General features: G+C 65.2%; 55 protein-coding genes and 1 tRNA gene (2 of these 56 running past the window's edge). 24 read left to right on the forward strand and 32 right to left on the reverse strand.

Annotation, left to right across the window (positions count from 1 at the left end; translation table 11 throughout):
- Positions 1–73, forward strand: partial view of a universal stress protein gene (locus IVB54_RS28755; RefSeq protein ID WP_018456191.1) — the end only. It extends 764 nt beyond the left edge of the window; only the last 73 of its 837 coding nucleotides appear in the window; its start codon lies off the left edge, out of view; its stop codon occupies positions 71–73.
- Between the two features lie 114 nt (positions 74–187).
- Here the strand turns inward: IVB54_RS28755 and IVB54_RS28760 are convergent, their stop codons facing one another.
- The 9 genes from IVB54_RS28760 to IVB54_RS28800 all read right to left on the reverse strand — a co-directional run bounded on the left by IVB54_RS28760 (position 188) and on the right by IVB54_RS28800 (position 9,424).
- Complete coding sequence (locus IVB54_RS28760) at positions 188–400, reverse strand: hypothetical protein (protein WP_018456190.1); 213 nt, start codon at positions 398–400, stop codon at positions 188–190.
- 280 nt (positions 401–680) lie between these two features.
- Entirely contained in the window at positions 681–1,418 is a 738-nt protein-coding gene (gene rpe, locus IVB54_RS28765; protein WP_018456189.1) for a ribulose-phosphate 3-epimerase, read from the reverse strand.
- Positions 1,415–2,350, reverse strand: coding sequence for a CbbX protein (gene cbbX / locus IVB54_RS28770; RefSeq protein WP_018456188.1), 936 nt, complete (start codon positions 2,348–2,350; stop codon positions 1,415–1,417). The genes rpe and cbbX overlap by 4 nt, the downstream gene beginning before the upstream one ends.
- A 98-nt stretch (positions 2,351–2,448) precedes the next feature.
- Entirely contained in the window at positions 2,449–2,856 is a 408-nt protein-coding gene (locus tag IVB54_RS28775; protein ID WP_018456187.1) for a ribulose bisphosphate carboxylase small subunit, read from the reverse strand.
- Positions 2,857–2,867: 11 nt separating this feature from the next.
- Complete coding sequence (locus IVB54_RS28780) at positions 2,868–4,328, reverse strand: form I ribulose bisphosphate carboxylase large subunit (RefSeq protein ID WP_085352576.1); 1,461 nt, start codon at positions 4,326–4,328, stop codon at positions 2,868–2,870.
- A 31-nt stretch (positions 4,329–4,359) separates the two neighbouring features.
- Positions 4,360–5,445, reverse strand: coding sequence for a class II fructose-bisphosphate aldolase (gene fba / locus IVB54_RS28785; RefSeq protein WP_018456185.1), 1,086 nt, complete (start codon positions 5,443–5,445; stop codon positions 4,360–4,362).
- Between the two features lie 14 nt (positions 5,446–5,459).
- Positions 5,460–7,481 (reverse strand): transketolase, encoded by a 2,022-nt coding sequence (gene tkt, locus IVB54_RS28790; RefSeq protein WP_018456184.1) that lies wholly within the window; start codon positions 7,479–7,481, stop codon positions 5,460–5,462.
- Positions 7,482–7,497: 16 nt separating this feature from the next.
- On the reverse strand, positions 7,498–8,373 hold the full coding sequence (locus IVB54_RS28795; RefSeq protein ID WP_018456183.1) for a phosphoribulokinase: 876 nt from the start codon (positions 8,371–8,373) through the stop codon (positions 7,498–7,500).
- A gap of 13 nt (positions 8,374–8,386) precedes the next feature.
- Positions 8,387–9,424, reverse strand: a complete 1,038-nt coding sequence (locus IVB54_RS28800; RefSeq protein WP_018456182.1) for a class 1 fructose-bisphosphatase — start codon at positions 9,422–9,424, stop codon at positions 8,387–8,389.
- A 121-nt stretch (positions 9,425–9,545) separates the two neighbouring features.
- On the opposite strand from IVB54_RS28800, the gene IVB54_RS28805 reads away from it, so the two are divergent.
- A complete protein-coding gene (locus IVB54_RS28805) occupies positions 9,546–10,517 on the forward strand; it encodes a LysR family transcriptional regulator (RefSeq protein ID WP_018456181.1) in 972 nt (323 codons plus the stop codon).
- A 257-nt stretch (positions 10,518–10,774) separates the two neighbouring features.
- Here the strand turns inward: IVB54_RS28805 and IVB54_RS28810 are convergent, their stop codons facing one another.
- The 6 genes from IVB54_RS28810 to IVB54_RS28835 all read right to left on the reverse strand — a co-directional run bounded on the left by IVB54_RS28810 (position 10,775) and on the right by IVB54_RS28835 (position 16,206).
- Positions 10,775–10,984: a hypothetical protein gene (locus tag IVB54_RS28810; RefSeq protein WP_018456179.1), complete on the reverse strand. Its 210-nt coding sequence runs from the start codon at positions 10,982–10,984 to the stop codon at positions 10,775–10,777.
- A 138-nt stretch (positions 10,985–11,122) separates the two neighbouring features.
- The gene (locus tag IVB54_RS28815) at positions 11,123–11,533 is read right to left on the reverse strand and encodes a hypothetical protein (RefSeq protein WP_026233102.1); all 411 of its coding nucleotides are present in this window, start codon (positions 11,531–11,533) and stop codon (positions 11,123–11,125) included.
- Positions 11,534–11,669: 136 nt separating this feature from the next.
- Complete coding sequence (locus IVB54_RS28820) at positions 11,670–12,863, reverse strand: MFS transporter (protein ID WP_018456177.1); 1,194 nt, start codon at positions 12,861–12,863, stop codon at positions 11,670–11,672.
- A 52-nt stretch (positions 12,864–12,915) separates the two neighbouring features.
- Positions 12,916–13,470, reverse strand: coding sequence for a TetR/AcrR family transcriptional regulator (locus tag IVB54_RS28825; protein WP_018456176.1), 555 nt, complete (start codon positions 13,468–13,470; stop codon positions 12,916–12,918).
- A gap of 1,108 nt (positions 13,471–14,578) precedes the next feature.
- Complete coding sequence (locus IVB54_RS28830) at positions 14,579–15,538, reverse strand: N-carbamoyl-D-amino-acid hydrolase (RefSeq protein ID WP_026233664.1); 960 nt, start codon at positions 15,536–15,538, stop codon at positions 14,579–14,581.
- A gap of 233 nt (positions 15,539–15,771) precedes the next feature.
- Positions 15,772–16,206, reverse strand: a complete 435-nt coding sequence (locus IVB54_RS28835; protein WP_018458810.1) for a hypothetical protein — start codon at positions 16,204–16,206, stop codon at positions 15,772–15,774.
- A 177-nt stretch (positions 16,207–16,383) separates the two neighbouring features.
- Between IVB54_RS28835 and IVB54_RS28840 the strand changes: the two genes are divergently transcribed.
- The 3 genes from IVB54_RS28840 (at position 16,384) to IVB54_RS28850 (ending at position 17,577) form a co-directional block, all read left to right on the forward strand.
- Complete coding sequence (locus IVB54_RS28840) at positions 16,384–16,644, forward strand: hypothetical protein (protein ID WP_018458811.1); 261 nt, start codon at positions 16,384–16,386, stop codon at positions 16,642–16,644.
- 161 nt (positions 16,645–16,805) lie between these two features.
- Positions 16,806–17,030, forward strand: coding sequence for a hypothetical protein (locus tag IVB54_RS28845; RefSeq protein ID WP_026233665.1), 225 nt, complete (start codon positions 16,806–16,808; stop codon positions 17,028–17,030).
- Positions 17,031–17,250: 220 nt separating this feature from the next.
- The gene (locus tag IVB54_RS28850) at positions 17,251–17,577 is read left to right on the forward strand and encodes a hypothetical protein (protein ID WP_085352582.1); all 327 of its coding nucleotides are present in this window, start codon (positions 17,251–17,253) and stop codon (positions 17,575–17,577) included.
- Between the two features lie 198 nt (positions 17,578–17,775).
- Here the strand turns inward: IVB54_RS28850 and IVB54_RS28855 are convergent.
- A tRNA-Pro gene (locus tag IVB54_RS28855) sits at positions 17,776–17,852 on the reverse strand.
- A 68-nt stretch (positions 17,853–17,920) separates the two neighbouring features.
- Between IVB54_RS28855 and IVB54_RS28860 the strand changes: the two genes are divergently transcribed.
- From IVB54_RS28860 to IVB54_RS28885, 6 genes are all read left to right on the forward strand, one after another.
- On the forward strand, positions 17,921–18,910 hold the full coding sequence (locus IVB54_RS28860; RefSeq protein ID WP_026233666.1) for an L-threonylcarbamoyladenylate synthase: 990 nt from the start codon (positions 17,921–17,923) through the stop codon (positions 18,908–18,910).
- 22 nt (positions 18,911–18,932) lie between these two features.
- Positions 18,933–20,360, forward strand: a complete 1,428-nt coding sequence (locus tag IVB54_RS28865; RefSeq protein WP_018458814.1) for an FAD-binding oxidoreductase — start codon at positions 18,933–18,935, stop codon at positions 20,358–20,360.
- The gene (locus tag IVB54_RS28870) at positions 20,357–20,800 is read left to right on the forward strand and encodes a GNAT family acetyltransferase (RefSeq protein ID WP_018458815.1); all 444 of its coding nucleotides are present in this window, start codon (positions 20,357–20,359) and stop codon (positions 20,798–20,800) included. Before IVB54_RS28865 ends, IVB54_RS28870 begins: the two co-directional genes overlap by 4 nt.
- 9 nt (positions 20,801–20,809) lie before the next feature.
- Positions 20,810–21,391: an NUDIX domain-containing protein gene (locus IVB54_RS28875; RefSeq protein WP_018458816.1), complete on the forward strand. Its 582-nt coding sequence runs from the start codon at positions 20,810–20,812 to the stop codon at positions 21,389–21,391.
- A gap of 279 nt (positions 21,392–21,670) precedes the next feature.
- Positions 21,671–22,600, forward strand: a complete 930-nt coding sequence (locus IVB54_RS28880) for a glycine reductase (protein WP_018458817.1) — start codon at positions 21,671–21,673, stop codon at positions 22,598–22,600.
- Between the two features lie 36 nt (positions 22,601–22,636).
- Positions 22,637–23,830, forward strand: a complete 1,194-nt coding sequence (locus IVB54_RS28885) for a CoA transferase (protein WP_247776543.1) — start codon at positions 22,637–22,639, stop codon at positions 23,828–23,830.
- A 12-nt stretch (positions 23,831–23,842) separates the two neighbouring features.
- On the opposite strand, the gene IVB54_RS28890 is transcribed toward IVB54_RS28885, so the two are convergent.
- Positions 23,843–24,598, reverse strand: a complete 756-nt coding sequence (locus IVB54_RS28890) for an SOS response-associated peptidase (RefSeq protein ID WP_026233667.1) — start codon at positions 24,596–24,598, stop codon at positions 23,843–23,845.
- A 63-nt stretch (positions 24,599–24,661) separates the two neighbouring features.
- Here IVB54_RS28890 and IVB54_RS28895 point away from each other — a divergent pair, with 63 nt between their 5' ends.
- From IVB54_RS28895 to IVB54_RS28910, 4 genes are all read left to right on the forward strand, one after another.
- Positions 24,662–25,162, forward strand: coding sequence for a hypothetical protein (locus IVB54_RS28895; protein WP_085352590.1), 501 nt, complete (start codon positions 24,662–24,664; stop codon positions 25,160–25,162).
- Between the two features lie 18 nt (positions 25,163–25,180).
- Positions 25,181–25,615 (forward strand): NUDIX hydrolase, encoded by a 435-nt coding sequence (locus IVB54_RS28900; protein ID WP_018458821.1) that lies wholly within the window; start codon positions 25,181–25,183, stop codon positions 25,613–25,615.
- 47 nt (positions 25,616–25,662) lie between these two features.
- Positions 25,663–26,040 carry a TIGR02301 family protein gene (locus IVB54_RS28905; protein ID WP_007607220.1) on the forward strand — a complete coding sequence of 126 codons (378 nt, stop codon included), beginning with the start codon at positions 25,663–25,665 and terminating at the stop codon, positions 26,038–26,040.
- Between the two features lie 142 nt (positions 26,041–26,182).
- Positions 26,183–26,449, forward strand: a complete 267-nt coding sequence (locus IVB54_RS28910) for a hypothetical protein (protein WP_007594892.1) — start codon at positions 26,183–26,185, stop codon at positions 26,447–26,449.
- Between the two features lie 92 nt (positions 26,450–26,541).
- Here the strand turns inward: IVB54_RS28910 and IVB54_RS28915 are convergent, their stop codons facing one another.
- The 5 genes from IVB54_RS28915 to IVB54_RS28935 form a co-directional block, all read right to left on the reverse strand.
- Positions 26,542–26,859: a cupredoxin domain-containing protein gene (locus IVB54_RS28915; protein WP_018458822.1), complete on the reverse strand. Its 318-nt coding sequence runs from the start codon at positions 26,857–26,859 to the stop codon at positions 26,542–26,544.
- 10 nt (positions 26,860–26,869) lie between these two features.
- Positions 26,870–27,403 (reverse strand): DUF4142 domain-containing protein, encoded by a 534-nt coding sequence (locus IVB54_RS28920; protein ID WP_018458823.1) that lies wholly within the window; start codon positions 27,401–27,403, stop codon positions 26,870–26,872.
- A gap of 90 nt (positions 27,404–27,493) precedes the next feature.
- Positions 27,494–28,198: an RNA polymerase sigma factor gene (locus IVB54_RS28925; RefSeq protein WP_026233669.1), complete on the reverse strand. Its 705-nt coding sequence runs from the start codon at positions 28,196–28,198 to the stop codon at positions 27,494–27,496.
- A 104-nt stretch (positions 28,199–28,302) separates the two neighbouring features.
- Positions 28,303–29,172 carry a sulfurtransferase gene (locus IVB54_RS28930; protein WP_018458825.1) on the reverse strand — a complete coding sequence of 290 codons (870 nt, stop codon included), beginning with the start codon at positions 29,170–29,172 and terminating at the stop codon, positions 28,303–28,305.
- A complete protein-coding gene (locus tag IVB54_RS28935) occupies positions 29,173–30,510 on the reverse strand; it encodes a dihydroorotase (RefSeq protein WP_018458826.1) in 1,338 nt (445 codons plus the stop codon).
- A 101-nt stretch (positions 30,511–30,611) separates the two neighbouring features.
- On the opposite strand from IVB54_RS28935, the gene IVB54_RS28940 reads away from it, so the two are divergent.
- The 6 genes from IVB54_RS28940 to IVB54_RS28965 all read left to right on the forward strand — a co-directional run bounded on the left by IVB54_RS28940 (position 30,612) and on the right by IVB54_RS28965 (position 37,310).
- Positions 30,612–31,493 (forward strand): folate-binding protein YgfZ, encoded by an 882-nt coding sequence (locus IVB54_RS28940; RefSeq protein WP_018458827.1) that lies wholly within the window; start codon positions 30,612–30,614, stop codon positions 31,491–31,493.
- Positions 31,490–32,116 carry a DNA-3-methyladenine glycosylase I gene (locus IVB54_RS28945; protein WP_085361347.1) on the forward strand — a complete coding sequence of 209 codons (627 nt, stop codon included), beginning with the start codon at positions 31,490–31,492 and terminating at the stop codon, positions 32,114–32,116. The genes IVB54_RS28940 and IVB54_RS28945 overlap by 4 nt, the downstream gene beginning before the upstream one ends.
- On the forward strand, positions 32,113–32,727 hold the full coding sequence (locus IVB54_RS28950; protein ID WP_085352596.1) for an HD family hydrolase: 615 nt from the start codon (positions 32,113–32,115) through the stop codon (positions 32,725–32,727). Before IVB54_RS28945 ends, IVB54_RS28950 begins: the two co-directional genes overlap by 4 nt.
- Positions 32,728–32,871: 144 nt before the next feature.
- The gene (locus IVB54_RS28955) at positions 32,872–33,378 is read left to right on the forward strand and encodes a protein-tyrosine phosphatase family protein (protein ID WP_007607206.1); all 507 of its coding nucleotides are present in this window, start codon (positions 32,872–32,874) and stop codon (positions 33,376–33,378) included.
- A 205-nt stretch (positions 33,379–33,583) separates the two neighbouring features.
- On the forward strand, positions 33,584–34,552 hold the full coding sequence (locus IVB54_RS28960; RefSeq protein ID WP_247776544.1) for an NAD regulator: 969 nt from the start codon (positions 33,584–33,586) through the stop codon (positions 34,550–34,552).
- Between the two features lie 49 nt (positions 34,553–34,601).
- A complete protein-coding gene (locus IVB54_RS28965; RefSeq protein ID WP_247363575.1) occupies positions 34,602–37,310 on the forward strand; it encodes a DUF2339 domain-containing protein in 2,709 nt (902 codons plus the stop codon).
- Between the two features lie 3 nt (positions 37,311–37,313).
- Here the strand turns inward: IVB54_RS28965 and IVB54_RS28970 are convergent, their stop codons facing one another.
- From IVB54_RS28970 to IVB54_RS29005, 8 genes are all read right to left on the reverse strand, one after another.
- On the reverse strand, positions 37,314–39,002 hold the full coding sequence (locus tag IVB54_RS28970; RefSeq protein ID WP_247776545.1) for a methyl-accepting chemotaxis protein: 1,689 nt from the start codon (positions 39,000–39,002) through the stop codon (positions 37,314–37,316).
- Positions 39,003–39,283: 281 nt separating this feature from the next.
- A complete protein-coding gene (locus IVB54_RS28975) occupies positions 39,284–41,254 on the reverse strand; it encodes a HAMP domain-containing methyl-accepting chemotaxis protein (protein WP_247776546.1) in 1,971 nt (656 codons plus the stop codon).
- Positions 41,255–41,460: 206 nt separating this feature from the next.
- Complete coding sequence (locus IVB54_RS28980; protein WP_247776547.1) at positions 41,461–43,530, reverse strand: methyl-accepting chemotaxis protein; 2,070 nt, start codon at positions 43,528–43,530, stop codon at positions 41,461–41,463.
- Between the two features lie 416 nt (positions 43,531–43,946).
- The gene (locus IVB54_RS28985; RefSeq protein WP_240543332.1) at positions 43,947–45,680 is read right to left on the reverse strand and encodes a HAMP domain-containing methyl-accepting chemotaxis protein; all 1,734 of its coding nucleotides are present in this window, start codon (positions 45,678–45,680) and stop codon (positions 43,947–43,949) included.
- A gap of 206 nt (positions 45,681–45,886) precedes the next feature.
- A complete protein-coding gene (locus tag IVB54_RS28990) occupies positions 45,887–46,138 on the reverse strand; it encodes a hypothetical protein (RefSeq protein ID WP_007594936.1) in 252 nt (83 codons plus the stop codon).
- A gap of 159 nt (positions 46,139–46,297) precedes the next feature.
- Positions 46,298–46,897 carry a hypothetical protein gene (locus IVB54_RS28995; RefSeq protein WP_026233672.1) on the reverse strand — a complete coding sequence of 200 codons (600 nt, stop codon included), beginning with the start codon at positions 46,895–46,897 and terminating at the stop codon, positions 46,298–46,300.
- Positions 46,898–47,009: 112 nt separating this feature from the next.
- On the reverse strand, positions 47,010–47,996 hold the full coding sequence (locus IVB54_RS29000) for an MDR family oxidoreductase (protein WP_085352604.1): 987 nt from the start codon (positions 47,994–47,996) through the stop codon (positions 47,010–47,012).
- A 40-nt stretch (positions 47,997–48,036) separates the two neighbouring features.
- Positions 48,037–49,290 carry an MFS transporter gene (locus IVB54_RS29005; protein WP_018458839.1) on the reverse strand — a complete coding sequence of 418 codons (1,254 nt, stop codon included), beginning with the start codon at positions 49,288–49,290 and terminating at the stop codon, positions 48,037–48,039.
- A 327-nt stretch (positions 49,291–49,617) separates the two neighbouring features.
- Here IVB54_RS29005 and nadA point away from each other — a divergent pair, with 327 nt between their 5' ends.
- The 3 genes from nadA to nadC are packed head-to-tail and all read left to right on the forward strand — an operon-like array spanning position 49,618 to position 53,225.
- Positions 49,618–50,724 (forward strand): quinolinate synthase NadA, encoded by a 1,107-nt coding sequence (gene nadA / locus IVB54_RS29010; RefSeq protein WP_204513858.1) that lies wholly within the window; start codon positions 49,618–49,620, stop codon positions 50,722–50,724.
- Between the two features lie 9 nt (positions 50,725–50,733).
- On the forward strand, positions 50,734–52,335 hold the full coding sequence (locus IVB54_RS29015) for an L-aspartate oxidase (protein ID WP_247363584.1): 1,602 nt from the start codon (positions 50,734–50,736) through the stop codon (positions 52,333–52,335).
- Between the two features lie 11 nt (positions 52,336–52,346).
- Positions 52,347–53,225: a carboxylating nicotinate-nucleotide diphosphorylase gene (gene nadC / locus IVB54_RS29020; protein ID WP_085352608.1), complete on the forward strand. Its 879-nt coding sequence runs from the start codon at positions 52,347–52,349 to the stop codon at positions 53,223–53,225.
- A gap of 4 nt (positions 53,226–53,229) precedes the next feature.
- On the opposite strand, the gene IVB54_RS29025 is transcribed toward nadC, so the two are convergent.
- Positions 53,230–54,684, reverse strand: a complete 1,455-nt coding sequence (locus IVB54_RS29025; RefSeq protein ID WP_018454891.1) for a cell wall hydrolase — start codon at positions 54,682–54,684, stop codon at positions 53,230–53,232.
- Between the two features lie 479 nt (positions 54,685–55,163).
- Positions 55,164–56,591, reverse strand: partial view of a pyruvate, phosphate dikinase gene (gene ppdK / locus IVB54_RS29030; RefSeq protein ID WP_018454892.1) — the 3' end only. 1,539 nt of this gene lie beyond the right edge of the window; 1,428 of the gene's 2,967 nt are visible here — the last part of the coding sequence; its start codon lies off the right edge, out of view; its stop codon occupies positions 55,164–55,166.

Below are 56,591 nucleotides of genomic sequence, written 5' to 3' on the forward strand. Positions count from 1 at the left end.
GGAGCGGTTCCTCGGCGGCGTCACCCGCGCCATGCTGGAAGCCATGACCGTCCCGACGCTGATGTCGCATTAATCGAGGGCTTATCCAGGTCGGGCCGGTCACAAGCCTTGTCGTTCGGGCTGACAACCGCGTCTTGAGCGGTGCCGGCGTCGGCAAGTTCAGGTCATATTCGAACAAGTTGGACCGTCACGCCGCGGCGGGTCTCTCCCACGCCGTGGCCTCGACGCCGTCCTCGTCTTGTTGCGCATTGCACGCGTCGAAATGCGCCTTGAGTTCGACTTCGGCGAGATGTTCGAAATGTTCGGCCTGGCCGAGCAGTTCCCAGCTCTGGAGCGGCCGGTAGGCGGCCTGCTGACGACAGAGGGACGCTAGCGCGCGGTAGCGACGTACGTTGTCCATGAGACCCTCCCTCGCATTCACAGAGCTTATTGCCCTTATTTGCGTCAGGGCGATGGCGGTTGTGCAAAAGATTTGCTGCGCCCGCCGCGCGCTTGACTCGCTTGTTTCTAGGCAAACGCGTATCGAGGCGAAAGTTCCAATCAGCGCGGACTCAACCGCTTCGGACCTTACCGCAGGCCAAGGCTAGGGTTGTGGGTCATCCTCGTATATCTGCAGTGCAAAGGGGCACGCCCTGGCACACCCCATTACGGTGCCGGCTCGCCCGCCTGTATCCGGCAGTCTACCGGATGAGCGCGGGCTCACCGGCACGCATTGTCTGCGCCGAACTATGTTGCAGCATCGGAACCCTGCCGGCTTCCGCAGCGGCGCGGATGGCCGCGATGTTGCCGGCATAGTCCGCGCTGCTCTTGCCGCGAAACACGGCGGAGCCCGCTACAAGCGTATCGGCGCCCGCAGCGGCCACGGCGGCGGCATTGTCGCGCGTGATGCCACCGTCAACCTCGAGTCGGATCGGCCGGTCGCCTATCATGCTTCGAATACGCCCGATCTTCTCGAGTTGGGATTCGAGGAAGGACTGGCCGCCAAAGCCCGGATTGACCGTCATCACCAGGACGAGGTCGAGGCGATCGAGCACATATTCGATCGTGCTTTCGGGAGTCGCGGGACACAGGCTGACGCCGGCTTTCTTGCCGAGCGCGCGGATGGCCTGGAGCGAGCGATCGAGGTGCGGACCGGCTTCGGCATGCACCGTGATGACATCCGCGCCGGCCTTCGCGAACGCTTCGAGATAGGGATCGGCGGGCGCGATCATGAGATGCACGTCGAACATTTTCTTCGTCAGCGGCCGGATCGCCCTGATGACGTCCGCGCCATAACTGATGTTCGGGACGAAATGCCCGTCCATGACGTCGCAGTGAATCCAGTCGGCACCCGCCGCATCGATCGCCACGATCTCCTCGCCGAGGCGGGCGAAATTCGCAGCCAGGATTGACGGCGCGATGAGGATTTCTCTCGTCATGGCTTCGCACTCCCCTGCGCGTCCGCACCGCCGCTGAAGACGCGGCTCGCCAGGACGTCCATGGGATCGATCGTTTCGAGGTCGGCGATATCGAGCATGCGGTCGAGATCGGACACCAGCCGATCGGCCTGCCGCAGGCGGATGCGGTCGACGGCGTTGCGGATCGAGCGCGCATTGGAGAAGAACGGCTGGGTCCGACGTAGCGCGATGTATTTCTCGAACGCCTCGCGCGCCGCCGCCGAGAGGCGATAACCCCGTTCCTTCAGCATCAGCTCGGCGATGACGAGCAGCTCGGCTTCCGCATAGTCCGGAAAGTCGATGTGATGCGCGATCCGCGAACGGAAGCCGGGATTAGAGGCAAAGAAGCTCGTCATCCGCTCGCCATAGCCGGCAAGGATCACGACGAGGTCCTCGCGCTGGTTTTCCATCACCTGGAGCAGGATCTCGATCGCCTCCTGGCCGTAGTCGCGCTCGTTGTCGGGACGGTGCAGATAATAGGCCTCGTCGATGAACAGCACGCCGCCCATCGCCTTCTTCAGGATCTCCTTGGTCTTCGGCGCGGTGTGGCCGATATACTGGCCGACCAAATCGTCGCGCGTCACCGAGATCACCTGCCCGCGCCGCACGAAACCGAGGCCGTGCAGGATCTTTGCCATGCGCAGCGCGACCGTCGTCTTGCCGGTGCCGGGATTGCCGGTAAACGACATATGCAGCGTCGGTGGCGACGAAGCCAATCCCGCACGCTGCCGGATACGTTCGATCAGCAAGAGCGACGCGATCTGGCGCACGCGGCTCTTCACCGGCTTCAATCCGATCAGCTCCTGCTCGAGCTGCTGCAGCGTGCCCGTGATTCCAGCCTCTTCGGCCTCCTTGCGGAGATCGAAACTGGTCTCGCCGGGCTCAGTGGTCATGGCGTGGGGAACATCCAGCATCGGCACCTCGAAGAAAAGGGCTTCGCCGCGGGGGAGCGGCGAAGCAGTGGTCCGCCAAGGAAACGGAGCAGGGAGTGCTCCGCGCGGAGGAGAATGACTTAGGTTGGTGCGTGCGCGAGCTGCCGGCGCACGGTGGTGTAGCGGATCGCGCGTCCGCTCACCTCCTGCCGCACCAGCTCGAACTCGGCTTCCTGCGGCGGGCGGTTGACGATGAACGAGATCCGCACCGATTCCCAGCCATGGCTGGAGTCGAAGCCGCTGAGGCGGATGTATCGGTCGCCATACACTCTGCGGCATTCGGCGAGCTCCATCATCACGCCGGCGGCGTCCTGGAGATCGAACATCGGCAGGCCCCACATCTCCCAATAGGTGTTGCGGGGATGCGGATCGTCGGTGAACTCGATGTTCACCGCCCAGCCGTTGGTCAGGCAATACTGCACCTGCTTGGTGATCTGGTCGTCGGTCAGATCGGGCAGGAATGAGAAGCAGCCTTGGGTCAGCTTCATGTCAAATCTCCTCAAACGGTTTCGAGCGCGGTCGGCACGAAGTCCGGCGTGTCGGTGGATTCATAATTGAAGGAGACGTCCTTCCAAACCTCAAGTGCAGCTTTCAGCGGCGTACAGGTCTCGGCCGCCCTGGCCAGGATCTCCGGTCCTTCGTGGACGTAGTCGCGGCCCTCGTTGCGGGCGAGGATCATCGCTTCCAGCGCCACACGGTTGGCGATCGCGCCGGCCGCGATGCCCATGGGATGGCCGATGGTGCCGCCGCCGAACTGGAGCACGACGTCCTCGCCGAGCAGGTCGAGCAGCTGGTGCATCTGGCCGGCATGGATGCCGCCGGAGGCGACCGGCATCATCTTGTTCAGGCTCGCCCATGACTGGTCGAAGAACAGGCCGTGTTCGAGCTTGGCCGGGTTGAAGTCTTCGCGACAGACATCGTAATAGCCGCGCGTGGTGTTGGGATCGCCTTCGAGCTTGCCGACCACGGTGCCGGCATGGATGTGATCGACGCCGGCGAGCCGCATCCACTTGGCGATGACGCGGAACGACACCCCATGGCTTTTCTGCCGCGTGTAGGTCGAGTGACCGGCGCGATGCAGATGCAGGATCATGTCGTTGCGGCGCGCCCATTTCGCCATCGACTGGATTGCGGTGTAGCCGATCACGAGATCGATCATGACGATGCAGGACCCGAGCTCCTTCGCGAACTCGGCGCGCTCGTACATATCCTCCATGGTTCCCGCGGTGATATTCAGGTAGGTCCCCTTGGCCTCACCGGAGGCCGCCTGCGCCCGGTTCACCGCCTCCATGCAATAAAGGAAGCGGTCGCGCCAGTGCATGAACGGCTGCGAGTTGATGTTCTCGTCATCCTTGGTGAAGTCGAGCCCGCCCTTCAGCGCCTCGTAGACCACGCGACCGTAATTGCGGCCCGAGAGGCCGAGCTTAGGCTTGACGGTCGCGCCGAGCAGCGGCCTGCCGAACTTGTCGAGCCGCTCGCGCTCGACCACGATGCCGGTGGCCGGTCCCTGGAACGTCTTCACATACGCGACCGGGAAACGCATGTCCTCCAGCCGCAGCGCCTTCAGTGGCTTGAAGCCAAATACGTTGCCGATGATCGAGGCCGAGAGGTTGGCGATCGAGCCCGGCTCGAACAGGTCGAGGTCATAGGCGATGTAGGCGAAGTACGAGCCCGGCGTGCCCGGCACCGGATCGACGCGGTAGCATTTCGCGCGATACTTCTCGGCGGCGGTCAACCGATCGGTCCACACCACCGTCCAGGTCGCGGTCGAGGATTCGCCGGCGACTGCGGCTGACGCCTCGATCGGATCGACGCCCTCTTGCGGCGTGACGCGGAACAGCGCGATGACGTCGGTGTCCTTGGGCACGTAGTCGGGCTCCCAATAGCCCATGCGCTTGTATTCCATCACGCCCGATCGATATCTTTCCTTGCCGCGGACGGTTCCTGCATGTGCATTCATGGCTCTCTCCTGCTCTTCTCTCTCTGAATGATTAGGCCGCGACGGGCTCGCGGGCGTCGACGCGCGGATCGAGATCGCCGGCGCGGTAGCGCCGCGCCATCTCGCTCAAGGGAACGACCTTGATACCGCTGGCGTGGCCTGCGGTGCCGAACTGCTCGAAGCGCTCGCGGCAGAGCTCGCGCATCGCATCCATGGCGGGCTTGAGAAATTTGCGCGGATCGAACTCGGAGCGCGTTTGCGCGGCCACTTTCCGGAACACCGCGGTCATTGCCAGCCGGCAGTCGGTGTCGATATTGACCTTGCGCACGCCGCTCGTGATGCCGCGGACGATCTCCTCGACCGGCACGCCCCAGGTCTGCGGCATCTCGCCGCCAAACTGGTTGAACATGTCCTGGAGGGGCTGCGGCACAGAGGAAGAGCCGTGCATCACGAGATGCGTGTTCGGCAGCCGGCGATGAATCTCCTCGACCACCCGCATCGCCAGAATGTCGCCGTCCGGCTTGCGGCTGAACTTGTAGGCGCCGTGCGAGGTGCCCATCGCGATCGCGAGCGCATCGACTTTGGTGGCGCGGACGAAGTCGACCGCCTGGTCGGGATCCGTGAGCAACTGATCATGGCTGACCGTGCCTTCGACGCCGTGACCGTCCTCCTGCTCGCCGCCCCCATGCTCGAGCGAGCCGAGCACGCCGAGCTCGCCTTCGACGGAGGCACCGACCCAATGCGCGAGATCGACGACGCGGCGGGTGATCGCAACGTTGTAGTCGTAGTCGGCCGCGGTCTTGGCGTCGGCCTTGAGCGAGCCGTCCATCATCACCGAGGTGAAGCCATGGGCGATCGCGGACGCGCAGGTCGCCTCGTCATTGCCATGGTCCTGGTGCAGGCAGAGCGGGATGTCTGGATAGGTCCGCTCCAGCGCATCGATCATGTGCGAGAGCATGAGGTCGCCGGCATAGCTGCGCGCGCCGCGCGAAGCCTGGATGATGACGGGCGCGTCGACCTCGGCCGCCGCCTGCATGATCGCGATGCCCTGCTCCATGTTGTTGATGTTGAACGCCGGCACCGCGTAGCCGTGACTGGCGGCGTGGTCGAGCAGCTGACGAAGAGTGATACGGGCCACGACAAATCCTCCTGTTATTGCTTGCCGGCGCGGGCCATCGCCCGCCGGGCGGCTTCCGCAACGCCTTGCGGCGTGATGCCGAATTCGCGGTAGAGCACCGGGGCCGGCGCCGAAGCGCCGAAGCCGCGCATGCCGACGAATTCGCCCTCGGTGCCGATCCAGCGGTGCCAATCGCCGACGACTGCCGCCTCGATGCCAACCCGCGGCGCGGTGCCGAGCACAGCGGCGCGGTAATCCTCCGGCTGCTCCTCGAACAACGCGAAGCAGGGCGCGGAGACCACGGCCGCACGGACGTGCTCGGTAGCGAGCAAGCGGGCCGCCTCCAGCGCAATAGACACTTCCGAACCCGTTGCGATGAGCGTCACGTCGCGGCCACCGTCCGGCGAAACGATCAGATAGGCGCCGCGTGCGACGCGGTTCCTCCCGCGGACATCGCTGCGGAAGGTCGGCAGCGCCTGACGGGACAGGCACAGCACGGAGGGACGATTTTCAGCTTGGAGCGCGCAGTCCCATGCTTCCAGCGTCTCAACCGCGTCGGCCGGCCGGAAAACAAGCAGGTTCGGAATGACGCGGAGCGCTGCGAGATGCTCGACCGGTTGGTGCGTGGGGCCGTCCTCACCGAGGCCAATGGAGTCATGGGTCATCACATGAATGACGCGGATCCGCATCAAGGCCGCAAGGCGGATCGCCGGCCGGCTGTAATCGGAGAACGCGAGGAAGGTGCCGCCATAGGGAATGAAGCCCCCGTACAGCGCGAGGCCGTTCATCGCGGCCGCCATGCCATGCTCGCGGATGCCGTAATGGATGTAATCGCCGGCGAACGCGTCGCGCTTGACCGGGGTCTGCGCCTTGGCATGCGTCAGGTTCGAATGCGTGAGATCCGCCGAGCCGCCGACAAATCCGGGAATCGTCTCGGCGATGCCGTCGAGCACCTGTTGCGACGCCTGCCGCGTCGCGAGCTTCGGACGCTCGGTGGCAAAGCGCTCGCGCAATTTCGCCGAGGCCTGGGCATAGGCGTTCGGCAGGGCAACCGCCTTGCCCTCGATAAACAGGTCGCGCTGCTCGGGCGTCGCGCATTCATAGCGATCGAGCCAGGCGAGACGCTCGACCTGCCCGCGCTGCCCGATCATCCGCCATGCTTTCAGGATCGTGACAGGCACCACGAAGGGCTGATAGTCCCAGCCGAGCGTTCGCCGCGCCGCGGCCGTCTGCTCCGTGCCGAGCGGCGCGCCATGCGCCTTCTCGGTGCCCTGACGATCCGGCGCGCCGAAGCCGATGATGGTGCGGCAGGCGATCAGCGACGGTCTTGTGCTCTCACGCTCCTCGGCAATCGCCTGCGCAACTGCTTCGGGATCGTGCCCGTCAACACCGCGCACCGACCAGCCGGAGGCAGCGAAGCGCGCGAGCTGGTCATCGGAGGTCGCAAGCGAGGTCGGGCCGTCAATGGATATGCCGTTGTCGTCGAACAGCACGATCAGGCGGCCCAGCCCGAGATGCCCGGCGAGCGAGATCGCTTCCTGGCTGATGCCTTCCATCAGACAGCCGTCGCCGGCGATGACGTACGTGAAATGATCGACGAGGCCGTCGCCATGTTGCGCATTGGCCATGCGCTCGGCGAGTGCCATGCCGACCGCGGTCGCAATCCCCTGCCCCAGCGGACCGGTCGTCGTCTCGACGCCCGGCGTATGGCCGTATTCCGGATGGCCCGGCGTCTTCGAGCCCCATTGCCGGAACGCCTTGATGTCATCGAGGCTGACGTCGCCGCCGGTGAGATGGAGCAATGCATAGAGCAGCATCGAGCCATGGCCCGCCGACAGCACGAAGCGATCGCGATCCGGCCAATGGGGGTGAGCCGAGTCGAACTTCAGGAAGCGCGAGAACAGCACGGTGGCGACATCGGCCATGCCCATGGGCAGTCCGGGGTGGCCGGACTGCGAAGTCTCGATGGCGTCGACCGCGAGGAAGCGGACGGCGTTGGCGAGATCGCCATGCGATACCGCCGTGAGGTCAGCGTCGGCGTGGACGGAGATGTTCATCGGATCCTCCCCTCGTTCACTTCAGGTTTCGCTTACGCTCGATCAGCTGCATGATCAGCGGCGTCAGGATCAGCTGCATCGCAAGATCGAGTTTCGCGCCGGGACACACGATCGAATTGGCACGCGACATCCAGCTTTGCGGCAGCATCGAGAGCAGATAGGGGAAGTCGATGCCGCGCGGGTTCTTGAAGCGGATCACGACCATCGACTCGTCCGGCGTCGGGATCCAGCGCGCGATGAACGGATTGGAGGTGTCCACCGTCGGCACACGCTGGAAGTTGATGTCGGTCTCGGAAAATTGCGGGCAGATGTAGTGGATGTAATCGGGCATCCGCCGCAGAACGGTGTCGGTAACGGCCTCGGTCGAATAGCCTCGCGCACTGCGGTCGCGGTGCAGCTTCTGGATCCATTCGAGATTGATAACGGGCACGACGCCGATCTTGAGGTCGGCATAACGCGCGACGTTGACCTTGTCGGTAACGACAGCACCGTGCAGGCCCTCGTAGAACAGAAGGTCGGAGCTCTCCGGCAGCCGTTTCCATTCGGTGAAGGTGCCGGGTGCGGCGCCATGCAGCGCGGATTCCTCGGCGTCGTGGACGTAGTGCCGCGTCGTCGCCGTGCCGGTCTCGCCATAGTCGCGGAACGCCCGCTCCAGCTCCTCGAACAGATTGGTCTCGGGGCTGAAATGGCTGAAATGCCTGTTGCCGCGATCGGCCTCCTTCGCCATCTGCGTGCGCATTTCCGCGCGATCGTAGCGATGGAAGGCGTCGCCTTCGATGTAGGCGGCGTTGACCCTCTCGCGGAAGAAGATCTGCTCAAAGGTCTTCTTGACCGACGTGGTGCCGGCGCCGGAAGAGCCGGTGATGGAGATGATCGGATGCTTCCTGGACATCGGGGCGCCTCGCTCAGAGCCGGAAGAAGCCGCGCCGCGCGAACAGCGGTGCGGAGACGCTGGCGACCAGCAAGGGATCGCAATGCAGTTCCTCGACGCGCTGCACCTCGTTGTTCGAACCCATGATCAGCGGCACGCGTTGATGCAGGCTCTGCGCCGAGAGTTCGAGGATACGCTCGCGCCCGGTCGAAGCCGAGCCGCCGGCCTGCTCGACGATGTAAGCCATCGGATGCGCCTCGTAGACGAGGCGCAGGCGGCCGTCGCCATAGCCAGGCCGTGCATCGGAGGGATAGAGGAACACGCCGCCGCGGGTAAGGATGCGATAGGCCTCGGCCACCAGCGAGCCGACCCAGCGCATGTTGAAATTGTGGTTGGCCTGCCCTTCCACACCGGCGAGGCATTCGTCGACGAAGGCGCGCACCGGCTGTTCCCAATGCCGGCGGTTCGAGGCGTTGATCGCGAACTCCTCGCAGGTCTCGGAGATTTGCACGGCGCTACGCGCGAGACGGAAGCAACCGGACCCGCGGTCAAGCGTGAAGATGTCGACGCCCTCGCCGAGCGTCAGCACCAGCGAGGTCTGCGGGCCGTAGGTGACGAATCCCGCCGCGAGCTGCGCCGAGCCGCGCTGATGGAAGGCGAGCGCGAGATCGTCGGGCGCGGGCAGGATCGAGAAGATCGTGCCCACGGTCATGTTGATGTCGATATTGGAGGAGCCGTCGAGCGGATCGATCGCGACGCAGATCTTCGCCGCGCGGTCACCGATCTGCGGTTCACGCATCTCCTCCGACGCCAGTGCCGCGATCGGCAGCTTGCCGAGACAGCGGCGCAGGATCGCATCCGCCTGCACGTCGAGATCGCGCTGCACGTCACCGTCGCTGTTGCGGCCGGTGGTCAGGCCCGACGCATCCGCAAGGTCTCCCGTGGCGATAAGATCGGCGATCTCGATCGCGGCCGCCGCGATGGCATCGACCGCGGCCGCTACGGCCAGCGCATGCGGCGCCGTCTCGGAATACCGCTGAAGGTGGTCGTCCAGCCTGAGTTGCCCGGTCATCTGCGTCCATCCCTTTGCAGGCGCCGCATCCAGTTCCCTCCTCGCTGGGAGGTCGGTGCGGTCAGTGCCAACAACGACGAGATTGACAGAGGCGGCTTAATAAGGAAAATTTCTATTCATAATGAGCGCTAAAGAATTATCTTATAATGTCCATTCGGCGGCACAGCTCCGGCATCTCACGATCCGGCAGCTTCGCTCGCTTGCGGCGCTCTCGGCAAAAGGCAGCGTCACGGCAGCCTCGACCCAGCTCGGCCTGACGCAGCCGGCCGTGACCCAGCAATTGCGCCAGCTGCAGGATCTCGCCGGACTGCCGCTGCTGCAGCGGACCGGCGACGGCATGCTGCTGACGGAAGCCGGCAAGGAGGTGCTGGCGCTCGCCGAGCGCGTCGAGGCCGCAATCGCGGACTGCCAGGGTTCGCTCGACCTGCTTGCGGGGCGAACCGGCGGCACGGTGCATCTCGGCGCGGTCTCGACCGCGAAATATTTCGTGCCGCACGCGATCGCGGCATTCTCGAAGCGGTATCCGAAGATCGAGATCAAGCTCACGGTCGGCAATCGCGAGGAGATCCGCGGGGCCATGCACGGCTACGACCTCGACTTCGCGGTGATGGGTCGGCCACCGGCCGATGTCAGCGTCGACGTCCGGCAGCTCGGGCGCAATCCGCACATCATCGTCGCGCGCAAGGGGCACTGGCTGGAGAAGGATTCCGGCCTCAACCTCACCGACCTCGTGCACGAGACCTTCCTCACCCGCGAGCCCGGCTCGGGGACGCGGACACTGATGGAAGGCATGTTCCAGAGGTCGGATCTTGAGCCGATCATCGGCATGGAGATGAGCAGCAACGAGACCATCAAGCAGGCGGTCATCGCCGGGCTCGGTATCGCCTTCATCTCGGCCCACACCGTGGCGCACGAGCTCACCGAGGGCCGGCTGATCGTGCTCGACGTCGCGGGCCTGCCGATCGTGCGGCAATGGTACGTGATCCGCCGCAGCGACAAGGTGCTGTTGCCGCCGGCGCAGGCGATGTTCGATTTCTTGGGATCGGAGGGGTCGAACTATCTTCCCGACGTGCCCGAATTCGGCGCGCGATAGCCCGTCGAAATTCAGCCCATCAGCTTCATCGCGACCGTAGCCGCGAGAATGACGATGATCTGGAGCAGGCGCTCGGTCGTGAAGATGCGGTTGAAGGTGGTCATCGCTTGCCCCGGCCGAATTGGGATGTCTCGGTCGGGACGTTGCTAGCACAGACGGGCGACGAGATAACTCCGTAATCGCCCCGTGTTTTCCGTGCACGACCCGACGACCGGCCCTTCGGCGGGCCTGCGCAAGGCCGCGCCGATGGTTAACGATCAGGCCGCGCGTGTAGGGGCGTAGTCCATCCGCGCGGCGAAATAGGCTTCCAGCTCCAGCAGCGCCCGCGCTTCCCAATCCTTCGCCTGCTCGAGCAGCGACCAGCTCTGGTCCGGGCGGAATGCAGCGGTCTGGCGATAGAGCGATGCGATACCGCGGTAGCGGCGCACGTTCTCCAAGATGGCGTGACCGGTGATTTGGCCGTTCATGTCCGAAAACTCCCTCGTCATTCCCGAGGGAGAAATTGCGGCCAAATCTTTTTCGAAAAGTTAGCGCCGCACAGCAAGCGTGCGAATGGTTTCCGGACTGTTGCCCGCGCGCAACGTGCGCGGCCGCACAAGGCCGATCTATTGCGAATTCGTCGCCGCGCTCTCGCCCCGCGGCTTCAACCCACCGCGGCTGATGATCTCGCGGCAGAGATCGGCAAGGCCGATCACCAGCACGGCGAGCAGGCAGAACAGCTTGATGGAATCGGCATGCGCGCTGGTCAGCGAATTGAACTCGAAGAAGGGCGGCATGAATGCCCACCATACCAGCGGAATGGTGAGTAGTGCGGCGAACGCCGCCGCCGGTGCGCCCGCAATAATGCCGAGCACGAACAGGCTGGGCAGGAACGCCGCGAAATAGAGTTTTGCGCCGAGCGCGACACAGCCGCCCTGGAGCGCAGCCGACATTGCGACAACGATGAATCCAAGCAGAAACGCCTGCCACGACCATGGTCGTACCCGCGGTACGCCAACCAGCCCCGCACGCCTCATCAGCCTCCCCCTGCCGCCCGTTAACCAGGCTCGCTTGCGACCAAAGTACTACAGCGGCAGGGAAACTGCGAGGTGGAAATTGCCGACCCGGCGGCCTTGGTAAACGGGCCGGATCGCTAATTGGAGCAACCAGCCCCTACTCGGTGGCCGCATAGACCAGGCCTGCGACGGGCAGCGCGAGGCCAAAGGCCGATGCGAGCGTCCAGCCGCCTTGTGCAAACGCCCACGCGCCGACCGCCGAGCCCGCCGCGCCCGCGGTGAAGAAGGTCGCCATGTAGAGACCGTTCAGGCGGCTGCGGTGCTCATGCCCCAGCGCGAAGATCGCGCGGAAGCCGAGCACGACGTTGCCCTGCACGCCGATGTCGATCGCGATCGCAGCCACGACCAGGCAGGCGAGGTTCAGCACCGATCCGGGCGCGCCGACATGCGTAATCAGGAATCCTACGGCCGCGAGTAGGAGCGCGACCAGCGTGGCCATGCGGCTATGGCCGCGATCGGCAAGCCGTCCCGCGATCGGGGCTGCGAACACGCCGGCGACACCGGCAAGCGCGAACAGCGCGATGCCGCGCTGGGTGAAGCCGAATTCGCTCGCGAGCAGCAGCGGCGTCACGGTCCAGAACAGGCTGAAGGCGCCGAACAGGCTGGCCTGGTACAGCGCGCGGCGGCGCAGCAGCGGCGTGGTCCGCACCAGATGGAGCATCGACAGCAGCAACTCGCCGTAATGCATCCGCGCGACCGGCCTGCGCTTCGGCAGCGTCATCCAGAGTACCGCTGCGAGCACGATCATCAACGCGGCCGAGCAGAAGAACACTGCATGCCACGACAGCATCGCCGTGACGAAACTCGACACCGGCCGCGCCAGCATGATGCCGAGCATCAGGCCGGTCGAGACGTTGCCGACGACGCGGCCGCGAATGGCTGCCGGCGCAAGATGCGCCGCATAGGGAATGATGATCTGCACCGCGACCGAGCCGAGTCCGATGAACAACGCGGCGATCAGGAAGGGCAGCGCGTGGGACGCGAACCCCGCGGCGAGCAGGGCTGCCGCGCCGAGCGTGATGACGGAGCAAATCAGGGTACGGTTCTCGACGAGGTCGCCGAGCGGGACGATGAAGAGAAGCCCCACGCCGTAGCCGATCTGCGTCATGGTGACGATCAGTCCCGCCGCTTCATGCGACAGGCCGAGCGCGGCGCTGATCGGGGCGATCAGCGGCTGGGCGTAATAGATGTTGGCGGCGACCATGCCACAGGCCGCGGCAAGCACGAAGGTCAGTCGCTGCGACACCGCATCCGGATCCGGCGCGGTCTCGATCGTGGCATTCATCGTCATTCACAGGCTCTCCAGATATCGGAAACGGTCGTTTCCTAATATGACAAAAAATTCAGGCGAGCAGCTTCATCGCGACGGCGACCAGGCGCTTGCCGTCGAGCGAAAGGCCCGCCTTGCCGACCACGCGCAGGCCTTGCGTGATGCAGATCATCAGGCGCGCGGTGTCGGCGGCGGCGACATGGCGGGGAATCGAGCCGTCGGCCTGCCCCTCGCGAATGAGGCCGGCGATGAAGCCTTCGTTGGTCTCGAGCCGCGCGCTGACGAGGGCGGCGACCACCGGATCGACCGCGGACAATTCGACCGCGCTGCCGACCACGAGGCAGCCGCGCCGCCCCTCGCTGCCCTGGGAGTGCTCTACATACGACAGCAGCATGTTGCGCAGCCGCTCGCGGCCATTGTCGCCTTTTGCCGCCGCGCTGCGCGTCTGCTCCTGGCGCAGCGCGGCGTAGCGCTCGAAGGCGGCGAGAAACACCGCATGCTTGTCGCGAAACGCCTTGTAGACGCTGCCGGTCGCCAGCCGCATCGCCGCGGTGAGATCGCCGATCGAGGTGGCATGATAACCGCGCTCGGAAAACACGCGGACGGCCCTGTCGAGCGCGGTGTCCATGTCGAACTCCCGGGGACGGCCAGGCGGACGGCCAATGGGCGGGGATTTGCGGGCCGCTTTTTGCATTGCAGGATAATAGGGAATGTTTGTTTCCAAACAAAGACACTTGGTTGTGATTGGGGCGGTAGGGCCACTAACTCCGGCGTCGCCCCTGGCCAAGGCCAGGACCCATTATCCCAGGGAAGGGGTTGGGCGGACATTCGTTCGGTGGGATTGATATCGCCTTAAATCGATAGACCTCGCGGTATGGGTCCTGGCCTTCGCCACGACGACATTTGAGGTTGTTATGCCTGACTGCCGGGCATCGCCACGGCGCAGGCCACATCGCGGTCCTGCGCACATTTCAACTTGCAGACATGCCTTCTCATCCTCGCGGCTGATTCCGCCCGAGCTTTGCTTCGTCGCTTCACCCTCTTGTCCAAGAGGGCGCAGGGAAGGCCGGGTGCCGGCTGGCACCCGCGGTCCGCTGCGCGAAAAGCACACGCAGAGAGAACCGCACAGCAGCATACAGGTGTAGCCAATCACTCGGCCTTCCCTGCGCGATGGTTGGACGGCTTATGCCGTGCTCTCCCGGGAGCCGAGTTCTCTTTGGCCTCCCTCGTCCTCGCAGAAGTCACCGGCACCCGCGCCGGTTGACGCAGATGCCGCATCCGCAAGAGCTTGACCGTAGCAACGACGGCCAGGACCACACGGTTTTGCCGTACGCACGGCTCGCCATTTCGCCGCAGTTTTCCCAGCCCTGTCGACGGAGCCGGAAACTTACAGACGAGACGAAGCCTAGCAGCGCCGCTCGTCGGCACGCAGCCTTGGGCTCACGGAGAGCAATCCGCCCTGCCCTTAGCCTCTCGCACCCGAACGCTGCCGCGTCCACCGCAAGCCCGGCTCGCGAACATGACGACCACAAGATCGCCCCTCAAGGATGAGCCGGGATGGGCGACACATACGCCCTTTCCGAATTTCGGTAAAGCGGAATATTTTTGTGAGAGCGGATTGACACGGGGGCGACACAGCAAGGTCCCGTAGCCCGGATGAGCGAAGCGACATCCGGGGTCTTGCCACAAGCGACAGCGGTCCCGGGTGTCGCTGCGCTCACCCGGGCTACGAGAGCTCACCGCTTCGTTCGCACCGGCGTTCCGTCGGCCATGAGTGTCACTCCCTTCCGTTCGACAATCATCCCGTAGGCGTGCGGCTGACGGTGAACGTCGAAATTGAAAGTGGTGCGCTTGTAAGAATTGCAGAGATCGAGATCGCAACGGGCGAGCGCGATCTCGTCCCCCTTGGTCGTGCATCGCGAGATGATCTCGCCGGAGGGCGCGATGACGCAGCTTCCGCCGATGTGGTCGACGCCCTCCTCGACACCCGCTTTGGCGACGCCGACCACGAAGGTGCCGTTCTGGTAGGCGCCGGCCTGCATCACCAGATGATTGTGGAACAGCGAGAGATCGTCATGCTCGGGTGCGGGCGGATTGTGCACCGGCGTGTTGTAGCCGATCATCACCATCTCGACGCCCTGCAGGCCCATCACCCGGTAGGTCTCGCTCCAGCGGCGGTCATTGCAGATCGCCATCCCCATCACGCCGCCAAAGGCCTCGGTCACGCCAAAGCCATCGCCTGGATCGAAATAGCGCTTTTCCAGATGCTGGAATTCGCGCCACGGCTCATGCTCGGCATGCCCGGGCAGATGAACCTTGCGATATCTCGCGACGATGGCGCCGCTCTTCTCGACCAGGATCGAGGTATTGTAGCGCCTGACAATTCCGGCCTCGACCGTCAGCTCGGCATAGCCAAGATAAAATCCGATGCCGATCTCGCGCGCGAGATCGAACAGGCCTCTTGTCTCCGGCCCCGGCATCTCGCGCTCAAAGAAGCTGTCGATCTCAGCCTGATCCTCGAAATACCAGCGCGGAAAGAACGCGGTCAGCGCGAGCTCGGGATAGACGATCAGGTCGCAGCCGTTGGCCTTCGCCTGGCGCATCAAGGCCATCAGGCGCGCCACGACCGCGGTTCTCGTCTCGGTCCGCGCGACAGGGCCAAGCTGGCCGGCTGCGATCGTCACAAATCTCGTCACGAATCTTTCCCTCGTCCGCTTCCCGGGTCAGGTCGCGGCAGAGACTATCGCGCGATGCGCCGCGCGCACAGCCTCGCTGTCCGGCACGGTGCCCAACCGAGAGGCAGCCCGACCGTCACGTGGAAAGTACCGAGAACAGATAATCTCGCAAACCCCCGCTCGTGCTGCTCAGGCGATCGAGCATGGGCAGCTACACGCCTACCGGGGGGAAGATGCATCTCACGGAGCGCGACTTACCAACCCGCCGATGCAGGTTCGTTGAAGAACATCGTCTGATCGCGCGCCGCCATGCGCGAGGGCTGGCGTCGACGGTGCCTCTCCGCACTGCGCTTGTTCGAAACGGTCCGAGCTGCTTGCTTCGGCGTCGCATCAGGCTGCGCCACCATTGCAAAAGCTTGGCGGGGCCTCTCCTGCGTGGGCAGCGCGTCGGCGACGGCAGGCGCGGGAGTCGGCGGAACCGACTCGGCTTTGGACAGCGATATTTGCCGTACGCTGGTGTCGAGGACGATCTTCTCAGGCCAGGTTTGCGCGGAATGAACGCGCACAATCGACCGATCTGGCTCGGCCGGCGCGGCGGCGCTCACGGGGGCGGTCATGTACCGGTCGGCGAGGAAAAGGAGGGCGAGCAGAGCGCCGCCGGTGAAGACGAAATAGCGGATGAGCGGCATGGGTCCCTCGATCGCCTCGTTGTCGAGGCCCCTGCAGCAACGGGAAAGAGTGGCAATCGTTCCGGTGCGCTGTCGAGCAATCGCGGGAGACGCTCAGCCGCCCACTGGCATTCCGCTTGCTGCACGGGAGTCAAATCCCTCAGACCCGCAGTGGGTCTGTCTCATCGTGAGGCGATCATGCACCCGACGTCCCGTTTCGAAGCGACCATGCCGACACAGCTCCACGCATTGATCTCCGATCTGCGTTGGCGCTTGCAAATGATCGACGCCGACATTCTGGAGGAAGAACGGAAGGCCGGAATCTCCGATCCCCAAAACCTCGCCTACCCCATGCTAGCGCAGAACCTGCGGGCCCGGCGCGACAATATCCGGGTGAGCATCGCGATTCTCGAAAGCCGCCTCGAAAAGCGATCGACGGAGCGGCCGCGCGCGGCCTGATGCGGCGACGGCGATTGGCTCCCGTCGCACCCAGGTTAACGCGAAGGAACTCCCGTTGCCGATCTGCAACGGTTCCCGTCCGTCTGAAGCCGGACAAAAGAAACTCCCATTGCGGCCACGAACCCCTCTCACAACGCCGTGAGACGAGCAGGGGAACGACGATGCGTGCGCAAAGAGTCTGGGTGGTGAATGGGGCCGCCAGCGTCGAACAGTTGCAAACCAGATTGGACGATCTGAACAAGCGGCTCGGTCAACTCGAGACTCAGCACCCCGAGAGCTGGAAGGTCGAAGAGCTCAGATCGACTGCGCTCAGCCTGTCGCGCGAGATCGACGACATCCGCTGCGCCGAGGCGACGGCGGCGCTGAGCGAGCTCCTGCGGAAATAGCCGGCGTTCGCGATTCGCCCGTCGCGCAGGAACCAACGCCGCCTCCCCGCCATTGCCATGCCGAGCATGGAGCAAAATCATGACCAGGCACCTGACGCGGGCCGATCTCGCGCGCGGCGTGGCCGGCGCGGTATCCACGCTGGTCCTGTGCGCGACGATGGCATTCACCATCGCGCGCCACTTCGCTTTGTAAGGCATTTGGCGCTGTGAGGTATTTTCGATGACGTCCGACCCCGAGGAATCGGTCAGGCTGCAAGGCTACGGCGAGATGACCCTGCGTACGGCCGTCACGACGATGATGTTGCTTGCGCCGCGCGAGCGCGCGGATGCCGCCATCTTCCGCGTCCGCGACGGCGTCCGGCTTGCCTCAAGCGAGATTGCCGAACTCGCCTCCGAATGGGGCATCACGCCAACGCCGGAGATCAGGTCTCCGAACCTCGTCCCGGAGCAGCACTGGACCCACGTCGTTCGCGGCATGGTGCGTGAGGCGCCGCTGCCGGCGCTGATGATTGCGTTTATGGTCGGCGTGCTGGTGGCGAGGCGGTAGTCCTCTGACCTAGCTTGCAACGCCGAGTTATCGAAACAGGCAATGCCGAGCCATGCCACCGCGACAGACCGCCCTGTCCGGCCAAATCGGCCGTGGACCCGCCCTGAAAATCGTTGCAAGAAGACGCTCCCGGGCGCCGGCGGCTGGTCCGCCAAGCTTGGGAACGAGCCTCTAGAAAAACGTCGACTTTTGGAAGAATGGTCGGAGTGGCAGGATTCGAACCTGCGACCCCTGCGTCCCGAACGCAGTGCTCTACCGGGCTGAGCCACACTCCGACAAGAGGCCGGCTTATAGCGTCGGGTTTGGCGCACCGCAAGCGGCCGAGCTGAGGAATCTTATCCCTGTGAAAACGGGTCTTGAAACGCTGATTTTACCGGCCGGCGAGGCCGGCGCGGAAGCTGCCGCCCGGACATTGGCAGCCGGCGGGCTGGTCGCGTTCCCGACCGAGACGGTCTACGGGCTCGGGGCGGACGCCGGAAATGCCAGTGCCATCGCCCATCTTTACGCCGCCAAGGGGCGGCCGGCCTTCAATCCGCTGATCGCGCATGTCGCCGACCTCGCGGCCGCGCGCAGGATCGGACGATTCGACGCCTGCGCCTTGCGCCTTGCGGAGGCGTTCTGGCCGGGGCCGCTGACGCTGGTGGTGCCGAAGACGGAAAACTGCCCGGTGGCCGAGCTTGCCACCGCGGGCCTCGACACGGTCGCGATCCGCATTCCGGCCCATCCGGTGGCGCAGGCGATCCTGCGCGCCTTTGGCGGGGCGGTGGTGGCGCCGTCCGCCAACATCTCCGGCCACGTCTCGCCGACGCTGGCGGCCCATGTCGAGAGCGACCTTGCGGGGCGGATCGACCTGATCGTCGACGGCGGGCCTGTTACGGTCGGCGTCGAATCGACGATCGTCGGCTGTTTTGCGGCGCCGATGCTGCTGCGGCCCGGCGGGCTGTCTCGCGAGCGGATCGAGGCCGTGCTTGGTGCAGCGCTGGCGCGACTGCCCGCGGAGACCGACAGCGAAGACAGCCAGCCGCTGGCGCCGGGCATGCTGGCCTCGCATTACGCGCCACACGCCCATGTGCGGCTCAATGCGCTGGACGTCGCGCCGGGCGAAGCGCTGCTGGCGTTCGGCCCGGCGCGCCTGCCTGGTCTGGAGGCCGCCGTCGCCGTCATGAATTTGTCGCCCACCGGGGATCTCGATGAAGCCGCCGCCAATCTGTTCGGCTATCTTCGCGCCCTCGATGCTAGGGGGCCGCGGGCGATCGCCGTGATGGCGATCCCCGAAGAGGATCTGGGCGAAGCGATCAACGACCGCCTGCGCCGGGCGGCTGTGGCGCGATAAGAGCGAAGCAAGAGACAAGACAATGAACATTAATCATCCCGCCACCCCTCCGCTTGCGCCCGAGCTGATCGAACAATTCCGCAAGATCGTCGGCGAGAGGCACGCCATCACCGATGTAGCCGACATCGAGGCCTACGTCACCGAAGAGCGCAATCTATTCCACGGCCGCTCGCCGCTGGTGCTGCGCCCGGGCTCGACCGCGGAAGTCGCCGCAATCTGCAAGCTCGCCTCCGAGCACAAGATCGCGCTGGTGCCACAGGGCGGCAACACCGGGCTCGTCGGCGGCCAGACCCCGCACAATGGCGAGGTGGTGGTGTCGCTGCGCCGGCTCGACAAGATCCGCGAGATCGACACCGCCTCCAACACTATGACCTGCGAGGCCGGCGTCGTGCTGCAGATCGCGCAGCAGAAGGCCGCGGACGTGGACCGGCTGTTTCCGCTGTCGCTGGGGGCGGAGGGCAGCTGCACCATCGGCGGCAATCTCTCGACCAATGCCGGCGGCACGGCCGCGCTGGCCTATGGCGTCGCGCGCGAGATGGCGCTGGGGCTCGAGGTGGTGCTGGCGGACGGTCGCGTGCTCAACGTGCTGTCGAAGCTGAAGAAGGACAACACCGGCTACAATCTGCACAACCTGTTCATCGGCGCCGAAGGCACGCTCGGCATCATCACGGCGGCGACGCTGAAGCTGTTTCCGAAGCCGCGGTCGATCGAGACCGCCTTCGTCGGGCTGAAGTCGCCGGACGCCGCGCTGAAGCTGCTGGCGATCGCGCAAAGCGAGGCCGCCAATGCGCTGACGAGCTTCGAGCTGCTCTCGGAGATGGCGGTCGATTTCTCGATCCGCCACGGCATCGACGTGCGCGATCCGCTCGCGCAAAAGCATGCCTGGTACGTGCTGATGGAATTGTCGTCGCCCGGCGATGACGCCCGGACGCCGCTGGAAACGATCCTCGGCCGCGCCATGGAGGACGAGATCGTCGACGACGCGGTGATCGCGGCCAATCTCACCCAGCGCGCTGGCTTCTGGAAGCTGCGCGACGAAATGTCGTCAGCACAAAAGCCGGAGGGCGGCTCGATCAAGCACGACATCTCCGTGCCGGTGGCCACCGTGCCGGCCTTCATCGCCGAGGCCAATGAAGCCGTGGTGAAGCTGATTCCCGGCGCGCGGCCGGTGCCGTTCGGCCATCTCGGCGACGGCAATCTGCACTACAATGTCAGCCAGCCCATCGGCGCCAACACCGCGGACTATCTGGCGCGCTGGCACGAGATGAACGCGGTCGTGTTCGCCATCGTGCTGCGTATGGGCGGCTCGATCTCGGCGGAGCACGGCATCGGCGTGCTCAAGCGCGACGAGTTGCCCGACGTGAAGGACAAGACCGCAATTGAGTTGATGCGACAGCTCAAGGCGATGCTCGATCCGCTTGGAATCATGAACCCGGGAAAAGTGCTGTGAGTGCGCTCAAGATCGACGCGATCACCGAGGCCGAAGTCGAGCCCGTGGTCGCGCTGTGGCAGCGCTGCGGGCTGACGCGGCCGTGGAACGATCCGCATGCCGACATCGCGCTGGCGCGACGGCGCGACAATTCCACCATCCTGCTCGGCCGCGACAACGGCGCCATCGTCGCCACCGTCATGGTCGGCCATGACGGCCATCGCGGCTGGGTCTATTACGTCGCCGTCGATCCGGATAGCCGGAAGCGTGGCTACGGCCGCGTCATCATGGCCGCGGCCGAAGACTGGCTGCGCGCGGCTGGAATTTTGAAGCTCCAGCTGCTGGTCCGGCGCGGCAATGAGCAGGCCAATGCGTTCTACCAGTCGCTGGGTTTCGAGGAATCGACCTCGGTGATGTTCCAGAAGTGGATCGACGGCCGCACCACAACGCCAAGCAACTGAGATCGAAGCATGACCATATCCGACCGCGTTCGCATCAAGGACGTCCGCGTGCTCTCGGACGGCTGGACCCCCCTCAAGACCACCACGTTCGAGTACCGGCGCGCCAATGGCGAATGGCAGACGCAGCACCGCGAGACCTATGAGCGCGACAACGCCGCCGCCGTGCTGCCCTACAACCGAGCGCGGCGCACGGTGATCCTGGTGAAGCAATTCCGCTTGCCGGCCTTCATCCGCGGTTACGACGATCTCCTGATCGAAGCCGCCGCCGGGGTGCTCGACGACGCCTCGCCCGAGGTGCGCATCCGCGCCGAGGCCGAGGAGGAAACCGGCTATCGCCTGCACCGCGTCCACAAGGTGTTCGAAGCGTTTATGAGCCCCGGCGCCATCACCGAGAAGCTGCATTTCTTCGTCGCCGAGTACGAGCCGGAGATGCGAGTCAGCGACGGCGGCGGCCTCGAACACGAAGGCGAGGACATCGAGGTGCTGGAGCTCGGCATTGACGAGGCGCTGGCGATGATCGCGGACGGGCGTATCATCGACGCCAAGGCGATCATGCTGCTGCAGCATGTGGCGCTGCATGTGTTTCGGTAGGTTGTCTTCCTTCCTTCTCCCCTTGCAGGAGAAGGTGGCGCGAAGCGGCGGATGAGGGGTTTCTGTCCGCGCGCGCATCTCATGCAGTTGAGCACGCGGAGAGAGACCCCTCACCCGTCTCGCCGCTTCGCGGCGAGCCACCCTCGCCCGCAAGGGGAGAGGGGAAAAAGCGGACCTGGCTCTATCAGTGCAATTCTGACCTGCATTGCCTCGCCCCCCGTTGAGCTCACCCCCGACTATCTCTAGTCTGTCGCCAACAAGAACCAGGAGACGCGCCCCATGTCCGCTTCGCGCGACGACGAATTCGGCTTTGCGCCCGACTATGACGCCCCCGTTCCCTATATGCAGCGCACGCGGGACTATTACGCCGCGATTGGCTACACCACGGCGTATCGCTGGGCTCACTACACCGAGGCGCCGTTCCAGCCGCTAAAGAAGCCGTTGTCGCAATCAAGCGTCACCATCATCACGACCGCCGCGCCATACGACCCCGCCAAGGGCGACCAGGGACCGGGCGCGGCGTATAATGGCGGCGCGAAATTCTACCAGGTCTATGAGGGCGACACGGCGAAGCCCCACGACCTTCGCATCTCGCATATCGGCTACGACCGCAAGCACACCACGGCCACCGACAACGGCACCTGGTTTCCGCTGCCGCAGCTCTTGAAGGCAAGCACCGCCGGGCGCATCGGCGAGGTGGCCCCGCGCTTCTTCGGCGCGCCGACCAACCGCAGCCATCGCGTCACCCTCGACACCGACGCGCCGGAAATTCTGGCGCGCTGCCTTGCCGACAAGGTCGATGTCGCCGTGCTGGTGCCGAACTGTCCAGTCTGCCACCAGACCACGGCGCTGGTGGCTCGGCATCTCGAGGCGAACGGCATTCCGACCGTGATCATGGGCTGCGCCAAGGACATCATCGAGCACGCCGCCGTGCCGCGCTTCCTGTTCTCGGATTTCCCGCTCGGCAATTCCGCCGGCAAGCCGCACGACATCGCCTCGCAGGCGCAGACGCTCGAGCTGGCGCTCAGACTGCTGGAGACCGCGAGCGGCCCGCAGACCACGATGCAGTCGCCGCTGCGCTGGAGCGAGGACGCTTCCTGGAAGCTCGACTACAACAACGTCGCGCAGCTCTCAGCTGAAGAGCTGGAGCGCCGCCGTGCCGAATTTGACAAGCAGAAGGAGATCGCGCGCGGCAATCGCGCCGCCTGACGTCCTCCGACAACCAAAACAAACAGGGAGAGCGACGTGACGCGACCGTTCGAGGGCGTGAAGATCCTGGACTTCACGCAAGTGCTGGCCGGCCCCTATGCGAGCTACCAGCTCGCGCTACTGGGCGCCGACGTCGTCAAGGTCGAGCGGCGCGAGGGCGAGGACATGCGCCGCACGCCGCTGTCACGCGAATGGGCGGAGCGCGGGCTCGCGCCCGCGTTCCAGGCCATCAACGGCAACAAGCGCAGCCTGACGCTCGACCTGCAAAAGCCCGATGCGATCGCGATCGTGAAGAAGCTCGCCGCGCAAGTCGACGTCGTCATGGAGAATTTCCGCCCCGGCGTGATGGACAAGCTCGGCATCGGCTACGAGGCGCTGTCCGCGATCAATCCGAAGCTGATCTACTGCGCGGTGTCCGGCTTCGGCCAGACCGGTCCGGACCGGCTGCGCCCCGGCTATGACGGCAAGATGCAGGCGCTGTCCGGCATCATGGCGATCACGGGTCATCCCGAGACTGGGCCGACCCGCGCCGGCTTTGCGGTGTGCGACGTGCTGTCGGGCGCCACCGCTGCGTTCGGCGTGTCGAGCGCGCTTTACCAGCGCGACCGCGCCGGCAAGGGCCAGCTCATCGACGTCTCCATGCTGGAGGCGACGATGGCGTTCCTGTCGGGGCAGATCGCGGACTGGTCGGTCGCGGGCCATCGCCAGCAGCTGTCGGGGAATCAGGCCGTCAGCCGCAGGACCACGGCGAATTTGTTTAGATGCGGCGACGGTCACATCCTGCTCGCCGTCAACAACGAGAAGCAATATCGCGCACTGATGTCTGCGCTCGGCCGCGAGGACACGCTCAGCGATCCGCGCTTTGCCGACTGGTTTGCGCGCAACGAGAACGAGCCGGCGCTGCGCGCCATCATCGAAGAGGCGCTCGCGGCAAGGCCTGCGCGCGAATGGGAGACCATTCTGGAAGACGCCGGCACGCCCTGCGCCAGCATCTGGAAGGTCGAGGAAGTCATCGACCATCCGCAGATCAAGGCGCGCGGCGCGATCCAGGAACTCGATACGCCCTACGGCCGGCTTCGTTTCGCCGGCAGCGGATTCAAGCTCGCGCATGGCGGCGGCAGGCTCGACCGGATGGCGCCGGAGCTCGGCGCGGATACGGATGCGGTGCTGGGCGAGCTGGGATTTGACGCAGCGGAGATCGCAGCACTACGGGCGCGGGAGATCGTGTAAGGGCGAAGCCGCTTAAAACAACGACCCCTGCCCGTCATCAGCCGGCCCGGCCGCCGCTTTCCGCACCACCTTCTTCTTCGGCGCCTCCGCCTCCATGTCCTCCGCGCTGATCGGCAGGAGCAACTGGTCGTCGTCATTGGCGACGCGGTTGACGCGGGTGGAGACCGGGTGCCAGGCGAATTCGCCGATGCGCGGGGCGGTCATCAGCGGCAACACCGCATCGAGGTCATCGCTGCGGCTGTCGAGCCAGCGCTCGAAATCGCGCGGGCTGATGGTGACGGGCACGCGATCATGGAGCGTGGCGAGATCCTCGCTCGCCGCCGCCGTGACGATCGCGACCGTGTCGAGCTCCTCGCCGTTCGGCCCGACCCAGGTCTCGAACACCGCTGCAAAGCCGAGCGGCGCGCCGTCGGCGCGATGGATGAAGAACGGCTGCTTGCGCCCACCCTCCGCCTTCCATTCGTAATAGCCGTCGGCCGGAATCAGGCCGCGGCGCCGGCGAATCGCGTTCTTGAAAGCGGGCTTCTCCAGCACGGTCTCGGAACGGGCATTGATCAGGAGCGAAAATCCCTTGGGATCCTTGACCCAACCCGGCAGCAAACCCCAGCGCATCAGGCGAAAATGGCGCGCGCCGTTCTCGGCCAGCACGACCGGAATCGGTTGTGTCGGGGCCACATTGAACCGGGGCGGGAAGTTCGGCTGCTCAATGTAGCCGAACAGTTGCCGCAAAGCCGCGGGGGCCGAAGTTATGACGAAGCGTCCACACATCCTTGAGGGCCTATATAGGGTCCGTTCAGGTCCTTTTAACCCCGAACGTTAACACTGCGGCAGATGAGCTCAACGGTCTCCCAGCCGGCGCGAATGCATGGACAGACGGGGCCCGAGGCTGCAGCCTGGGCCGAGCGGCTGCGCGTGGCCAACATCAACCCGCGGACCGGGCTTGCCACCGACTATCTCAACCATTTCAATGAAGCCGTGATGCTGCTGGAAATGGTCCCCGACATGCCGGAATGCGCGGAAGATTTTCTGACCTGGTCGCCGCTGTCCTATGCCGAGCATTTCACCGCCTCGAACTTCAAGGCCCGGGATCTGGCGATCGAGGCCTATGAAAAGGCCGACCCGAACGTGCGCGCCCAGTTCGACCACCTCACCGACACCATGACCTCGATCCTGACGGCGGTCGGCTCGGCCATGCGCGAGGTCGAGAAGGACACGACCCGCGTTCGCCTCGCCGAGCAGGCCGCCCACTGGGTCAAGCCGCTGATCGCGGCCTGCGGCGGCATCATCAATGGCGGCGCGGAAGCCGACGTCGACAACATCATGGCGAACTGAGCCCGAGCAGGTGAAGTCATGGCTGCGATCGTTCAGCCCACCCGTCCCCAGATCGCGGTCAGTGCCGCGATTTTTCGTGACGGCAAGGTGCTTCTGACCCGTCGCGCACGCTCGCCGGCAAAGGGGTTCTATTCGCTGCCGGGCGGCCGGGTCGAGTTCGGCGAATCGCTGCACCAGGCGCTGGCGCGCGAGATCGACGAGGAGACCGGGCTAGATATCGAAATCATTGGCCTCGCGGGCTGGCGCGAAGTGCTGCCGGCCGCGGCCGGCGCCGGCCACTACCTGATCATGTCCTTTGCCGCCCGCTGGGTGGCCCGGGAGCCGGTTCTCAACGACGAGCTCGACGACTGCCGCTGGATCGCCCCAAAGGCCCTGGCGAGCCTTGGCGACCTCAAGCTGACCGGCGGGCTGGAAGAGGTCATCCAGTCCGCTCACCGGCTGATGGGCGCCTGACGGCCCCGCCTTGCGTCTATCGCCCCGAGGAGGCATACACCCGGCCGATGTCGACGCGATTTCTGGCCATTTTTGCCCTGATTCTCGCCTGCGCCTCGGTGCCCACGAGGGCTCAGGACGGGGCAGCGCCGTTTGACGGCGATTTGCAGCGACTGGCGGAGATCCTCGGCGGGCTGCACTATCTGCGCGGCATCTGCGGGTCCAACGAGGGCAACAAATGGCGCAGCGAGATGCAGGCGCTGATCGATGCCGAAACCCCCGCCGGCGAACGCCGCACCCGCATGATCGCCGGCTTCAACCGCGGCTATAACGGTTTTCAGCAGACCTACCGGAGCTGCACGCCGGCCGCGACGGTGGCGATCCGCCGCTATATCGAGGAAGGCGCCAAGATCTCGCGCGATCTCACGGCGCGTTACGCGAACTGAGACAGCGGCGGGAACCCTGTCATCGACTTTGTACACAGCCGTTAACCGTTCCTAAAGATGTGGCCTAGCGGGCGTTAACGTGCGTGCTACACCTCTCGCACAGCGCATCGCCGTGGATTGCGCCCCAGCCCCGACGAGTTTCATGAGCCATCCAGTGTCCTACGCTCCCGCACGCGCGCCGCTGCCCGATCACGAGCAGAAGCAGGCCGCACTGAGTTATCTCAACGAGGCCTGGGCCGAAGCGCGCCATGATGGCGTCGACGGCGACTGCCTGGCGCAGGCGAGCCTGTTTGCGGCCCTTGCCGAGCTCGTCGGCACCTATGGCGAGGACGCGGTGGCGAAGTTCGTCGAAGGCTTTCCCGGCCGCATCCGCAACGGCGAATTCTCGGTCGACATTTCCAGACAGTAAGTCTTTCTCCAGGCAGTAAGCCTTGCCGAAAATGACCCCGCCACGTAGGCGGGGCCAGCTTCCGCTACGGTCGGGAATACGCTCCGAGCCCGTTACGGCTCGATCTTGAGCGTCGCTTTCATGTTGGGATGAAAGCGACAGTAATAATCGATCGTGCCCGCCTTCTTCAGAACCAACGTCCCTGATTTTTTCGCCGGCAGGTTGACGTCGAAATCGCCGTTCCTGGCTGTCGCGGTGTGGACGAAGACGTCCTTGTTGATCCATTCAATGGTGTCGCCGACCTTGGCCGAAGCGTCTTTCGGCGACACTTCGAGATTCTCCATCGTGATCTCGATGGTCGCAGCGTGCGCCGGGACGGCCACCGCCACGAGCAGGACCGCTGTCGCGATCGCGGACAATCGTCCCAGCATCATCGCCTCCCTATTTCAGCTCCGCCGCGACGTGCTCGGCGTGCTGCTGATGGCCCTGGAAGATTTTCAGGCCGGTCTGCAGCAGGCTCTTCAGTTCGGCATTGCTGGCGGACGGAATGAGCTGGGTTTCCAGCGCGCCGTTGACCGTCTTGTGGTAGGCGACCTCGTTCGCGACATAGGCCTTGTCGAAGGCCGCACCGCTCAGCTTGTCCAGTTCGGCGAGCTTCTCGCTCGCCTGCTTTGACAGCGCTTTGCTGGTGTCGTTGTCTTCAGGCGTGACGTTCAGCTTCTTGACCAGCGCGAGCGCCTGCTTGTTGACGGCCTCGTGGTCGCGCAGCATGTCCTCGGCAAACGCCTTCACGTCCTTGATCTTGGCTTTCTTCTGCGCCTGCTTGGCTGCGTTGATGTCGATCACGCCCGCGGTGTAGGCGATGTGGGCGATCTGCGGATCGGTCAGCTTGTCGGCTGCTCTGGCGCCTTGCAGCAGCGCGGGGCTCGACAACAAAATTGCAGCGGCGATCGCCGTGGTCCAACGAACGAACATGGTTTGACACTCCTGTGGTGCCGGACGTTTTGCCGGCGCGTTGCTTCACAGGCGTTGGATGGAATTCTCGCGCAAACGTTCCCGAAAAATTCAGCCGCCGATGCCAAGCCGCTTCAGCACTGACACGGTCAGCCGCTCGCAGCGCCACCCGGCGAACGGGAACGCATCCATCACCACCGGACCGATCTCCTTTTCGACGTTCTCGCGCAGCATGGTCCGCGCACGGTGCAGCCGCGTCTTCACGGTCTCGGGCTTGACGCCGAGCAGCTCGGCGGTCTCCTCGATGTTCATCCCTTCCATGACGCGGGCGACGAAGACCATGCGGAAGACATCCGGTAATTCATCGATGGCGCGCTCGACGACGCGCTGGATTTCACGTTGGGCCATGGTCCTTTCCGGATCGCCTGGGGGAGAAGCGGGAAATTTGATGATCTGCGCCTCGAGCGTCGCTTCGGGCACCGAGCCGAGCTCGACCTGCGGCCTGGCGCTTCGCGCCCGGCCAAGTGCCTCGTTGATGGCGATGCGCGACAGCCACGTCGACAGTCCGGACTCGCCGCGGAATCCGTCGAGATGGGTGAAAGCGCGGACATAGGTTTCCTGAACGACATCCTCGGCTTCGCTGTCGCTGCGCAGAATTCCGCGCGCCAGACGATAGAGCCTGCGGTTGTTGGCCTGCATGATCTCGCGCAGCGCGGCCTCGTCATGGCCCCGCGCCCGCTCGACCAGTTCGGCTTCCAATGTCCTGATTTCTGAAGTCTTGGCGCCGGCGGACAGGCCGGCTGCGATCCGTGGCATGGCGGTCACCTGCTCGTTTGGCTTCATTCCGGACATTGGATGCCGCCCCAAGGGAAAGGTTCCCAACTTTCTGTCCCTCCCCTGGGGAGGGGCCAAGGAATGTCCTAATCCGTCTCGATCGGCAGCGCCGGATCCTTCGCCCACTCCCCCATCGAGGCATCGTACAGCGTCAGCTTGTCGTAGCCGAGTTGCGTCAGCAGCATCAGGTCGATCGTCGCCGAGATGCCGCCGCCGCAATACAGGATCACATTCTTGTCGCGGGTGACGCCTGCCGCGTCGAATTTGGCCTCGGCATCGGCGAGCGTCGTCAGCGTCTTGTCCGCATTGACGAGCGCTGCCGCTGATACGTTGACGCTGCCGGGAACGCGGCCGGGCCGCCCGTAGCGGCTCGGCTCGAGGCCGCGATGAAACTGGGGACCGAGCGCGTTGACGATAACAGTCGCGGGATCTCCGAGCCGTGCCTTGACCGCATTCTTGTCGACGAAGAAGCCTGCGCGCGGTGTGGCCTTGAAGGTCGTGGCCGGATAGCCCTTCGGGGCGCCTGTTAAGACCGGCCGTCCCTCGTCCTTCCATTTGTCGAGGCCACCGTCGAGCACCCGCGCCTCAACGCCGAGCGAGCGCAGCATCCACCAGAACCGCGTCGACCACATCATGGTGCCGATGCTGTAGAGCACGACGGATTTGGATGCATCGAGGCCGTGGCGGCCGAAGGCGGCCTCCAGCTGGGCCACATCAGGCATCATGAAGAATTGCTGCGCAGAGGCGTCGGAGAACTCGCCTTGCAGGTCGAGAAAATCGGCCCCCGGAATATGGCCGGCCTCGAACGTCTTATCGCCCGGCACGGCGCGATAGGGCACATCGCTGCCTGGCGGCACCGGCTCGTTGTAGGTCGTGCAGTCGTAGAGGCGCAGGTTGGGATCGCCGAGCTGGGCTGCAAGTTGCTCGGTGGTGATGAGGGGTGTCGGTTCGGTCATTCACTCCTCCCTCAGCGTCTCCAGAAACCGCACCGGCTCACCTTGCGCGGCCGTCACGAGCTCGCCCTGCCACATCACGCGGCGGCCGCGGATGAAGGTGCCTACGGGCCAGCCGGTGACGCGCAACCCGTCATAGGGGGTCCAGCCGGCCTTGGACGCGACCCATTTGTTGGTGATGGTCTCGCTGCGCTTGAGATCGACGACGGTGAAGTCGGCGTCATAGCCGGCGGCGATCCGCCCCTTGCAGGCCATGTTGTAGAGGCGCGCGGGGCCGGCGCTGGTGAGATCGACGAAACGCGCCAGCGACAGCCGACCCGCATTGACGTGGTCGAGCATGAGCGGCACCAGCGTCTGCACGCCGGTCATGCCGGAGGGCGAGGCCGGATAGGTCTTCTGTTTCTCTTCCAGCGTATGCGGGGCGTGGTCCGAGCCGAGCACGTCGATGATGCCCTGCTCGATGCCGCGCCAGATCCCGGCGCGGTGATCGGCGCCGCGCACCGGCGGGTTCATCTGGGCCAGCGTGCCGAGCCGCTCGTAGCATTCGGGCGCAACCAGCGTGAGATGATGCGGCGTCGCCTCGCAGGAGGCGACGTCCTTGTGGTCGCGCAAAAATTCGATCTCTTCCTTGGTCGAGATATGCAGCACGTGGATGCGCTTGCCGGTCTCGTGTGCGAGCTTCACCAGCCGCTGCGTCGCCATCAGCGCGGCGGTCTCGTCGCGCCACACCGGGTGCGAGCGCGTGTCGCCCTCGATACGCAGCGATTTGCGGTCGTTGAGGCGGTATTCGTCCTCGGCGTGGAACGCCGCGCGGCGCCGGATCACCTGGAAGATGCGGCGCAGGCTTTCGTCATCCTCCACCAAGAGCGCGCCGGTCGAGGAGCCGATGAACACCTTGACGCCGGCGCAGCCGGGCGCACGCTCCAGCACCGGCAGGTCCTGCACATTCTCGCGGGTGCCGCCGATGAAGAAGGCGAAGTCGCAATGCATGCGGTGATGGGCGCGCTTCACCTTGTCGGTGAAGGTGGCCTCCGTCACGGTCAACGGCGCGGTGTTTGGCATCTCGAACACGGCGGTGACGCCGCCCATTACGGCGCTGCGCGAGCCGGTCTCGAGGTCTTCCTTCTGCTCCAGCCCGGGCTCGCGGAAATGCACCTGCGTATCCATCACGCCGGGCAGGATGTGCAGGCCCTTGCAGTCGATCACTTCCGCGGCGGAAGCCTGCGACAGCGCGCCGATCTCGGCAATGCGACCGTTGACGACGCCGACATCGCGGGTCCCCTCGCCGTCCTGGTTGACGACAGTGCCGCCCTTGAGGATCACGTCGAAACGCTGGGTCATGGCTGAAGGCCTCTCTCGTCCCCAAGCGCGGGGCTTGAGGTCTTGTCGTTTTTGCCTTGCGGGCTTACGTTCCGGAGCAACATGTCGCAAGAGATTTTCGTATGAAATCAGCGTTTCTTCCGGACCGGGGCGTGATCAAGGTCGCGGGCGAGGATGCGCGCAACTTCCTCAATGGCCTCGTCACGACCGATGTCGACAAGCTGAAGCCGGGCCTGGGCCGATTCGGCGCGCTGCTGACGCCGCAGGGCAAGATCATCGTGGATTTCCTGATCACGGAAGCGCCTGCCGGCCATGGCGGCGGGTTCCTGATCGATTGCCCGAAGCCGCTTGCCGACGGCCTCGCCACCAAGCTGAAATTCTACAAGCTGCGCGCCAAGGTCACGGTGGAAAACCTGTCCGAGGATCTCGGCGTGCTCGCGGCCTGGGACGGCAAGCCTGCGGCCCAGCCCGACCTCGCCTTCGCCGATCCGCGCAATGAAGACCTCGGCTATCGCATCCTGATCCCTCAAGACCTCCAACAGAAGCTGTCCGATCTGATCGGCGCCGAACTCGTCGACGCCGCCGCATACGAGGCCCACCGCATCGCGCTCGGCGTGCCGCGAGGCGGGCTCGATTTCACCTACAGCGATGCGTTCCCGCACGAGACCAACATGGACCGCCTTTCCGGCGTCGATTTCGACAAGGGCTGCTATGTCGGCCAGGAGGTCGTCTCGCGCATGCAGCATCGGGGCACCGCGCGCACCCGCAGCGTGAAGGTGCTGCTCGAGGATTTCTCGCCTGAGCCCGGCGTCAGCGTCATGGCCGGCGATAAGCCGGTCGGCACGATGGGCTCGTCGGCGAAAGGAAAGGGTATCGCGCTGGTGCGCATCGACCGCGTCGCCGATGCGCTCGATGCGGGACAGGCGCTGACTGCCGGTGGGCTCGCTGTGAGGCTTGCGGAACCAGACGTCGTGCGCATTCCAACGAAGCAACCCATCGCATGAGCCGTGCCCCTCGCCTGCATCCCGACGGAAAGACGCGTTGCCCCTGGCCCGGCGAAGATCCGCTTTACGTCGCCTATCACGATACTGAATGGGGCGTGCCGGAATATGACGACCGCGCGCTCTATGAGAAGCTGATCCTCGACGGTTTCCAGGCCGGCTTGTCCTGGATCACGATCCTGCGCAAGCGCGACAATTTTCGCAAAGCCTTCGACGATTTCCAGCCGGAAAAGATCGCACGCTACAACGAGAAGAAGGTTCACGCGCTGATGAACGATGCCGGCATCGTGCGCAACAAGGCCAAGATCGACGGCGCGATATCAAGCGCGAAATCCTATCTCGCCATCATGGAGAAGGGCCCCGGCTTCTCGAAATTCCTGTGGGACTTCATGGACGGAAGGCCCAAGGTCAATCATTTCAAGACCACCGCGAGCGTGCCTGCCTCGACGCCGCTCTCCATGCAGATCTCCAAGGAGCTGGCCTCGCGCGGCTTCAAATTCGTCGGCCCGACCATCGTCTATGCCTTCATGGAGGCGACCGGCATGGTCAACGATCATCTCGTCGACTGCCATTGTCACGCGAGCTGCGGCAAGTCGCAGCGCAAGCCGCGCCTCAAGGCCAAATGAGCGCGAAGAAGACGGACCGCGGCGCCGACACCCGCGCCTGGCAACGCATGCTGTCGGGCCGGCGGCTCGATTTGCTCGATCCCTCCCCGCTCGATATCGAGATCGCCGACGTCGCGCATGGGCTGGCGCGTGTTGCCCGCTGGAACGGCCAGACCATCGGCGCACACATCTTCTCTGTCGCGCAGCATACGCTGCTGGTCGAAACCGTGATGCGGCACGAGAATCCCCGCGTGGATCAGCGCATGCGGCTTGCCGCGCTGCTGCATGACGCGCCCGAATATGTGATCGGCGACATGATCTCGCCGTTCAAGGCCGTGCTCGACGGTCATTACAAGGCGGTCGAGAAACGTCTGCTCGGCGCGATTCACATCCGCTTTGGCCTGCCGCCGGTACTGCCGGACGAGATCACGCTGGCGATCAAGGCCGCCGATCGCGGCGCGGCCTATCTGGAGGCAACGACGCTTGCCGGCTTCAGCGAGAGCGAGGCCAAGCGCCTGTTCGGCAAGGATCCCGGCCTGTCCGACAGCGTCCGGCGCGACTATCTCACCCCCTGGACGGCTGCCCGGGCCGAGAAGCAGTTTCTGGAGCGGTTTGGCGCCGTGTTTGCGTGATCGTTGTCGTGGGTTAGAGTCCTGCAGGGCGGGCAAAGGGGCCCTTGCCGCCCACTGTTTTGCGCAATGAGACGAAAGTGGTGGGTACGCTTCGCTTTGCCCACCCCGCCAACGCTCGCTATAATCTGCGGAAAAAGGTCCGCCATGATCCACGTCTGCTCCCTCGCCGCCCTTCCCGAAACCGTCCGCCTCACCAAGGCCAGCCACGTGCTGACCGTGATGGCCAATGTCGAACAGGTGGCGCGGCCGGTGTCGGTGCTGCCGGCCAACCATCTCAAGGTGTCGATGGACGACATCACCGAGGAGATGGACGGCTTCGTCGCGCCGTCGGAAACGCATATCGAGCAGGTGCTGAACTTCGTGCGCGGCTGGGACCGCGATGCGCCGCTGGTGGTGCATTGCTATGCCGGCATCAGCCGCTCCACCGCGAGCGCCTTTGCCGCCGTGTGCGCACTCAATCCGAATCGCGACGAGACCGAGATCGCGAAGAAGATCCGGGCGGCGTCCCCGATCGCCTCACCGAACCGCCGCATCGTCGGCCTTGCCGACCGTGCGCTGGGGCGCAACGGCCGCATGCTGCGCGCACTCGACGAGATGGGCCCGGGCGCGATGATGGTCGAGGGCCGCCCCTTCGTGATCGAGCTCGAATGACAGTTGCGCACCACAGCACAGGTGTGCCCCCTCTCCCGCTTGCGAGCAGAGCAATCGCATGCGAGCCTTTACGCAGACGCCTCCACATCGTCATGGCCGGGCTTGTCCCGGCCATCCACGACCTTTGCTGCGGCACGAAGAACGTGGATGCCCGGGACAAGCCCGGGCATGACCAGTTCACGGCCGCACCGGCGATCGCCATCGCATGAGCGAAAAGCTGCTGACGCCGATCGAGATCGGCCTGACCGCCGCGATCGTCGCGATCGAGGATCACGAACCGCTGATCCTCACCGCGCGCGACAGTGACGGCCTGGCCGGCCTGCCGTTCGGCCCGTTCGATGCGCCTAGCCATCGCACTTTCGAGATCGGGCTGCGGGCGTGGGTCGAGAAACAGACGGGCCTGCGGCTCGGCTATGTCGAGCAGCTCTACACGTTCGGCGATCGCGGCCGGCATGCCGAGGCTGGCGACACCGGCGCGCACATGGTGTCGATCGGCTATCTCGCACTGACGCGCGCCTTCGGCGGCGAACTGGCAGCCACGAGTGCGAGCTTCGCGCCGTGGTATCGCTTCCTGCCTTGGGAGGACTGGCGCGAGGGGCCGCCCGCGATCATCGCGGACGACATCATCCCGGCATTGACCGGCTGGGCCGAAGAGGAGACGCCGGGGACGACGCGCGCATTGCCGCGCAAGGATCGGATGCGGTTCTATTTCGGTCTCGACGGCGCGTCCTGGGACGAGGAGCGCGTGCTCGACCGCTACGAGCTCCTGTACGAGGCAGGGCTGGTCGAGGAAGCGCGGCGCGATGGTCGCCCTGCGGCATTAGCGCGCAAGGCGCTGTCCGCGCTCGGCACATCCATGCGCTTCGACCACCGCCGGATTCTTGCGACAGCGGTCGCGCGACTGCGTGCAAAACTGAAGTATCGTCCTGTGGTCTTTGAACTTTTGCCCGCCGAGTTCACACTTACCGAATTGCAGTATACGGTGGAGGCGATCTCCGGCCGACACCTGCACAAACAAAATTTCCGCCGCCTGGTCGAAATGGAAGCCCTGGTCGAACCGACCGGGGTGATGTCGACACAGACGGGCGGACGTCCGGCGGCGCTCTACCGCTTCCGTCGCGACGTGCTTCAGGAGCGACCCGCGCCGGGCTTGCGCGTACGCTCCCGGCGCTAACCCGAGATATGCGTGATCGGCCCCTGCCCGCCGGTTGCCTGGAGGCTTTATGTCTGACGGCCCGTTTGACGTCTTCGCGCTGATCATTGCGATCATCGCCTTCATCATCGCGATCAAGGCTTCCAGCCAGGCGGCTGAACTGCGACGACGGCTAAGCTCGCTCGAAGAGATGTTCCGCGCGCAACGGCCCGTGCAGCCGCCGCTGATCCCCGCAGATGTGTGGGCTGACGCGCCCCCCACAACTTCCGCAGCGCCGCCGCCGCTTGTGCCCCAAGCCGAAGCCAGAGCCGAGGCGCCGCCCCCGCTCGTCACCGAAGATATTTCACCGCCTCCGCTCGAAGCGAGCACCGAGGCCGACGCGACGCCGCCGCTGCCCGCACCCGCGCCCGGGTTCGAGGAACGGCTCGGCACGCGCTGGGTAGTCTGGATCGGCGGCCTGGCGCTCGCGCTCGGCGGCTTCTTCATGGTGCGCTATTCGATCGAGGCTGGCCTCCTTGGCCCCGGCGTGCGCGTGTTCCTTGGCGGCGTATTCGCGCTGGCGCTGCTGGGCGCCGGCGAATGGTCACGGCGCAAGGAGAGCATCTCCAACATCGCCGCGCTGCCGATCGCCAACATTCCCGCTATCCTCACCGCAGCCGGTACGGCGGTGGCATTTGCGACCATCTACGCGGCGTACGCGCTCTATGGCTTCCTCGTGCCCGCGACCGCCTTCGTGCTGCTCGGCCTCGTCGCGCTCGGCACGCTGGCTGCCGCGCTCCTGCACGGACCCGCGCTCGCCGGCCTCGGCGTGGTCGGCGCCTTCGTGACGCCGATCCTCGTCTCCAGCGACAAGCCGGACTATTGGGCGCTCTACATCTATCTCGCCATCGTCACCGCCGCGAGCTTCGGCCTTGCCCGTATCCGGCTGTGGCGTTGGCTTGCGGTCACGACAATCGCCTTCGCCGTGCTCTGGATCTTTCCGGGGCTCGATGCCGGCGACCTGCAGGTCGCGCCGCACGCTTTCCATGTGATCGCAGGGTTCGTTCTTGCCGCTCTTCTCGTGGTCTGCGGCTTCATGTTCGGCCCGACGATCGAGGACGGTGAGATCGAGCCGGTCTCGTCGGGCTCACTCGGTGCCTATCTGTTCGGCGCGATGTTGATCGTGCTGTCGAGCGCGCATGCGGATCTGGCGCTGATCGCCTTCACGCTGCTGGTCGGCGCGACGCTGCTGGTCGCCTGGCGCGCGCCTGCGGCGACCGGCGCACTCGGTGCCGCCGCCGCGACCGTCTTCGTCGTGTTCGCCGAATGGGCGGTGCGCGCCAATCCCGACATGCTCGTGCTGCCGAGCGGTCCCATGGCCGGCATCGCACCGACGGCGATCGATAGCGCGGTGACGCTGCATCTGGTGATGGCGGCGATCTTCGCCGCCGGCTTCGGCATCGCGGGCTTCCTCGCGCAGGGACGTTCGAACTCGGCGATCATTCCGGTGGTGTGGTCGGTCGCGGGGGTCGCGACGCCGATCGCGATCCTGGTCGCGCTCTACGCACGCATCGCGCATCTCGATCGCTCGATCCCGTTCGCCATCCTCGCGGTGCTGCTCGCCGCCGCCTTCGGCGCCGCCACCGAAGCGCTTGCGCGCCGCGAGACCCGGCCGGGCGCCATGATCTCCACGGCCTTGTTCGCGACCGGCACGCTCGGTGCGCTGGCGCTGGCGCTGACGTTTGCGCTGGAGAAGGGCTGGCTCACGATCGCACTGGCGCTGATGTCGCTCGGCACCGCCTGGATCTCGATGCAGCGGCCGATCCCGTTCCTGCGCTGGCTGGCCGCGATCTTCGCAGGCCTCGTCACCGCTCGGATCGGCTATGACCCGCGCATCGTCGGCGACGCCGTCGGAACCACGCCGATCTTCAACTGGCTGTTGTGGGGCTACGGCCTGCCGGCGGCATCGTTCTGGGCGGCGAGCCTGTTCCTGCGCCGCCGCGGCGACGACGCCCCGCTGCGCATGGTCGAGAGCGCCGCGATCCTGTTCACCGCGCTGCTCGCCTTCATGGAGATCCGCCATTTTGCGACCGGCGGCGACGTGACGTCGGCGCCGTCGCTGCTCGAATGCGCGCTCCAGGCCTGCGTGACGCTCGCCATGGCGATCGGGCTGGAGCGCCTGCGGCTGCGCAGCCGCAGCGTCGTGCACAATGTCGGCGCGGTGGTGCTCACGGTGATCGCCGGGCTCGTCAGCGTGTTCGGTCTCTTGATCCTGGAGAACCCGCTGCTGTGGCGCACCGACGTCGGCGGCGCCGTGTTCAACCTGCTGCTGCTCGGCTACGCGCTGCCGGCAGTGCTGATGCTGCTCTTGTCCTATGCCGTGGCCGGCGAACGCGGCAAGGCCTACGCCAACACGATTGCAGGCGGCGCGCTGCTGTTCGCGCTGATCTATGTCACGCTGGAGATCCGCCGCTTCCATCACGGCCCGATCCTCTCCTCCGGGGCGACGACGGGCGCCGAGCAATATACCTATTCGATCGGCTGGCTCGGCTTCGGCGTGGTGCTGCTCGGCGTCGGCATTCTCGTCAAGTCGGAGCGGGCGCGGCTGGCATCGGCCGTCGTGATCGCGTTGACGATCCTCAAGGCCTTCGTCATCGACATGTCGACGCTGACGGGCGTCTACCGCGCGCTATCGTTCATGTGCCTCGGCATCGTGCTGGTCGCGATCGGCTGGCTCTACCAGCGTATCCTGTTCCGGCGGCAGATCGCACCGCCGCCGGCTCCGCAGACGAGCACGTGAGCGTCAGGCCGCGCGAACCGATTCCAGGAACTGCGCGACCTCGACCTTGAGACGGGTGCTGTCGGTCGCCAGCGATTTCGCCGCCGACAATACCTCGGTCGAAGCCTCGCCGGTCTCGATCGCACCGCGCTGCACGTTGGTGATGTTCGACGAGACCTCCTGCGTGCCGACCGAGGCCTGCTGCACGTTACGCGAGATTTCCTGCGTGGCCGCGCCCTGCTCCTCGACGGCGGCGGCAATGGCCGCAGCCACCTCGGAGAGCCGCTCGATGGTGCCGCCGATCTCCTGGATGGCACTGACCGATTCCTGCGTCGCCGCCTGGATACCCGAGACCTGCGCCCCGATCTCACCGGTCGCTTTCGCGGTCTGCTCGGCCAGCGCCTTGACCTCGGAGGCGACGACCGCGAATCCGCGGCCCGCATCGCCGGCACGCGCGGCCTCGATGGTCGCGTTCAGCGCCAGCAGATTGGTCTGGCCCGCGATGGTGTTGATGAGCTCGACGACGTCGCCGATGCGGGACGCCGCCTGCGACAGCGCATTGACACGGTCGTTGGTCCGCGCCGCTTGCTCGACGGCCTCCGCCGCCATCCGCGCCGAATCCTGCACGCGGCGGCTGATCTCGGTGATGGAGGACGACAGCTCCTCCGAAGCGGATGCCACCGCCTGGACGTTGGTCGAGGCTTCCTCGGAGGCGGCTGCGACGACGGTCGCGAGTTCCTGTCCGCGCTGCGCGGTGTTGGTCAGCGTCGAGGCGGAGGCCTCGAGCTCGGTCGAGGCCGAGGAGACGGTCCCGACCACCTCGCCGATCATGGCTTCGAACTTGCGGGTGATGGCATCGACGCGGCGACCGCGTTCGATCTTGACTTCGGCGTCGCGCGCAGCGGCCTCGTCGGCGGCCTTCTTGGCGATCAGCGCCTCCTTGAAGATCTGCAGCGCATCTGCCATCGAACCGATTTCGGTCTTCTCGCCGCGATGCGGAACGTCGGCCGAGAGGTCGCCCTCGCCGAGGGACTGCATCGGGCGGATGATTGAGGCAATGCCGCGAGAAACGTCGCGCACGAGGTAATAGGCGGCGCCGATCGCGATCACGACCGAGAGCACGATGATGCCGACCAGCACGCGGAAGATCATGGCGTAGCTGTCGGCGGCCTGCTTCGTCTCAAGCTCGGCGCCCCGGTTGTTGAGTTCGATGCCCTTCTGAAGCAGGGGATCGGCGGCCTTGGCCATCTTCGCAACCTTGGTCTGCAGCAGCTCGTTGGCGTCGGCCGGGAAACGGCCAACGCCCTTGCGCGACAGTGCCATCACGTCCTGCACGCCGTTCAGATACTCGGCCCACGCCGTGCTCCATTGCCCATAGAGCGAGCGCTCCTCGGCCGAAGTGATCAGCGGCTCGTAGACCTTGCGGGTCTGGTCGATGCGCGCGCGCAGCGAGGCCAAGCGCTTCTCGGCGGCGTCCTTTCCCTCAACGCTGTCCTGCATCAGATGCAGACGGAGCGCGACGCGCAGCTCGTTGATGTCGGCGCGAAGCGAGCCGAGCGCGCGCACGCTGGGCAGCCAACTCTCCGCGATCTCGACCGTATGGGAATTGATGTTCTGCATGGTGCCGATCGCCGTCACGCCAACGCCGGCGAGCGAAAGGACCAGGACCGACAACACGGCCAGAAGCTTGAAGACGATCGACAATTTCGACATCACGACAAATCCCGATGTTACCTGGCAACGCGCAAATTGTCCGCGCCGCAAACCGCCACGAAGATGGCGAGACGGAGGTCAGTTCAACAATGCTGGCTGGTTCTTGTCCCGTGAGATTGCACACATAGTCGCAAGCAGGCGTTAACAGGGCCCTACGTAAAATTACGGGACAGCGCTGACGGTCGTTATTTCTCCTGCAACCAACTGTGCAGCTGCACAGCCACCTGATGCTGCGACGCGACCTGTCCACTTGCGACGCAATGTGCGGAAGGCGACGGCTGTCACGCCGCCCGTACCGAATCCAGGAAGCGCGCGACCTCGCTCTTCAGCCGATGGCTCTCCTGCGACAGCGATTGCGCAGCCGAATGCACCTGCGCCGAGGCCGCCCCGGTTTCGCCTGCGCCACGCTGGACATCGCCGATATTCGCCGAGACTTCGGAGGTGCCATTCGCGGCGTGCTGGATGTTGCGGGAGATCTCTTGCGTGGCGGCACCCTGTTCCTCGACCGCGGCGGCGATGGTTGACGAGATCTCCGACATCCGCGCGATGGTGTCGCCGATCTCCTTGATCGCACCGGCGGAATCTTCCGTCGCGGTCTGGATCGCGCCGATGTGCTGGCCGATCTCGCCCGTGGCCTTCGCAGTCTGCTCGGCGAGCGCCTTCACTTCGGAAGCGACCACGGCAAAGCCGCGGCCGGCCTCGCCGGCACGCGCCGCCTCGATCGTCGCGTTGAGCGCCAGCAGGTTGGTCTGGGCGGCGATGGTGTTGATTAGTTCGACCACGTCGCCGATGCGGGCGGCGGCCTTCGACAGTTCGGCGACGCGTGCATTGGTGCGCTGGGCCTGCCCGACCGCCACGTCGGCGACACGGGCCGATTCCTGCACCTGACGGCTGATCTCGGAGATCGAGGAGGTCATTTCCTCGCTCGCTGCAGACACCGACTGCACGTTCGCGGAGGCCTCTTCGGAGGCGGCCGCCACGACCGTGGCAAGCCCGTTGCCGCGCTCGGCAGCCTGCGTCAGCGTATTTGACGAGGCCTCCAGCTCGGTTGCCGCCGACGAAACAGTATCGATGATCTCGCCGACCGCGCCTTCGAAAGTATCGGCGAGCCGGTGCATGTCGGCCTTGCGCTGCTGGCGCCCGCGCGCCTCAGCTTCGACCTGCTCGGTGCGCAGCCGCTCGGCCTCCGCCATATTGGTCCTGAACACCTCGACGGCACCGGCCATCTCGCCGATCTCGTCTTTGCGCCCGATGCCCGGAACGGATATCGAAAGCTCGCCGCGCGCAAGCCGCGTCATCGCGCCGACCATGCCGGCAAGCGCCTTCGAGATCGAACGTCCCAGAAGGAAGCCCACCGCGGCGAGCACGACGACGGCAATGGCGAAGGCGACCATCATCCACATGCGCACGGCATCGCGGGTCGCAGCTTCCGCAACGTCGGCCTTCCTGTAGAGGTCTTCGACTGTGTTGCGCACCTCGATCATGCTCGGTTCTAACCCACGGAACGTTTTCATCATGCTGGCGTCGAGGGCCGCAGTTTGCTGCGCCGTCTCCACCCACGCCGTGAACTCGGATTGATATTTCTGCAGCTTGGCTGTGATGTCGTTCATCACTGCCGTAGGGATTGCGACGACCTCTATCGCCTTGGAGAATTCGACCGCGGCCTTCTTCATCTCGGCGATGTATTTTGGGTCGCGCCGCAGCATGAAGTCCTTCTCGTGCCGGCGCATCATCAGCATCCAGCTCGTGGACCTGGGATCGTCGATCTCCTTGAGCTTGGCCTCAATGTCGTGCACGGCGGCGCGGAGCGAGCCGGAGAGGCCCAGAGTCTCGTTTAGGCCGAGCCGGGTCTCCGCGGCCACCAATGCGCCGAAGTCCGACGCGTATCGCTTGAAGCCGTCCTGGGCCTGCTTCATCCGGTCGGACAGCGCGCCCAAGCCGCCGGCCGACATCAGCCGCTCCACCTCGTCGAAGTCGCGATTGATCGGCCCGATCAATTCGGCATGTGCCTTGGCGTAGCTCTCGTTGCGGCGCTGCTGAAAGTTCTTCTCGTTGCGGCGGGCCTCCAGCATCTCGACCGAGAGCTGCTTGTCGAGGTCAGCCATCGCACGAGCGCGGTTGGCAATCTCGCGGGAGGCGTCCTGGGAGAGACTGCCGATCTCGTAGATCGCGCCGAAGGCGACGAGACCCAACAATCCGAACAGTCCGATCGCCATGACCTTATGGGTGAGACGAATGGAAGGGCCACTCATGGAATGTGCTCCAATACGATTGATACGCAATACGAGGAGGGCGACTCGGCACCCGGAATATTGCGGGGATCATGACTGCATCGGTTTTCCGGAAGGTTAACCGTGCGGCTCATCGCGCCGCGACATCCAACTGCGAACGCATGCGAACCACCGCGCGTCTTCGCGCGGCGGTTGTAGTCGATCGATGATTGGTGACGGCGACCGCGTCATGCTGCGCGCACGGTATCGAGGAAGTTGCCGACCTCGAGCTTGAGGCGGTTGCTGTCGCCAGAGAGCGACTGGGCCGCCGCCAGCACCTGCGACGACGCCGAGCCGGTCTCGTTCGCGCCGCGCTGCACATCGGTGATGTTGGCCGAGACCTGATGGGTGCCTTCCGCCGCCTGCTGCACGTTGCGGGAGATTTCCTGTGTCGCCGCGCCCTGCTCTTCCACGGCAGCCGCGATGGTAGAGGAAATCTCCGAGAGCTTCTCGATAGTGCCGCTGATGTCCTTGATTGCGCCGACCGAATGCTCGGTCGCGGTCTGGATGCTGGCGATCTGCTGCCCGATCTCGCCAGTGGCCTTTGCGGTCTGTTCGGCGAGTGCCTTGACCTCGGAGGCCACAACCGCAAAGCCGCGACCGGCTTCGCCGGCGCGCGCGGCCTCGATGGTCGCGTTGAGCGCCAGGAGATTGGTCTGACCCGCGATGGTGTTGATCAGTTCGACCACGTCGCCGATCCGCGTCGCCGCCCTGGACAATTTGCTGACGCGCTCAGTGGTGACACGCGCTTGGCCGACAGCTTCGTTGGCCACGCGGGCCGATTCCTGCACCTGCCTGCTGATCTCGGTGATAGAAGACGACAGCTCCTCGGTGGCCGACGCCACCGCTTGCACGTTGGTGGACGCCTCCTCGGAGGCCGCAGCAACCATGGTCGTGAGCTGCTGCCCTCGCTCCGCGGTCGATTTGAGGGTCGACGCCGAGGCTTCGAGCTCGGTCGCTGCCGAGGAGACGGTGTCGACGATCTCCCCGATCGCGGCTTCGAAGCCGTCGGCCAGCTTCCGCATCTCCGCCTTGCGCTGCTCGGCTGCCCGGCTCTCGGCCGCAGCGTGATCGCCGCGCATGCGTTCGACTTCGAGGCCGTTTTGCTTGAAGACTTCAACGGTCCGCGCCATCTCGCCGACCTCGTCACCTCGGCAGGTGCCAGGCACGACCGTCGTGAAGTCGCCATTGGCGAGCCCACGCATCGCAACCGAAATGGCTGAAAGCGGCTTGAGGATCCGGCCAAAGGTGATCCAGAAACTGAGGCCAGCGAGCATCACCGAGGCGCAGAGCAACACAACTGTGAAAACAAAATTACGAGTGCTGACCTCTGCCTGCATCGTGGCTTCGCGGTCAGCGGCCGCGCCAATGGCTTCACCGAGCTTCAGCACTGCATTGATGCCGGCGGTGGCCCGCGTGAAGTACTCGGGTCCCGTGATTCTGTAGTCCCCGCCTTCGCCACCGGCGAGCACAGTCACCCGCGTTTCACCGTAGGCACCAAAATAGGATTTCTCGACCTCCGTCATCGCCTCGCCGATCTGCAGGGCGAGGTCCGAACGCAGCCGCACCGGCAATACCGTGTCCCATGCGAGTTCGACCTTGGCCCGCAGCGCCGAAAGGCGCTCATAGCCCTCCATCCCGAGCTTCGCGCGCGCACCGACGACCCCAGCCAGCAGGGCCCGCTCCCTTCCAGCATTCTCGACCATCTGAGCTGTCAGATGTCGCAAGCCGATGAGCTGGGCCAGCCTTGCCACGGGCGGGCTGGTGAGTGTTTCGAGCGTCAGCCGCAAGCGGTTGCTCGCGACGTCGATCACCTCCGTAATCGTTGGCGCGAAGCCATCTACGAGGTCAGGCTCGCGTTCGACGCGCGAGCGCGACATTCCCGCGTCGGCTTTCTCACGCAGGAGACGCAGCGCCTCGAATTTCGTCGCTGCGTCCGCAATCTGTCTTTGCCCCGCCGTCATTTCGGAAATCGCGCTGATATCGAGGACGGCTTGGCGAAAGGCCTCGTCGGCCGTCGCGCGCGCCTTTGCGATTTCCGCACGGCGCTCGGCACTGACGACATCAGGAGACTTCAGCACGGCGTTGGTCAGCCCGCGTTCAATCGCCCAATGTCCTGCGCTGCGCAGCAGCAGTTGCGCAACTGCATTGACCTTCAGGAATGCCTCGGACTCTCGCCTCTTGAGGACGGCCTCATAGGCGATGAATCCGGCCGAGGCCAACCCAAGCACGACCAGGGCAGAGATGATGATCGGCAAGATCGTGCCGATCCGAACATGTCCGAGCCGACTCCACGCGCTGGCGGACTGAGTTCGGACCTGCTGATGATGAGCAGGGCTCAACATGGTACGTTTCCCCCAAAGGAAACACGCAGCCAAGTCCTTGCCGGCTGCATGGACGTTGATCGCCCTTGCCGGAGAATCTATTCCTTAGGGTTACTCATTCTGGTTAACGGGAGGGCTCGGAGAAATACTGAGATTTCAACCCAAACAGTTGAAATGGAAGAGATAATCTCGCCAGAAAGTTGTAAATTTCAGCTTGAGGTCGCCACTGTTTGCTTTTGCAGCCGACGTTCGCCGAAGTCATGCGCGAGACGTTCGCGGCGAAGATCAGGATGCAAAAACGCCCCGCCTGAGGAGGCAGGGCGTCTTCCGAACTGTCTGGAACGAGGTTCTTAGGCGGCGCGCACGGTGTCGAGGAACTTGCCGACCTCGAGCTTGAGGCGGTTGCTGTCGCCGGACAATGACCGCGCGGCTGCCAGCACCTGCGACGATGCCGAGCCGGTTTCGCCTGCACCGCGCTGCACGTCGGTGATGTTGGACGAGACCTGATGGGTGCCTTCGGCCGCCTGCTGCACGTTGCGCGAGATCTCCTGCGTCGCCGCGCCCTGCTCCTCGACGGCCGCCGCGATCGTGGACGATATCTCGGACAGCTTTTCAATGGTGTTGCTGATGGCGCTGATGGCGGCGACGGAGTCCTGCGTCGCGGCCTGAATGCCGGAAATCTGCTGGCCGATCTCGCCGGTCGCCTTCGCGGTCTGCTCGGCAAGCGCCTTCACTTCGGAAGCCACCACGGCAAAGCCGCGACCGGCCTCGCCGGCGCGTGCCGCCTCGATGGTGGCATTAAGCGCCAGCAGGTTGGTCTGGCCGGCGATGGTGTTGATCAGCTCGACCACGTCGCCAATGCGAGCCGCCGCCTTGGACAATTCTCCGACACGGTCGGTCGTGGTTCGGGCTTGGGTAACCGCCTCGCTCGCGACCCGCGCCGATTCCTGCACCTGGCGGCTAATCTCCGTAATTGAAGACGACAGCTCTTCCGTGGCCGACGCCACCGATTGCACGTTGGTCGACGCCTCCTCGGAGGCCGCAGCCACAACTATCGTCAGTTCCTGTGCCCGCTCCGCCGTCGAGGTCAACGTCGAGGCCGAAGCCTCGAGCTCCGTCGCGGCCGACGACACCGTATCGACGATCTCGCCGACGGCGCCTTCGAAACTATCAGCAAGCTTGCGCATATCGGCCTTGCGCTGCTCGGCCGCCACCTGGTCCTGCCGCATCTTGGCTTCCGCTTCCTGGCGCGCCTTCTGCTCCGACACGACCTTGAATTTCTCGACGGCCGCGGCGACACCGCCGACCTCGTCCTTGCGGCCGAGACCCGGCAGGACAACAGAGAAGTCACCACCAGCGAGCTTGTCCATGGCAACCGTGAGCGCGCGGATCGGCCGCGCGATGGTCAGGAAGGACATCAGCCACGAACCGATAAGGACGAGCACGGCGCACGCACCGACCACCATGCCGAGACGCTCGCTCACGGCCATCTCCTGGCTCGCGGCAGCGATTTCTTCATCGCTCTTGTGCTTGGCGAAATCGGCAATCTCGCTGGTCAAATTGTCCAGCTGTGTGGCAAGCGGCAGCGTCACCTCGCGGATCTGGCGCGCGCCTTCCTCGGAAATCTTGGCGGCGCGGACGGGGTCCGTGGCCGCAACCGCAATGGCCTCGCTGCGAACAGAGGCGTTCTGCTGCGCGCCCTTCAGGTAATCGGCCGACGTAGACTTGAGCTTCTCCATCCGCGCGCGGTTTTCCGGGGCGTGCGACAACCTGAGCATGGAATCGACAACGCCGTTCAGTGCTTTCGACCGCTCCAGCAGAAGCTCGCTCGCCTTTTGCAAGTCACCCTGATTGTTGGCGAGACGCATGTCCCGTACGGCGAGTTGCAAGCCGCGTATCCCAAGCTTGGCTTCGGTAGCCTCGCGCACCAATTCCTGCTGCGCAAGCGCGGCCTGGTTGGAATGCCGCACGTTGTTGTTGCCGATGACCTGGCTCGCGATCATGGCGCCGACGAGAACAACGCCGAACGCCGAAGCGAGCGCGAGCTTGGTACCGATTTGCAGATTCTGGATGAGTCTCGACATGAGGGCGTTTCCCGGGTTGCGCGGCCAAGTCATTGTCGGCCGCCCTCGGCGTTGATCGCCCTTGCCTAAAAACTGAGCTTCAGGTGTGGTGATCTGGTTAACGATCGCCCCCGGACAAATACCGGACTTATCGGAAAATCCCTTGAAAACGGCACGGTCCGCGCGCTTAACAGGTTAACCACACGCGGCGGTAGGATGCCCGATTTCTAGCCAGTGCGACCAAGGGCCTTTTGGCTCTCGCCAATCAAGCTGATCCGGAACACCGGCTCCTTGTTCTCGTCGAGCAGCTCCATGCGCCATTCGGCGTCCTGTTTCAGGCCGCGCGAGATGCCGCCGAGCAAATTGGCACAGACTTCGGTCATCTCGGTCCAGGCCGCGGCGCGGTCCTCGAACTCATATGGCTGGTCGGCAGCACCGGAATAGCGGCCCGTGCTGATACGGAAGAAGTACAGCGACATCGTTGAACCCTTTTATCGGGCCGCGCCCCCGGCCGTACCTAAACTGGGGCGCGAACAGCTACCAACGCATGAAAGCCGCCGTCCGTATGACTACGGCGCGGCGGCTTCGTGTCTGATGGCAGCTCTCAACGACAAAGTGCGCGGACGCGCGCAGCCAACTCACTGGGTCGAGCGGCGCAGCTCCAGCGGGGCGTCGTCCCTGGCGGGCTCCGATTTAACTTGCGGCTTCACCGGCTCGAGCCGGCTACTCTCGACGCGCGGGGTCTCGACACGCGCGGCGACTTCGGTGTTGGGCGTGCCGACCGAACCCGTGTGTTCCGAGGTGCGCAGCGAGCGCGGCCGCGCGACGGCCCGCGCCATCAGCATCTGGTTGCCGCCCTGGTGATGGAAGTCGCAATAGGCGAAGCCCATCCCCGATACCGAGCCGCGGAAACTGCGATCGTCGGTCTTTTCAAGGTTGAAACAGGGCTCGAACGGAATGCCCTTGATCGAGGCGCAGACGTTCTGGCCGCGGATCTGCAGCGTGTTGCCGGGCAGGCGGAGATGTTTCACCGGACCTGCACCCGAGAACTGCACTGCGCCAGCGGCGCCGAGGTCGTCCATGATGCGGCCAGCGCCGCGGGTGCCGTCAAAACAGGTGAAAGCAAACACCTTCCCGGCGACGAAGCGGCGCGCCTCATCGGCGTTCATGCTTCCAGCAATGGCCGGCGTAAGCGTCGCTACCGCCGTGACCGCCCCCAACACAATACGCGCAAGCATGCTCAACTCCGAACCAACCCCGCAGCGGGCTATGCCTTATCTCTTTACCTGCTGCTTACCATACTAACCATGGCGACATTGAAGCAGCATGGTTGGTAAAGTCTGAACGCCGTTAGACAATTTTTACAACGGTGCGACCGCGGACCTGGCCGGCGAGGATTTTCGCGCCCCACTCCGGAACTTCAGAAAGCGGAATTTCGTGAGTAATTTCAGCTAGTTTTGACCGGTCCAGATCGGACGCCAGGCGTTGCCAGGCAGCTTTCCGCGGCTCGATCGGGCACATCACGGAATCGATGCCGAGAAGGCACACCCCGCGCAAAATGAAGGGTGCGACGGAAGACGGCAGGTCCATGCCGGCAGCCAAGCCGCAGGCCGCGATCGCGCCGCCGTACTTCGTCATCGACAGCAGGTTTGCGAGCGTGGTCGAGCCGACGCTGTCGACGCCACCCGCCCAGCGCTCCTTGGCGATGGGCTTGGCGGCCGCCGACAATTCGTTGCGGTCGATCACCTCAGCCGCGCCGATCTCTTTCAGATAGTCCGCTTCGGACGCACGTCCGGTGGAGGCGATGACGTGATAGCCGAGCTTCGAGAGCACGGCGGTCGCAACCGAGCCGACGCCGCCTGCAGCCCCCGTCACCACGACCGGACCGCTGTTCGGCGACACTCCGTGCTTCTCCAGCGCCAGCACGGACAGCATCGCGGTGAAGCCGGCAGTGCCGATCGCCATGGCGTCGCGCGCCGATAGGCCCTGCGGAAGAGCGACCAGCCAGTCGCCTTTCACCCGCGCCTTCTCGGCATAGGCGCCAAGATGGGTCTCGCCCATGCCCCAGCCGGTGCAGACAACCTTATCGCCCGCCTTCCATTGCGGATGCGAGGACTGCTCGACGGTGCCGGCGAAGTCGATGCCGGCAATCATCGGGAAGCGGCGCACCACCGGCGCCTTGCCGGTGAGCGCAAGGCCGTCCTTGTAGTTCAACGTCGACCATTCCACGCGGACGGTGACGTCGCCCTCCATCAGTTCGGCTTCGTCGAACTGCGTGAGCTGCGCGGTGGTGCCCTTGTCCGCCTTGTCGATCCGGATCGCCTTGAACGTCGCCACAGCAAAACTCCCTGACTTGTTTCAGGGGATGTTTAGCCGATCAGGCAGGCTGCGCAACCGCCCGCTGGACCGGTTTCTCCACGATCGGAAGATTGATCAGCGCCGAGAGCACGCCGAACAGGATCGAGAGCCACCAGATCGGCGTGTAGGAACCGAACCGCTCAAACACGATGCCGCCGAGCCAGACGCCGAGGAAGCCGCCGACCTGATGGCTGACGAAGGCGAAGCCATAGAGCGTGGCGAACCAGCGCGTGCCGAACATGATCGCGACCAGTGCCGAGGTCGGTGGCACGGTCGACAGCCAGGTCAGGCCGGAGACCGCGCCGAACGCAATCGCCGAGAACGGCGTGATCGGAAACGAGATGAAGGCAAGCGTCGCAAGCGCGCGGGTGAAATAGATGGTCGAGAGGATGTAGCGCTTGGGCAGGCTGTTCTGGAGATAGCCGACGCTGAGCGATCCCATGATGTTGAACAGGCCGATCGCCGCGATCACCCAGCCGCCGATCTGCGTGGAGATGCCGCTATCGACCAGGAAGGCCGGCAGATGCACCGTGATGAAGGCAAGCTGGAAGCCGCAGGTGAAGAAGCCGAGCACCAGCAGCACGTAGGAGCGATGGCCGAAGGCTTCCGCGAGCGCTTTGGTGAAGGTCTGCTGGTCCGCAGGCGCCGCGTTTGCCGTGCTTGCGACCGGCGGCGTCGAGAGCGCCAGCGACAACGGAATGATCAGCAGCATTAGGAAGCCGAACACGGTGAGCGCCTGCTGCCAGCCGAAATTGTCGATCAGGGCCACACCGATCGGCGCGAACAGGAATTGCCCGAACGATCCCGCCGCAGTACCGGCGCCGAGCGCAAGGCCGCGCTTCTCGGCCGGCAAGAGCTTGGTGAAGGCCGAGAGCACCAGATTGAACGAGCAGCCGGCGAGACCGAAGCCGACCATGACACCAGCGCCGATGTTCAGTGACAGCGGCGTCGATGAGTAGCGCATCAGGAGCAAGCCCCCGGCATAGAGCAGAGCGCCGACGCACATCACCCGAAACAGGCCGAAGCGATCGGCGACCGCGCCGGCGACGGGCTGGCCCAGTCCCCACAGCAAATTCTGAAACGCGATCGCGAGGCCGAACACGTCGCGGCCCCAGGCATATTCATGGCTCATCGGCTGTACGAAGAAGCCCAGCGCCGAGCGCGGGCCGAACCCGAGCATCCCGATCGCGCAGCCGCAGAGAATGATGATCGCCGGCGTGCGCCAGGAGGAGGAACGGGAGACCGAACCGAGCTCACCCATCTGTATCGACATGCTGTTCCTCGTGCGTGGTCGCGGATTCGCAAATGGCGGCCGCGAGCCAGCTCGTTTAATGCATCTGCATGGAAACCCCAAGTCAAAAACGATTGCATTCCGCGAAGAGCTGGCGCGGGAGCATTGCATTTCCTCGCGGCCTCAGCCGACGCGCCGGGCGCGACTTAACGGAAACGTGTGCGGCAAGATCTGGCGGCTCCCAACACGACGTGTTATTTTATATTTGCTCATATCGAGCATATCGAATGATCCCCGGCCTGTCGGCCGGATTTCTCAGGCTTTATATATGCTCAAAATGAGTACAAATGACATGCACGGGAGGCTTGGATGCCGCTAACTGGAATTTACGGCCCCGACGACTTTGCCAACCGGCCGCAGGGCCACGTCATCACCCCGGCACAGGCCAAGCAGTCGCGAACCGGACCTTCGCTGCCGATGCCTTCACTGGAATGGACGCCGGAGGTCGAGCGAGCCACCGCACCGCTTTACGAGCGCGTGAAACGTGTCATCCCGCCGATCGAATGGCCGCTGATGGCCCCGACGATCAAGGCGATCAACGAGCTGAAGCAGGCCCGGGGCGCGGTGATCCTCGCGCACAATTACCAGACGCCGGAGATCTTCCACTGCGTCGCCGACATCGGCGGTGATTCGCTCCAGCTCGCGGTCGAAGCCACCAGGGTGAAGGCCGGCATCATCGTCCAGTGCGGCGTGCACTTCATGGCGGAGACGTCGAAACTGCTCAATCCGGACAAGACGGTGCTTATTCCTGATACGCGCGCCGGCTGCTCGCTCGCTGCCAGCATCACCGGCGCCGACGTCCGCCTGCTCCGCGAAAAATTCCCCGGCGTGCCTGTCGTTGCCTATGTCAACACCTCCGCGGAGGTGAAGGCCGAGGTCGATATCTGCTGCACCTCGTCGAACGCGGTGCAGGTGGTCGAAAGCCTCGGCGCACCAACCGTGATCTTCCTGCCCGACCGCTATCTCGCCACTTACGTGGCCTCGAAGACCGACGTGAAGATCATTGCCTGGAAGGGCGCCTGCGAGGTGCACGAGCGTTTCACTGGCGCCGAGCTGCGCAGCTACCGCGAGGCCGATCCCTCCGTGCAGATCATCGCTCATCCCGAATGCCCGCCGGACGTGCTGGCCGAGGCCGATTTCACGGGCTCGACCGCGCACATGATCAACTGGGTGCGCGAGCGGCGGCCGCGGCGGCTGGTGATGATCACGGAATGCTCGATGGCCGACAATGTCCGCGCCGAGCTGCCCGATGTGGAGATGCTGCGCCCCTGCAACATCTGCCCGCACATGAAGCGCATCACGCTCGCCAACATTCTGGAGAGCCTGCTGACGCTTCGCGAAGAAGTGACGATCGATCCCGCGCTCGCGGACCGCGCAAGGCGCTCGGTCGAGCGGATGATCAATTTGAAGAACTGAGATAAAGCCATGACAAACAACATCAACACCCTCCCCCGCTCCGACGACGTCGTCATCGTCGGCGGCGGCCTTGCCGGATTGTTCTGCGCGCTCAAGCTCGCGCCGCGGCCGGTAATATTGATCTCGGCGGCGCCGCTCGGACAGGGCGCGTCGTCCGCATGGGCGCAAGGCGGCATCGCCGCGGCAATGGCTGAAGGGGATACGCCGGAAGCGCACGCCGCGGACACGGTTGCAGTTGGCTGCGGCATCGTCGACGAAGCTGTCGCACTCGGGATCGCGCGCGAGGCCGCACCGCGGATTCACGACCTTCTCGCCTATGGCGTGCCGTTCGACCGCGATCTCGAAGGCAGGCTCGCAGTCGGGCGCGAGGCCGCACACTCGGCGCGGCGTATCGTACATGTGCGTGGCGATGGCGCGGGCGCCGCCATCATCGCGGCGCTGAGCGAAGCCGTGCGGCGCACGCCGTCGATCCGGCTGATCGAAGGTTTCGTCGCCGAAGCGCTGTTGACCGAGGACGGCGCGGTCGCCGGCCTACGATTGCGCGAAGCTGGCGACGCGGCAGCACAGCCGATCCTGCTCGCCGCGCGGATGGTGGTGCTCGCGACGGGCGGCATCGGCCATCTCTATGCCGTCACCACCAATCCGCGCGAGGCCAGCGGATCCGGCCTTGCGATCGCCGCACGCGCCGGCGCGGTGATTGCAGATCCCGAGTTCGTGCAATTTCACCCGACCGCCATCATGGTCGGTCGCGATCCCGCGCCGCTCGCCACCGAAGCGCTGCGCGGTGAAGGCGCGACGCTGATCAACGGCCGTGGCGAGCATTTCATGGCGGCGCGCCATCCGCTCGCCGAGCTCGCTCCGCGCGACATCGTGGCCCGCGGCGTGTTCGCGGAGATCTCGGCCGGGCGCGGCGCCTTTCTCGATGCGCGGCAAGCGCTGGGCGCACGTTTTGGCGACAGATTCCCGACGGTTCATGCAAGCTGCATGGCCGCTGGCATGGATCCCGCCACGCAGGCCATCCCGATCGCACCGGCGGCGCACTACCACATGGGCGGCATCGCCGTCGACCATCGCGGCCGCAGCTCGATCGACGGGCTGTGGGCCGGCGGCGAGGTGTCGTCCACCGGCGCGCATGGCGCGAACCGGCTTGCGTCGAATTCGCTGCTCGAGGCCGTGGTCTACGCCGCACGCATCGCCGATGACATCGCCGGCCGCACCAGCCCCTCGCCCGCCCGCCTTGCGGACGCGGCGACGCCGCGCGGCGGCGCACCGGATGCTGCGGCCGTGAAGCGGCTGCGGATGCTGATGAGCGCGCATGTCGGCGTGATCCGCGACGGTTACGGGCTTGCGGACGCGGTTCGCAGCTTCGCCGCGCTCGAACGAGAGGCCACGAGCATCGCGGTCCGCAACATGGCAACGGCAGCCCTGCTCGTGGCGGCGTCGGCCTGGAACCGGCGCGAGAGCCGCGGCGCGCATTTCCGCTCCGACCATGCCGCGGACGTACCCGCCCTCGCGCAGCGCACGATGACGACGCTCGCAGCAGTACGCGAGGTCGCGGACAGCCTGAGCGAACGCCCGACACCGCGCACCGCACAACCCATGATCGCCTGACGGAGTCTGCCATGATCACCCCGACCTCTCTGCTCTATCCCGACGCCTTTCTCTCCCCGCTCGCGATCGACGAGGCCGTGCTCCGCGCGCTCGATGAGGATCTCGGCCGCGCCGGCGACATTACCTCGCTTGCGACGATCCCCGAGGCAACGAAGGCGCAAGCGATCCTGGTCGCACGGCAGTCCGGCGTGATCGCCGGCTTGCCGCTGGCGCTCGCCACCTTGCAAAAGCTTTCGCCCGACATCGAGGTACGCGCACATGTTCGCGACGCCGCGCGCGTCGCCCGCGGGCAGCAGGTGCTGACGATCTCGGGGCCGGCACGCGCCATCCTCACGGCGGAGCGGACCGCGCTGAATTTCGTCGGCCGGCTGTCGGGCGTCGCGACGCTCACGGCGGACTACGTTGCGCGCGCCGAGGGCACCCGGATGAGAATCTGCTGCACGCGAAAGACCACGCCCGGGCTGCGCGCCTTGGAGAAATACGCGGTACGCTGCGGCGGCGGCTTCAATCACCGCTTCGGGCTCGACGACGCGATCCTGATCAAGGACAACCACATCGCGGTCGCCGGCGGCATCCGTCCCGTGCTGGAGCGCGCCCGCGCCCAGGCCGGCCATCTCGTCAAGATCGAGATCGAGGTCGACACGCTTCCGCAGTTGCGCGAGGTGCTCGACACCGGCCTTGCCGACGCCGTGCTGCTCGACAACATGGATATTGCGACGCTGCGCGAAGCCGTCAGGCTCAACGAGGGACGCCTCAAGCTGGAGGCATCCGGCGGTGTCACCCTGGACTCGATCCCAGCCATCGCTGCGACCGGCGTCGACTACGCCTCATCCGGCGCGCTGACGCATTCGGCGCCAAATTTCGACTGCGCGCTGGATATCGAGGCGTGAGGCGCTACCGCCGCTCGGTCGCGCCCATCTCGGCGGAGCTCTTGGCTTGCTGAGTGAGCTCGGCGGAGAGCGCGGCGGTCTGCGCCGGGGTGCCCCAGCTCGGCTCTTCGCTGCCATCGCCCCAGGCGCGTGGGCGATAGAAGGTGTGGACGCCGGTCTTGTACATCTTCTTCATCTCGGCGACCCAGGACGGGCGCACCCAATAGGCGTGGTAGTGCGTGGACTTGCCGACCTCGGGCAGCCAGATCTGGCCGTCGAGCATGGCCTTCGAGATCTTTTTCGCACGGTCCCACATCTCGGGCTCGCGGATCACGTCGGCATTGTTGTCGCAGGCAAAGGTGAACTGGCAAGCGAGATGGCGGTGCTTGTTCTGATAGACGGCGCCGCACACAGTGTCCGGGTATTTGCCGGAGAACACGCGGTTCATCACCACCTGCGCAACCGCCATCTGACCGCGCACGGCCTCGCCGCGGGACTCGAAATAGACGGCCTCCGCGAGGCATTTTTCGGACTTCGCGCGCGACTTGTCGTCGAGCGCGAGCCGTTCCGCCGGCGATCTGGCGCGCTGATTGTCGACGTTGACCTCACCCTTCGGCGCGACGCTCTCGCCGCTTTCGATATCCTTCGCAATATCCTCCGACGGCGGCGATAGCGACGCCGTCACCTTCATGTCGGGGTCGGGCATCACGATCAGCGGCTCCGCACCGGGTTGCCAGCTCTCGATGCTCTCGACGTTGCCTCCGAGCGAGGAGCTGCCGAAGAACAGGCTCGAGGTCTTGACCCGGAACGGATCGCGCGGCGGTGCAGCCGGAATGGTGGCCTGCTTCAGCGCTTCGAGCGGCTGGAGCGCGAGCGAGCGCGCAGCGTCGCTGGCTTGTGGCGCATTGGTGTATTGCGGCAGCGGCGGCGCACGCAGCGCCTCCGCGAGTTCGGGATCCAGCGCGGCCGCGGATTCCGGCGACATCGCCTGCGGCAGCGCGACGGTCTTGGCGCCGAACACCGAGCTGTTCGACGTCGCGGGATCCTCCTGCGTCGGCGCTGCCGTCGGCGCGCCCGCTTCGGGAGCCTGCGTCGGTGTGACCGTTGCGAGGCGGTCACCCTTCATGGAGCGATCGACCTTGGGAAAATCGGCGGCCTGGTAGCGGGGCGGCGCCTGCAGCGCCGGATTGCGGCTGATCGCGCCGGTGACGTCGCGGCCGTCGAGGCTCGCGAGACGAACCATCGCGCTCTGCGGAGCCGAAGTGCCGATCGGCCGGGAAAAACTGTAAGTGGCCAGTTGTATGGAGGACGCAGCAGAGAAAACCTGCTTCTGCCAACGCTCCGCGACGCCGGGTTGGCGCGCCAGCAGCGAGGCAATGTCCTGATAGCCGGTCTCTCTCGGCATCAATGCGAAGATGCAGAGACCGATGCCGAAGGACGCGAACCGCGCGCCCTTCGGATGGGTACGCAACAAAAACATCGATACGCTCACGCTACGCTTACGCTAGAAAAATCGAGCCGCAGTACATCCGTGCAATTCGATCTTTATCGTGAGTATCTAATTTAGGTTGCTGGGGCGTTAATCGGCGTTGAGCATGCGGCACACGCAAGCAATCGCAGGTGTTTTCACGGGGCGATGATGCGCCTTGGTAAATGCGCCCTCACGCGAAGGGGTAAACAACTGGTCAACGCGAATGGTGAAGGAACTCTTGCGCGCACGTGTCATTACGGGACGCGCGCGGTTCCATCGCCACTTCGACCACAGCCGCCATGCCCGCGAAGGCGGCCCATCCAGTACGCCGCGGCTCCTTCCCTATCACGTCACCGCCTCTGGAATACTGGATCGCCCGCTTACGCGGGCGATGACACTGAATGTGTGGCAAGAACGTCGCCTCAAAAGAAAGAGGCGGGGTTTTGGCCCCGCCTCTTTCGCTCTCAACATTCAACTCGCCGCTTACCTTACGCTTGGCTCGCGATCGCCTTGCCGAGCGCGGCTTGCGCGGCGGCGAGGCGGGCGATCGGGACGCGGTAGGGCGAGCAGGAGACGTAGTCGAGGCCGATCGCGTGACAGAAGGCGACGGAGGCGGGATCGCCGCCGTGCTCGCCGCAGATGCCGACCTTGAGCGAGGGGCGCGTCTTGCGACCGCGTGCGACGCCGATCTTGACGAGCTCGCCGACGCCTTCCTGGTCGAGCGCGACAAAGGGATCGATCGGCAGGATGCCCTTGGACACGTAGGTGCCGAGGAAGCTTGCGGCATCGTCACGGCTGATGCCGTACGTCGTCTGCGTGAGGTCGTTGGTACCGAATGAGAAGAACTCGGCGCTCTCCGCGATCTCGGCCGCGAGCAGGCAGGCGCGCGGCAGCTCGATCATTGTGCCGACCTGATAGGTCAGCTTGGTGTTGGTGTCGCGCATCACCGCCTTCGCGGTGGAATCGATGCGCGCCTTGACGAGGTCGAGCTCCATCTTGGTGGCGATCAGCGGCACCATCACCTCGAGGCCGACGGCCTTGCCGGTGCGCTTCTCGGCCTCGACCGCCGCTTCGAAGATCGCACGTGCCTGCATCTCGGCGATCTCGGGATAGGCTATCGCGATACGGCAGCCGCGGAAGCCGAGCATCGGATTGAACTCCGACAGCTCCCGCGCGCGGTCGGCCAGGCGCCGCGGGTCGGTGTTCATGGCGCGCGCCACTTCCTCGACCTCGGCATGGGTGTGCGGCAGGAACTCGTGCAGCGGCGGATCAAGCAAGCGGATCGTGACGGGCAGGCCCTTCATGATCTCGAACAACTCGACGAAGTCGGCGCGCTGCATCGGCAGCAGTTTTGCCAGCGCAGCGCGGCGCGACTGCTCGTCCTCGGAGAGGATCATCTCGCGCACCGTGCGGATGCGCGTCTCCTCGAAGAACATGTGCTCGGTACGGCAGAGGCCGATGCCTTCCGCGCCGAACTTGATCGCAGTGTGCGCGTCCTCCGGCGTGTCGGCGTTGACGCGCACGCCGATCTTGCGGACCTGGTCGGCCCATTTCATCAGCGTGCCGAACTCGCCGGACAGCTCGGGCTCGATCATCGGCATGCGGCCGGCGAGCACCTGGCCGAGCGAGCCGTCGATGGTGATGACGTCGCCGGTCTTGAAGGTGCGTGAGCCGATGCTCATGGTGCCGCGGCCGTAATCGACGCGGATGGTGCCGCAGCCGGAGACGCAGGGCTTGCCCATGCCGCGCGCGACGACCGCAGCATGCGAGGTCATGCCGCCGCGGGTGGTCAAGATGCCTTCGGCGGCGTGCATGCCGTGGATGTCTTCGGGGCTGGTCTCGATCCGGACCAGAATCACCTTGCGTCCGTCGGCCTGAAGCTTGGCCGCTTCGTCCGAGGAGAACACGATCTCGCC

The sequence above is a fragment of the Bradyrhizobium sp. CW1 genome, from assembly GCF_023100665.1.
GTDB lineage: Bacteria > Pseudomonadota > Alphaproteobacteria > Rhizobiales > Xanthobacteraceae > Bradyrhizobium > Bradyrhizobium canariense_D.

Coding starts and splice junctions, on each gene's coding strand:
- IVB54_RS28815 (WP_026233102.1), bottom strand. CDS start 11,533: ATGAGGCGTGCGGGGCTGGTTGGCGTACCGCGGGTACGACCATGGTCG.
- IVB54_RS28985 (WP_240543332.1), bottom strand. CDS start 45,680: ATGTCGAGACTCATCCAGAATCTGCAAATCGGTACCAAGCTCGCGCTC.
- IVB54_RS28840 (WP_018458811.1), top strand. CDS start 16,384: ATGCACCCGACGTCCCGTTTCGAAGCGACCATGCCGACACAGCTCCAC.
- IVB54_RS28900 (WP_018458821.1), top strand. CDS start 25,181: ATGGCTGCGATCGTTCAGCCCACCCGTCCCCAGATCGCGGTCAGTGCC.
- tkt (WP_018456184.1), bottom strand. CDS start 7,481: ATGAACATCTCCGTCCACGCCGACGCTGACCTCACGGCGGTATCGCAT.
- IVB54_RS28930 (WP_018458825.1), bottom strand. CDS start 29,172: ATGACCGAACCGACACCCCTCATCACCACCGAGCAACTTGCAGCCCAG.
- IVB54_RS28810 (WP_018456179.1), bottom strand. CDS start 10,984: ATGAACGGCCAAATCACCGGTCACGCCATCTTGGAGAACGTGCGCCGC.
- IVB54_RS28990 (WP_007594936.1), bottom strand. CDS start 46,138: ATGTCGCTGTACTTCTTCCGTATCAGCACGGGCCGCTATTCCGGTGCT.
- nadC (WP_085352608.1), top strand. CDS start 52,347: ATGATCACCCCGACCTCTCTGCTCTATCCCGACGCCTTTCTCTCCCCG.
- IVB54_RS28775 (WP_018456187.1), bottom strand. CDS start 2,856: ATGAAGCTGACCCAAGGCTGCTTCTCATTCCTGCCCGATCTGACCGAC.
- IVB54_RS28875 (WP_018458816.1), top strand. CDS start 20,810: ATGACCATATCCGACCGCGTTCGCATCAAGGACGTCCGCGTGCTCTCG.
- IVB54_RS28955 (WP_007607206.1), top strand. CDS start 32,872: ATGATCCACGTCTGCTCCCTCGCCGCCCTTCCCGAAACCGTCCGCCTC.
- IVB54_RS28835 (WP_018458810.1), bottom strand. CDS start 16,206: ATGCCGCTCATCCGCTATTTCGTCTTCACCGGCGGCGCTCTGCTCGCC.
- IVB54_RS28820 (WP_018456177.1), bottom strand. CDS start 12,863: ATGACGATGAATGCCACGATCGAGACCGCGCCGGATCCGGATGCGGTG.
- IVB54_RS28940 (WP_018458827.1), top strand. CDS start 30,612: ATGAAATCAGCGTTTCTTCCGGACCGGGGCGTGATCAAGGTCGCGGGC.
- nadA (WP_204513858.1), top strand. CDS start 49,618: ATGCCGCTAACTGGAATTTACGGCCCCGACGACTTTGCCAACCGGCCG.
- IVB54_RS28950 (WP_085352596.1), top strand. CDS start 32,113: ATGAGCGCGAAGAAGACGGACCGCGGCGCCGACACCCGCGCCTGGCAA.
- cbbX (WP_018456188.1), bottom strand. CDS start 2,350: ATGCTGGATGTTCCCCACGCCATGACCACTGAGCCCGGCGAGACCAGT.
- IVB54_RS28780 (WP_085352576.1), bottom strand. CDS start 4,328: ATGAATGCACATGCAGGAACCGTCCGCGGCAAGGAAAGATATCGATCG.
- IVB54_RS28760 (WP_018456190.1), bottom strand. CDS start 400: ATGGACAACGTACGTCGCTACCGCGCGCTAGCGTCCCTCTGTCGTCAG.
- IVB54_RS28910 (WP_007594892.1), top strand. CDS start 26,183: ATGAGCCATCCAGTGTCCTACGCTCCCGCACGCGCGCCGCTGCCCGAT.
- IVB54_RS28895 (WP_085352590.1), top strand. CDS start 24,662: ATGAGCTCAACGGTCTCCCAGCCGGCGCGAATGCATGGACAGACGGGG.
- IVB54_RS28880 (WP_018458817.1), top strand. CDS start 21,671: ATGTCCGCTTCGCGCGACGACGAATTCGGCTTTGCGCCCGACTATGAC.
- IVB54_RS28970 (WP_247776545.1), bottom strand. CDS start 39,002: ATGTCGAAATTGTCGATCGTCTTCAAGCTTCTGGCCGTGTTGTCGGTC.
- IVB54_RS28975 (WP_247776546.1), bottom strand. CDS start 41,254: ATGAGTGGCCCTTCCATTCGTCTCACCCATAAGGTCATGGCGATCGGA.
- IVB54_RS28915 (WP_018458822.1), bottom strand. CDS start 26,859: ATGCTGGGACGATTGTCCGCGATCGCGACAGCGGTCCTGCTCGTGGCG.
- IVB54_RS28865 (WP_018458814.1), top strand. CDS start 18,933: ATGAACATTAATCATCCCGCCACCCCTCCGCTTGCGCCCGAGCTGATC.
- IVB54_RS28960 (WP_247776544.1), top strand. CDS start 33,584: ATGAGCGAAAAGCTGCTGACGCCGATCGAGATCGGCCTGACCGCCGCG.
- IVB54_RS28890 (WP_026233667.1), bottom strand. CDS start 24,598: ATGTGTGGACGCTTCGTCATAACTTCGGCCCCCGCGGCTTTGCGGCAA.
- IVB54_RS28945 (WP_085361347.1), top strand. CDS start 31,490: ATGAGCCGTGCCCCTCGCCTGCATCCCGACGGAAAGACGCGTTGCCCC.
- IVB54_RS28800 (WP_018456182.1), bottom strand. CDS start 9,424: ATGACCGGGCAACTCAGGCTGGACGACCACCTTCAGCGGTATTCCGAG.
- IVB54_RS28850 (WP_085352582.1), top strand. CDS start 17,251: ATGACGTCCGACCCCGAGGAATCGGTCAGGCTGCAAGGCTACGGCGAG.
- IVB54_RS28995 (WP_026233672.1), bottom strand. CDS start 46,897: ATGCTTGCGCGTATTGTGTTGGGGGCGGTCACGGCGGTAGCGACGCTT.
- IVB54_RS29025 (WP_018454891.1), bottom strand. CDS start 54,684: ATGTTTTTGTTGCGTACCCATCCGAAGGGCGCGCGGTTCGCGTCCTTC.
- IVB54_RS28935 (WP_018458826.1), bottom strand. CDS start 30,510: ATGACCCAGCGTTTCGACGTGATCCTCAAGGGCGGCACTGTCGTCAAC.
- IVB54_RS28965 (WP_247363575.1), top strand. CDS start 34,602: ATGTCTGACGGCCCGTTTGACGTCTTCGCGCTGATCATTGCGATCATC.
- IVB54_RS28920 (WP_018458823.1), bottom strand. CDS start 27,403: ATGTTCGTTCGTTGGACCACGGCGATCGCCGCTGCAATTTTGTTGTCG.
- IVB54_RS28795 (WP_018456183.1), bottom strand. CDS start 8,373: ATGTCCAGGAAGCATCCGATCATCTCCATCACCGGCTCTTCCGGCGCC.
- IVB54_RS28845 (WP_026233665.1), top strand. CDS start 16,806: ATGCGTGCGCAAAGAGTCTGGGTGGTGAATGGGGCCGCCAGCGTCGAA.
- IVB54_RS29015 (WP_247363584.1), top strand. CDS start 50,734: ATGACAAACAACATCAACACCCTCCCCCGCTCCGACGACGTCGTCATC.
- IVB54_RS28825 (WP_018456176.1), bottom strand. CDS start 13,470: ATGGACACCGCGCTCGACAGGGCCGTCCGCGTGTTTTCCGAGCGCGGT.
- IVB54_RS28925 (WP_026233669.1), bottom strand. CDS start 28,198: ATGCCACGGATCGCAGCCGGCCTGTCCGCCGGCGCCAAGACTTCAGAA.
- IVB54_RS28905 (WP_007607220.1), top strand. CDS start 25,663: ATGTCGACGCGATTTCTGGCCATTTTTGCCCTGATTCTCGCCTGCGCC.
- rpe (WP_018456189.1), bottom strand. CDS start 1,418: ATGACGAGAGAAATCCTCATCGCGCCGTCAATCCTGGCTGCGAATTTC.
- IVB54_RS28805 (WP_018456181.1), top strand. CDS start 9,546: ATGAGCGCTAAAGAATTATCTTATAATGTCCATTCGGCGGCACAGCTC.
- IVB54_RS29005 (WP_018458839.1), bottom strand. CDS start 49,290: ATGTCGATACAGATGGGTGAGCTCGGTTCGGTCTCCCGTTCCTCCTCC.